The following is a 57,003-nucleotide window of genomic DNA, read 5'->3' as shown; positions in this document are numbered from 1 at the left end:
TCGCGGTCGGCAACGTCCACGGCTTCACCAAGGATCCGGTACGCCTCGACCTGGAGCGCCTGGCCGCGATCCACGAGGCCGTACCGGTGCCGCTGGTCCTGCACGGCGCCAGTGGCCTGCCCGTCGAACAGCTCCACGACGCCCTCGCCCGTGGTGTCGCCAAGGTCAACGTCAACGCCGAACTGCGGCGCGCCTTCCTGGAAGCCGTCCGCACGACCCTCCCGGGCGCCCTGGCCGGCTCCGACGTGGTCTCCGTGTGGGCGGCGGGCCGCGATGCGGTGACCGCCGCAGCGCTGGAGGTCATCGCGCGCCTGACGCCCCCTGACGGCCAGGGCTCCTGACACCGCTCGCCGTCCCCCGCAGGCCCCCACACATCCGTCGCGGCCCTTCCCCAGCCGCGACGCACCTCCCCTCCCCTTTCTCCTCTGGAGGACAAAGATGTCTCCCCACCCCCGTCCCCACACAGCCGTGATAGGCCTCGGCGCCATGGGTATGCCCATGGCCCGGCGGCTGACCGGCGGACTTCCCGTCACCGTCTACGACATCGCGGCCGACCGCAGGGCTTCACTCGCTGCGGAAGGGGCCCGCGACGCGGCGTCCCCGGCCGAGGCCGCCCGCGAGGCCGACGTCGTCGTCCTCGCCGTCCGGGACCAGGCCCAGGTCGAGGGCGCGCTGTTCGGCGAACACGGCGCGGTGGAAACGCTCCGCCCGGACTCGGTGGTGGTGCTGACCAGCACCGTCGGTCCCGAGGCGGCGCGCGCCACCGCCCGACGGCTCGCCGAGCGCGGTGTGCTGACCGTGGACGCGCCGGTCAGTGGCGGCCCGGTGCGGGCCGGCGAGGGCGACCTGCTGATCGTCGTCGGCGCCGAGGACGTCGCGCTGAAGGCGGCGCGGCCGGTGCTCGACCTGCTCGCCTCGACGCTCACCGTCGTCGGACCGCGGCCCGGCGACGGGCAGGCCCTCAAGGCGGTCAACCAGCTGCTGGCGGGCGTGCACATCGCCGCGGCGGCCGAGGCGATCGCGCTCGCCCGCGGGCTCGGGCTCGACCCGGCCACGGTGGTGGAGAGCCTCAAGCACGGCGCCGCGGGCTCCTTCATGTTCGCCGACCGCGGGCCGCGCATGGTCCAGACGTACGAGGACGGCCCCCAGCCCGAGGTCAAGTCGCGGCTCGACATCTTCGTCAAGGACATGGGCATCGTGACCGGTATCGCCAAGGATGCCCACGTGCCGGTGCCGCTGGCTGCCGCCGCCGAGCAGTTGTACCTGCTCGGGGAAGGCGCCGGGCTCGGCGCCCACGACGACTCCTCTGTCGTCACCGTGCTCTCCCCGAAGGCGCCGGACGGTGCGGAGGGAGCGGGACGATGAGCAACAGCAGCCTTCTGATCATTGCGGTCGCCGGAGTCGCGGCCCTGCTCCTGCTCATCCTGAAGGGCAAGGTACAGCCCTTCGTGGCCCTCATGGTCGTCAGCATCGGCGTCGCGCTCGCCGCGGGCGTGCACGCCGCCGACCTGGTAAAGACCATCGAGGACGGCATGGGCTCCACGCTCGGGCACATCGCCACCATCATCGCCCTCGGCGCGATGGTCGGCCGGATCATCGAACTCTCCGGCGGCGCCCACGCGTTCGCGCACACGCTCATCGAGAAGTTCGGCACCCGCCGCACCGCGCTCGCGCTGACCGTCGCCGGGTTCATCCTGGGCATCCCGGTGTTCTTCGAGGTCGGCCTGATCATCCTCATGCCGATCGCGCACGGCGTCGCCCGTGCCGCCCGCAAGCCGCTACTGGTCTACGCGCTGCCGATGGGCTCCGCGATGCTCACCGTGCATGCCTTCCTGCCGCCGCACCCCGGCCCGGTCGCGGCCATCGAGGCGATCGGCGCCAGTCAGGGGCTGGTCCTGCTGATGGGCATCCCGATAGCGGCGGTGGTGACCCTGCTCGGCTATCTGCTCTCCCGCCGCCTCACGCGCCGCGAGTACCCGATGGACCCGGCGGTGTACGCCGAGGTGTACGGCGCCCCGGGCACCGCCGAGGACAGGCCCGCCCCGGCGGAGACGACCGGGAGCGTGGCGCCGGAGGACCACGGCACCGCGGTCCTGACCAAGCCGGCTGTGGCGGGTAGCGACGTGCGCCCGCCGTCCTTCGGCATGGTGCTGACGCTGATCGTCCTGCCGATCCTGCTGATCCTCCTCGGCACCATCGGCCAGAACACCCTCGCCGCGGACTCGGTCCTGCGGTCCGTGCTCACCGTGGTCGGGGCCCCGATGGTGGCACTGCTGATCGACCTCGGCCTGTGCGCCTACTTCCTCGGGGCCCGGCGTGGCTGGGACCGGGCACGCATCGCCGAGGTGATGGGTTCGGCGTTGCCGCCCGTCGCGGCGGTGATCCTGGTGGCGGGCGCGGGCGGTGTCTTCGGGAAGGTGCTGGTCGCCAGCGGCATCGGCAACGCGGTCGCCGACGTCCTGGAGCGCACCGGACTGCCCGTCCTGCTGCTGGCGTTCCTGACGTCCCTCGCACTGCGCGCCGCCCAGGGTTCGGCGACCGTCGCGCTCATCACCACCGCGGGCATTCTCACGCCGCTGCTGGACCGAGCCGACCTGTCGGCGGGTCACCTGTCGCTGGTGGCGCTGGCGATGGGTGCGGGCGCCCTCGCGCTCTCGCACGTCAACGACGCCGGGTTCTGGATGTTCACGAGGCTCGCCGGCCTCGACGTCGCCACCGGCCTGCGGACGTGGACGGTGCAGACGACCGCCATGGGCCTCATGGGCTTCGCCCTCACCGCAGCCCTTTGGCCACTGGTGTGACCGTCCACCGCTCGGATCGGTGAACGTGGGGTGCCCGCCCCGGCCTTCGGCGGCCGGGGCGGGCAACCTGTGCGTTGCGTGGTGATGTGCGGGGCGAGGGCGAGGCGCTGTTCTGGATCGGCGCTTTCCACCAGGTCGTCCGCGACGACACGGAAACCTCTTTACCCGCCTTCGAGCGCGCTTTCGACCCACTTTTGGGAGCGCTCCCAAACAAGGTCTGGTCCTGACGCATCACGCACTTCTCCGGCCTGCGGCTTCGAAAACGCTTCGGCAGGTTCACGCCAGTCTTGTCAGGAACATGAAGCCCTTCTAGTGTCCCTGCCGAAACCGAGGGAATGGGAGCGCTCCCATCTTTGTGTTGCGGGAGCGCTCCCGTACCTACTCCCCACCCCTTCGGAGAGGAACCGCATGCGACCGTCACCGCCCCATGCCCGTACCGCGCGTGGCCTGTTCGGTGCCCTGCTCACCTCGCTCGTCTCGCTGGCCGCGTTGCTGACCACCGCCTCGGTGGCGCAGGCCGACACCACCATCTGCGAACCGTTCGGGTCGACGACGATCCAGGGCCGCTACGTCGTCCAGAACAACCGCTGGGGCACCAGCGAGGCCCAGTGCATCACCGCCACCGACTCGGGTTTCAGGATCACCCAGGCCGACGGCTCGGTACCCACGAACGGCGCCCCGAAGTCCTACCCGTCCGTCTACAACGGCTGCCACTACACCAATTGCTCGCCCGGCACGAGCCTTCCGGCCCAGCTCAGTACCATCTCCAGCGCGCCGACCGGCATCTCCTACAGCTATGTCAGCAACGCGATGTACGACGCCGCGTACGACATCTGGCTCGACCCCACGCCCCGCACCGACGGCGTCAACCGGACCGAGATCATGGTCTGGTTCAACAAGGTCGGATCCGTTCAGCCCGTGGGCTCGCAGGTCGGCACTGCCACCGTGGCCGGGCGTCAGTGGCAGGTGTGGTCCGGCAACAACGGCTCCAACGACGTGCTGTCCTTCGTCGCACCGTCGGCGATCACCAGCTGGAACTTCGACGTCATGGACTTCGCCCGGCAGGCCGTCTCCCGCGGGCTGGCGCAGAACAGCTGGTACCTGACCAGCGTTCAGGCAGGCTTCGAGCCCTGGCAGAACGGCGCCGGCCTCGCGGTGACCTCGTTCTCCTCCACGGTCAACACCGGCGGCGGCAACCCCGGTGACCCCGGCAGCCCCACAGCCTGCAAGGTGGCCTACGCGACGAACGTCTGGCAGGGCGGCTTCACCGCTGACGTAACCGTCACCAACACCGGTTCCTCCCCCGTCAACGGCTGGAAGCTGGCGTTCACCCTGCCCGTCGGACAGCAGATCACCAGCAGCTGGAACGCCGGCGTCTCCCCGTCATCGGGAGTGGTCACGGTAAGCAGCCTCGCGTACAACGCGCAGATCGCGCCCGGCGGCCGGGTGTCCTTCGGCTTTCAGGGCAGCTACTCCGGCACCTTCGCCGCGCCCGCCGGCTTCGGCCTGAACGGCGCCGCCTGCACCACCGCCTGACACATCCGCTCACTCCGGGACCCGCCCGCCTTCTCCACCGCGGACCGGGCGGGCCCGGGCCCTCGCTCGGCGCCGCCCGCTCCCGGCTCCTCCCGGAAAGGCCCACCCGCATGCGCCTCCTGACCGCTCGCCGCGGCCCGGCGACGGCCGCCCTGGCCCTGTGCGCCGCCGCTCTGCCCCTCATCGGGCCGGCCGCCGCCGTCCCGAAGCCCGCCGCCACCTCGTCCGCCGCCGGCCTCCCTTACCACAGGCGGCACCCTGGCCGTCGGCCAGAACACCGGCGACCTGCAACTACGGACGAGCAAGTCCGACTGGTCGAACTTCGACGAGGTCGGCGACTACAGCCGCGGCACCTCCACTACGTACACCGACGCCGCAGCGATCCCCGCGTACCTCGGTACCACGCCCGCCTGGGGAGCCCCGCCCGCCTGACCCACCCGCGCCGGGCACCTGCCGACGCAGCCCGAACGTCCTCGCCCGCCCGGTCGGCACACGCCCCGAGCGGGCGAGGTCCCCCCCTCTTCGTCCACAACGCCGTCCCCGCCGACAGCCGCCCCGGCCCATCACGCGGTGCATCAGCATGCCGAGGCTGTAGGGACTGAGGGCATCCGGCCCGGCGAGGTGAAATCGAGCAGTTGCACTGGATCGACCAGCGCCTCAGCCGACCGCAGCTCGGCCATCGTCCCTCAGCGCGTTTCAGGGCCGTGCGGAGCCAACGGACGCCGACAGCAAACGGCAACAGGGCCCAGGTCCGTGACCTGGGCCCTGCCTGTGATGACGTGCGAGCGAGTCAGGCAGCGGGGCGTTGGAACCGCTGCTTGAGCGCCTTCCCGCGGGTCTCCATCGTGTCTTCTATCTGGGCCTTCTTCTGCTCCCGGCGCGCCTCGGCGGCCTCGCGTTCCGCCGCCACCTCCGCCTCGCGGACCGCCTTGACCTCGGCTCGCACCCGCTCGGCGGGCCTGCGCTCAAGCACCGCGCCGAATCGCATGGCGAACAGGTCGATCGCCGCCATGTCGCGCTCGGCTACCTCGGCGACCAGCACCGTGCTGCCCGCGCTGACCTCGTCGGCCACCAGGGCCACCAGGAGCTCTCCGTCGCCCGCCGCCAGTCGGCACCGCCGCCCACCAGGGCGCCGGTGCCCCAGCCCAGCACCACGCCAACCGGTCCACCCAGCAGGCCCACCACCAAACCGACAAGCCCGCCGACCAGCGTGCCCCCTCCCACCCTGACATCGACGCCCTCGGGAATGCGCACCGTCCCGTCCAGCCGGCGCTCGACGAGCATCGCGCCCGTGACCTCCACGGTCGGGCCACCGAGCTGCTTCAACTCACTGAGCGCCTGGTAGGCGGAGGCCTGTTCGGTGAAGCGGAAGACGACGACGTTCTCGGTCCTGTCCATGGCCACTCCTCAACCACTCATAGGTCCTGTACTCGGCGGGACCCCCCCACCTGTGAGACATTACGTATCGAAGATGTTCTGCGAGTCAAGCCGTCTCATAGATGTCGAGTGACGTCGCCGGCGAACCCCGTCCCGGTCCGCCGCAAGCCACGTCTTGACCGCCCAACAGGTCGGCGCACCCAGGCCGCGACCAGATCCGGCGAGCCGCACCTCAGCGCCGCGGACCCCCGCATTAGACATTTTCGGACATTCTCTGATATCACTGTACTTCCATACAGCGTATGGAAAACAGCGGGGAGCCGCCGGATCGGCGGCCTCCGTTTCGACTGATGGTCGCCGACTGTGCCCTCACAAGGGGTGAACTCGGCGATACGGCTTCGACATAGATGGGGCGCACCGCATCACCTGCACAGCAATCGCTGGGTTTGCGGACGACGCCAATACGAAGGAGATAACCATGAGGAAGCTCACGAAGCGCATTTCTCTCGCTGCCGCCTCCGCCGCGGTCGCGGGTGGCGCCGTTCTCGGCGCCGGGGGCACCGCATCGGCCGCGGTTCCCGAGTCTGCGCACGTGCAGCGCCCGGCCGTCAGCGTCAAGGCCGACGACCACCGCGAGGACCGCGCTGTCACCTACCGGCACAACTCCGAGGACTACCGCCGGGACGGAGACCGCGCCCGCCAGCACAGCGACCACTTCACCGACTCGGACCGGTACGACCACCGCGGTCACTTCTACTACTGGGATGACGAGGACTGCAGCTGGAAGCACGACAGGAACCACCGCTACAACTGGGACCGGAACGACCGCGACTCGAACCGGTACGACCGCGACTGGGACCGGTACAACCACGACTCGAACTGGTACGACCACGACTCCAACCGGTACGACCACGACTCGGACCAGTCCGACAACGACCGAGCCCGCGACAACCGGTGAGACAGGCGCCGTCGGCACGGGTGGGCTCAGACCGTGCACGTCGCCGTGACAACCGCTGGCGGTAGGGAGGCGGACGCTGATCTCGGGATCAGCGACTCCTGACCGCACCCAGGAGGCAGGCAGGAGGGGCTCAACGGCACCCTCCTGCCTGCACCTGTTCCATGCAACGTACGGAACACCGGCAGATGCGGTCACGCCTGCTGGGACGCGCGATGAAGTCGATCACCAAGCCGTGGCAGATGTATCCACTCGGCCTGCTGTTCGACCTTGGCTTCGACACTGCCACCGAGGTCGCTCTGCTGGTGCTGGCCGGCTCCGGAGCCGCCTCCGGCCTGCCCTGGTACGCCATCCTCTGCCTGCCGATCCTTTTCGCGGCCGGCATGAGCCTGCTGGACACCATCGACGGTTCTTTCATGAACTTCGCCTACGACTGGGCCTTTTCCAAGCCGGTACGGAAGGTCACTGCAACCTCACCATCACCGGCCTGTTCGTCGCCGTCGCGCTGATCACCGGCACCGCCGAACTGCTCGGCCTGCTCGCCGACAAGGCCCGCCTGCACGGCGCGTTCTGGGACTGGATCGGCGGCCTGGACCCTGAACACCATCGAGTTCGTCATCGTCGGCCTGTTCTTCGCCACGTGGGCGGCTGCCCTGGCCGTGTGGAAGCTCGGCCGTATCGAGGAGGAGTGGACCGCCGGGCTGCGCCCCGCCGAGCAGCAGGCCGACTGACCGCGGGGGATGCGTGGCTTTGTAGGTGAGTTGCGGTTTCTGACACTGGCCGACGTCGGTCGGTCCGCTACGCGGGCACGGCCGTAGGGTCGAGGCGCTGCCGCTGGGAGTCGGTGAGCCGGAGGTCTGCCGCAGCGAGATTTTCCTCCAGATGGGCGAGCGAGGCGGTTCCGGGGATCGGCAGGACGACCGGGGAACGGGCGAGCAGCCAGGCGAGCAGGACCTGGGGGGCGGTGGCGCCGAGTTCGGTGGCGACGGTGGCGAGCGCGGAGGCGTGGCCGGAGTTGGCTGCTGCGGCGACGGGGGCCCAGGGAAGAAAGGCGATGCCAGTGGCCTCGCATGCCTCCAGAACCGACTCGTAGTCTCGGTCGAAGAGGTTGTAGCGGTTCTGTACGCTCGCGATCTCGGCGGTCTGCCGAGCCTCGGCGAGCTGCGCAGTGGTGACCTCGGACAGCCCGATGTGCCCGATCTTCCCCTCCAGTTGGAGTTCGCGGAGCGCGCCGACCTGTTCGGCGACCGGAACCTTCGGGTCGATCCGGTGCAGCTGCAGGAGGCCGACGCGCTCGGCCCGGAGCCGGCGCAGGCCCTGCTCGACCTGCTCGCGCAGGCTCTCCGGCCGTGCGTCGTACGCCCACCCTTCCGGCCCGGACTGGGTGACCCCGACCTTGGTGGTGATCAGCAAGTCGTCCGGGTATGGACACAGGGCCTCGGCCAGGAGTTCCTCGTTGGCGCCCCATCCGTACATGTGGGCGGTGTCGATCAAGGTGACGCCCAGCTCGACGGCGCGCCGGGCTACCGCGATGGCGGCTTCCCGCTCAGGGCCGGGCTCGGTCGGCAGGCGCATGGCACCGAACCCAAGCCGAGTTACCCCGTGTTCGCCTCCGATGGAGAACGTGCTCGCCGTGCCCGAGGTGTTCGTTGTGCTTGAAGTCATCGGTTTCCCAGCTCGTCGATGCAGAGAAGTTCGACTTTGCTGTAGCGGGCGATCGTCTTGGTCAGCTGCTTCTCGTCGGCGGCCCCGACGAGCTTGGTGGCCAGGACGTGACCCGGTAGCCAGCCATCGCGGCTACGGTACAAGGGGCGATCAGCAGCTGGGACTTACCGGTGCCCGAGTCACCGATGAAAAGGGGCGCCGGCACTCCGAAGAGCACCGGCGCCCACGGCATGGCGCCTCTCACCTACCAGGTGGCGTGCCCTCAGGCATAGGCGACGGCGTCCTCGACGGGCACGCGGGGCAGCCGCGGGAACCACGGGTCGGCACCAGGGTGACCGATGTTGACCACCAGTTGCGAGCGCCAGCTGGTGCCGGCGAAGAACTCCCCGTCCACGCCGGCCTTGTCGAAGCCCGCCATGGGACCGGCCGCGAGCCCCGCCGCGCGGACCGCGAGCAGGAAGACCCCGGTCTGCAGTGCCGAGTTGTAGGCCGCCATGCCCTCGCGCACGTCGGTCTGGTCGGCGAACGCCGCTCGCAGCATGTCGCCGCGAGCCGGGAAGACTGTCGGCATCTGCTCGTGGAAGTCGACGTCGTACGCCAGGATCGCCACGGCCGGCGCACTGAGCGTCTTGGCCCTGTTGCCCTCGTCGAGATGCCGGACGAGTCGCTCCTTGCCCTCGGGGGTGCGCACGAAGAGCACACGCAGAGGCTGGCCGTTGGCAGCGCTCGGCGACCAGCGGGCGAGTTCCCAGATCATGGCGAGTTCGTCGTCGGCAACGGCCACCTCGGCGAAGGTGTTCGCGGTGCGGGCCTCGGTGAACAGCACCTTTCGTCCGGCGTCGTCGAGGACATCGAGGGCCTGCGGTTCGCGGTCGGTCATGCTCATCATTTCTCTCTTACTTCGGTTGTGTGTGGTGCCGGGGCGGGTTGACCGCCCCGGCACCACCCCGCGGGGACGGGGTTTGCGGAGCCGGGCGGGGCACAAGGACTCGGTGCTGTCGCATGGGTCCGGGGTGCCCTGGCCGACTCATGTGTGGTGTGCTGACCGCTTGTTCCGCTCCGCGCCCAGGCGGGCGAAGTAGGCGATCAGGTCGGGGTTGTCGACCGCCGCGGGGTTCAGGACCTGCTCGGCGGGGGCACCCTGGAGCAGACGCTTGACGGGAACCTCGAGCTTCTTGCCGGTCTTCGTGTGCGGGAGAGCCGCTACGGCGATGATCTCGTCGGGGACGTGGCGGGGTGAGGCGCCGGCGCGGATCGCGTCGCGGATCCGGTCGCGCAGGGAATCGTCCAGGCCGACCCCGTCGGCGAGGACCACGAAGAGCGGCATCCAGTAGCCGCCGTCGGGTTCCTCCGCGCCGATGACGAGGGCCTCGCTGATCTCGGGGAGATGTTCGACGACGTCGTGGATGTCGGCACTGCCCAGGCGCACGCCGTTGCGGTTGAGGGTGGCGTCGGAGCGGCCGTGGACGATCACCGAGCCGTGCGAGGTGAGCGTGATCCAGTCGCCGTGCCGCCACACACCGGGGTAGGCGCCGAAGTAGGCGTCGCGGTAGCGGCTGCCGTCGGGGTCGTTCCAGAAGTACAGCGGCATGGACGGCATGGGACGGGTGACGACCAGTTCGCCGACCTGATCGAGGACAGGGGTGCCCGTCGCGTCGTAGGCGGCCAGCGCCACGCCGAGGCTGGGGGCGGACAGCTCCCCCGCCCAGACGGGGGTCGTGGAGGCGCTGCCGGCGAAGCCGGAGACGATGTCCGTGCCTCCGCTGGTGGAGGCCAGCTGGACGCCGGCGCCCACATGGTCTCGGACCCAGGGGTAGGCGGATGCGGGCAGAGCGGAGCCGGTGCAGCCGACGACGCGGATGGCCGACAGGTCGTGCACGGAGGGTTCGATGCCCAGCTTGGCCATGGCCAGCAGGTACTGGGGGCTGGTGCCGAAGACGGTGACGCGGTGGCGGGACGCCAGCTCCCACAGGACGTCGGGGCGAGTGAGCGGGGCGGGGCTGCCGTCGTAGGTGCAGGTGGTGGCACCGGTCAGCAGAGTGGAGACCACCAGGTTCCACATCATCCAGTGGGTGGTGGTGTACCACAGCAGGCGGTCCCCGGTGCCCAGATCGGTGTGCAGGCCGAGCATCTTGAGGTGTTCGAGCAGGACCCCGCCGTGACCGTGGACTATGCCCTTGGGGAGTCCGGTGGTGCCGGAGGAGAAGACGACCCACAGAGGGTGGTCGAACGGCACCGGGGCGATGTTGAGGTACTCGACGCGGGTGGCCGCGTCCTCCCAGGCAACCGTCAGCCCCGAGTCCCCGCCCTCGGGCCAGGCAAGGCCCACGTGGTCCACGAGCACCGTGGCCTTCAGCGTGGGCAGGGCGCGGACCAGTTCGAGCGAGGCGGTCCGGCGGTCGTGTGTGGTGCCGTTGAACAGGTAGCCGTCCGCGGTGATGAGCACCGTGGGTTCGAGCTGGGCAAAGCGGTCGGCGGCGGCCTTGGGTGCGTAGTCCTGGCCACACACCGACCACACCGCGCCCAGGCTTGCGGTGGCAAGGAAGGCGACGATGGCGTGGGGGGTGTTGGGCAGATAGCCCACCACCCGGTCGCCCTGTCCGACGCCCAGGTCGCGCAGGGTGGCGGCGACGGAGGCGACCCGGGAGCGCAGCTCCCGGCCCGTGATCTCGTAGCCGGCTCCTGTCTCGTCCAGGGCGGTGATCGCGGGAGCGTCCGGCTGCAGGTTGCGCAGCGCGTGGTGGGCGTAGTTGAGGGTGGCGCCGGGGAACCAGCGGGCGCCGGGCATGGTCTCCTCGGCCAGCACCCGCTCGTACGGAGTTGTCGCGTCGATGTCGAAGTACTCCCACACCGCGGCCCAGAACCCTTCGAGGTCGGTGACGGACCACTGGTGCAGGGCGCGGTAGTCCGTGGGGTCCTGGATCCCTTCGGCGCCCCGGTGCCGGGCCGCCCATCGGGCGAAGTCCGCGATGCGGCTGTGGGCGGCCGACTTCGGGTCGGGAGTGAAGAAGGGTTCCGTATACGGCGCAAGGTGCGGGGTGGTCATGGTGTGGTGCTCCTCGTCAGGCGGGCCGGGCGTCGGCGGTACGGCGGGCCGTGTGCAGCAGGGGGGCCCAGGCGACGATGTCCGTGAAGTCGCCGGTGCCGGCCGGGACGGTGTCCATCACGACGCGGTCGGGGCGCAGCAGGACGGCGTCGGCACGGCCGCGTGCCAGCCAGCCGGCCAGGGTGCCGTCGTCGCCCAGGTCGTCGACGTGGATCGTCTGGGCGCCCAGTGCCGTGGCCACGGCCGTCATCTGCGTCGTGGGCGGTACGGCGGTCAGGACGGCGAAGGAGTCCCCTAGTACGTCATCGAGGCGCACTCGCCTGCCGTCGTGCCGTGTCCAGGGCTGCGGGCAGAAGGTGCCGGCCAGCACGCGGCCGGTCAGCCTGGGGCGGCGCCGTACGAGTGGACCGGCGGTCAGGGCGGGGCTGAGGTCACGGCTCACCGCCGCGGTCACGCCGGGGATGCGACAGGCCGTGCCCACGACGGCCCGGCGGAACGCCGCACCGCGGTCCTGTCCGCCGGTCATGGCCCAGCCGACGGCGACCGCCACGCGGATCACATGGCGGGCGTGCGGCTTGCGCTCGCGTTCGTAGGTGTCCAGCAGCCCGTCGTGTGCGCCCTGTTGGAGGACGCGGGCGAGCTTCCAGGTGAGGTTGTGGGCGTCGCGCAGGCCCGAGCACAGACCCTGCCCGACGAAGGGCGGGGTGAGGTGGGCGGCGTCGCCCAGCAGGAAGACACGCCCCCTGCGCCACCGGTCGGCGAGACGGGCCTGGAAGGTGTACTGCGCCTGCCGTATCACCTCGAAGTCGTCGCCCTGCGAGGCTGGCAGGTCCACCCAGGGGGCGACCAGCTCGCGCAGGCGCTCCCATCCGTCCGGGCCGTCCAGGTTCTGGTCGTCGGCCAGCCGGAACTCCCAGCGGTAGCGGTCCTCGCTGATGCGCATGAAGGTGGCCGGCCGGGTGGGGCAGCAGATCTGCTCGGCGCCTTCCCAGGTACGCACCGGGCGGCTGGTGCGCACGTCGATGACCCGCCAGCTCTCCTGGAAGTGCAGGTCCTCCCAGTCGGTGCCGATGGCGTCACGGGTGAGACTGCCCGCACCGTCGCAGCCGAGGACGGCATCGGCCCACAGGTGCTCCTCCTCGTCGCTGCCGTCGCGCCGGAAGGTGACCCGGACGGGACCCGTCGGATCGTCGGGTGCGTCGGTGTTCTGCGTGTCGCACTGGGTGACGGACATGACCTCCACCCCACTCCACAGCTCGCACTCCGGGCGGCGCGCCAAGGCGTCACGTAGCAGGCGTTCCAGCTCGGGCTGGTTGAACATGCTCAGCTGCGGGAAGCCGTGGAGTCCGTGCATGGACCGCGGGAATTCGGTGATCACGCGGCGCCGGGCGTCCAGCAGCCGCAGCCCGGGCGCCGGGCGGGCGAGGGCGGCGAATTCCTCGTGGACACCGACGCTCTGCAGGATCCGGCGGATCTCGTCGTCCACGACGACGGCGCGCGGCAGGGGGTAGATGTCCCGGTGGCGTTCGAGGATCAAGCTGCGCACTCCGTGCCGGGCGAGCAGGAGGGCGGCCGTGACCCCGACGGGTCCCCCACCGATGATCACCACCGGTCTCCGGGATGCGGCCTTCATGCTGCGTCCGTAACGGGGGTCCGCTGCTCGCCGAGGTCGATCCGTCCGTCCGGGGTGGCGATCGTGGCGGTGATGAGGTCACCGTTGCGCAGGTACTTGGGGTTCTTGGCCTGGCCCTTGAAAAACGCCTTCCACTTCAGTGCGGGCGGCAGCAGCGCACCGATCTTCTCGGCCGCCTTGGGCGGGGCCTTCAGGGCCGTGCCGCCGGGAGTGCCGGTCAGCAGCAGGTCGCCCGGGTCGAGGGTCTGGAAGCGGGCGAGCAGGGTGAGCGCCTGTGCGGGCCGTACGATCATGTCGGCCAGCGTGCGGTCCTGGCGCGACACGCCGTTGACCGACAGCCGCAGCCGCAGGTTCAGCAGATGGGCGAAGTCCTCGGGCTCCAGCAGGGTCAGGTACGGACCCGTCGGGGTGAAGGTCGGATAGGACTTGCTCTCGTAGAACTGGGTCTTGGTCAGCTGGACGTCGCGGGCGCTGACGTCGTTGGTCAGGACAAGGCCGGCGACGTAGCGCGGCAGGTCCTGCTCCTCGACGACGGTGCCCACGGGCAGGGTCTCGCCCAGGACAAGGCCGAGTTCCACCTCGTAGTCGAGGAACTTCACGTGCGCGGGGCGGATGATCGTGTCATGGGGGCCGCTGACCGAGCCGGACGCCTTACGGAAGAAGGTGGGCGGTATGTCGCCCGTGAAGCCCGAATCCTTGGCGTGGCTGCGGTAGTTGACCATCTGAGCGACCACCCGGCACGGGGTGGTGACCGGAGGCAGCGCCACCAGGTCGGCGACGGGCGTGCCGCTCTCGGCGGAGGCCGCGGCCTCGCGGACCGCGTCCCGGTCGGCGAGCAGCTCGCCGGTGGAGACCGCCTTGGTCTCGACGCGGACGGCGCGCTCGTCCCGGACGACCCACCAGCCGTCGGTGGTACGCAAAACGTTGGTGCTCATGAGCTCATCGCTTTCATCAGGCCCAGCAGGCGTGCCGGGTCGAGTTCGTTGTCGTCGCGCAGGGCCGTCATGACCTCGCGCAGCTTGGCGGGGGACGGGCTGGCGCCCAGGAAGTCGCGGGTGACCGGCGGGCCCCACTGGGCCAGGCCGCTCGCCGACATCGGCGCCCAGCCGGGCTCCAGATCGCAGGAGAACAGGTCGCCGTCGGCGAAGTGCTCCAGCATGAAGTGGTCGGGGTCGCGCCAGTAGTCGAACAGCTGGCTGCCCTGGATGTGCCGGCCGATGCCCCAACTGCGCTGATAACCGCGCTCGGCCAGGTACTCCCCGCCGGCGCCGATCGCGTCGAGGTCGGTGACCTGGTAGGCCGAGTGGACGTAGCCGGTTCCGGGCCCCAGGTGCAGGGCCAGCGTGTGGTGATCGACGGCCACGCTCCCCTGGTCGCACCGGATGAACGCCATCGTCGGCCCGCGCCCGCGCTGCCCGTCCAGGAACAGGAAGTCGGACACGATCATCCCGAGGGTGTCCAGGTACCAGTCCAGGGTGCGGGCGAACACCCGGGTCTCCAGCACCACATGGCCCAGCCGCTGGATACGGGACGGCTCACGGGGCGGACGCTGGGTGGCGTTCGTACGACGGTGATCGGTACCGAAGTTGAGGATCAGCGGCTCCTGCTCGGGCAGCGCGGGCAACTGCTCGGCGCAGTGCACGACCCGGACCGGCAGGCCGGAGGGATCGAGCAGGGCGACCGACTGGCCACCGCCCGGTACGCCGATGTCCCGGACGGTACTGCCGGTGGCGCCGGCCAGCCGGTCGAGGTCGGACCGTTCGGCCGCGCGGAACGCCGGTCCGATGAAGCGGGACGCACGCCCCCGCCGGATGACCATGCAGGGTGAGCCGGCGAAGGTGCCGCGCAGCCACAGCTCTCCCTCGGTGCGGGCGGCGATAGAGAACCCGAAGTCACGGGCGAAGACCTCGGCCTGGTCCAGGTCGGGCTTCTCGAACTCAAGCCAGGCCAGGTCGGCCACCTTGATCACGGGGTTCCTGGACCGTCCCGGATGCTCACCGCGCGAGGCCCCCTGCTCACTGTGGAGGTCTTGGTGGGGCGTTTGGGGAGCGGCCCTGTTAACGGGGGTGTGGGACATGGTGTCCTCCAAGCAACACTGCTGTAATGAGGAAATCATCAACTTTGCAGTTACCCATCGTCAATAGGGTGGACCCAAATAATTGATGATCTCATCAGTAATGGCAGACTGATCGTGACGGTTGTTACACTCGCCGTATGTCGACGCCAGCCCCGCCCAAGAACCGCTTCGAACGGCGCCGCGCCGAGACCCGTCAGGCGCTCGTCCGCGCGGCCCGGCAGATCCTCGCGGAAACCGGGGACACCAGCGCCAGCATCCAGGCCATCGCCGAGCGCGCGGACGTCGGTTTCGGCTCCTTCTACAACCACTTCGAGTCCAAGACGGAGCTGTTCGACTCCGCGGTGACAGATGCCCTGGACGAGTTCGGGCAGGTCATAGACGAGCACGTAGAGGGAATCGACGACCCCGCCGAGCTCGTCGCCGCGGGCTTCCGGCTCACCGCCCGCATGGCCGACTCCCACCCTGAACTCATGCGGATCCTGCGTGACCGCGGTCTGGCCCAGATCCACACCGACCGGGGCCTCGCCCCTCGAGCCCTGCGCGACCTGGAGATCGGCATCGCCTCGGGCCGCTTCACCTGCACCAACCCGACCACCGCCCTGTCCGCCCTCGGCGGGACCCTGCTGTCCCTCGTGGCGCTGCGGCTGGCCCGCCCCGACCTCGACGGCGACGAGGCCGCCTCCGACCTGGCCGAGATGGTCCTGCGCATGCTGGGCGTCCCCCCGGACGACGCCCACCAGGTGACCCGGCGGCCGCTGCCCGACCTCGGTTGACCCGAGCACCGGCTGCGCCAGGCCCCGTGGACACCGGAAAACCGTGGGCGTCACCCCGTCCACCGGTGGCCGCGCGGACCCTTGACCACGACCAGCCCGTGAGACCGGGATCCCCCCCCCCCGGACACCGCGCAGCCAGATGCGGCCAGCTGAGGCTTCGCGGTCCACCAGGGCGGCGTAACGTCGTCAGCGTGGACTTCACCGCGGACAGTCTTCTGTCCCGTGCCGCACAAGAACTCAGCCCGCGAGCGGACGAGCTGATCCACGACGTAGAGCAATGCCTGCGGCGCGAGGTCCCCGAGCTGTGGGACGAACCGGACATCGCGCAGATGACGGGGGAAAACGTCGCCGAGCACGTCGTCGCCATACTTTTCGGCATCGAGCACGACATCGAGCCAAGGCGGATCGATCCGCCGGCCGCCGACGCAGAGCGCGCGCGTCGGCTGGCTCAGCGCGGGAAGCCGGTCACAGCGATGCTGCGCGCCTTCCGGCTCGCGGAGGGCCTCATCCTCGACCGGCTGCTCGAAGAGCTACCCCGGCTCACCAGCGATGCCGAGCCGATCAACGCGGCGACACGCAAGCTGTTCACACTGGCGACCGAGTACCTGGACCGCATATCGGAGACGGGCGTCGTGGCCTTCCAGGACGAGCGGGATCGCCAGGTGCAGTGGCGGCTGTCGGTGGTGAACGAGGCGAGCGTACGCGTCGGAACGACCCTGGACATCGCCCGCACCGCCCAGGAGTTGGCGGACCTGGCCACCGAGCGCTTCGCCGACGCCGTCACCGTCGACCTCCTCGACACGTCTTACGGAGACGAGCCTTCCGCGAAGGGCACACTCGTGGTCCGCCGGGTCGCCCAGCAGTCGGTGACGGACTGCTACCCCGAGACGACCTACCAGGAAGCGAGCTACGGGGAGTCGTCGGTTCCGCCGCAGCAGCTCCACAGGTATCCCGACGGATCACCACCGGCTCGCGCCCTGGTCACCGGCCGGCCCTCACGGCACCACCTCGGCCCGTCCGCATCAATGCTGCTGGTACCGCTGTGCGCCCGTGGCACCACTCTGGGTGTGGCTCAGTTCTTCCGTCACCACAAGCCCGGCGCGTACGGGGACGAGGACCTGCTCCTCGCCCAGGAGATCGCGGCCAGGACGGCGGTGGCCATCGACAACGCCCGCCGATACACGCACGCGCGCGCCACCGCCCTCACCCTCCAGCGCAGTCTGCTCCCGCGCAGTACACCCGCGCAGTCCGCCGTGGAGGTCGCCTGCCGCTACCTGCCTGCTGCCGCCCAGCTCGGCGTGGGCGGCGACTGGTACGACGTCATCCCGCTGTCCGGTGCCCGGGTCGCACTCGTGGTGGGCGACGTGGTCGGCCACGGCATCCACGCCGCCGCCACCATGGGTCGGCTGCGGACCGCTGTGCGGACCCTCGCCGACATCGACCTGCCGCCCGACGAACTCCTCACCCACCTGGACGACGTCGTCGTCCGCCTGGCCGCCGAAGTCTCTGACGAAGTCTCTGCCCAAACGGACACCGAATCCGCGGGGGACATCGGGGCCACCTGCCTGTACGCCGTCTACGATCCCGTCGCCGGCCGCTGCACCCTCGCCCGCGCGGGCCACGTGCTGCCCGTCGTGATGACCCGGGACGGAACCGCCGACATCCTCGAGCTGCCCGCCGGCCCGCCACTCGGCCTGGGCGGCCTGCCGTTCGAGGCGGCGGAGATCGACCTGCCCGAGGGCAGCCTCCTCGCCCTCTACACCGACGGCCTGATCGAGGCCCTCGACCACGACGTCGAGGCGGGCCTCACCCGACTGTGCCACGCCCTCGCGCAGTCCTCCGCCTCCCTGGAGGCGACCTGCGACACCGTCCTCGAAGCGCTGCTGCCCGCAGACCGACCGCACGACGACGTGGCACTCCTCCTGGCCCGCACCCACACCCTCGGGGACCGTCAAGTCGCCACTTGGGACGTGAAAGCCGACCCGGCCGAGGTCGCCCGGGCCAGAGCGAGCGTCTCCGAGCAGCTGACCACCTGGGGACTGGAGGAACTCGACTTCACCACCGAACTGGTCGTCAGCGAACTGGTCACCAACGCCATCCGCTACGGCCGGCCTCCCATCCAGCTGCGTCTCATCCACGATCGCACCCTCATGTGCGAGGTCGCGGATGCCGGCAGCACGACCCCGCACCTGCGCCGGGCCCGTGACTTCGACGAGGGCGGGCGAGGTCTGTTCCTCGTCGCCCAACTCACCGAACACTGGGGAACGCGCCATGCCCGACGTGGCAAGACGGTCTGGGCGGAGTGCGCCCTGGGCGGCCCGCCGCTCTTCTCGGACGCGGCAGCGTTGGAGGTGGAGGGCATTCCTGGGGTCGTATGAGCACCCTAGCGGCATGGACGGCATGGGGCGGGTGACGACCAGTTCGCCGACCTGATCGAGGACCGGCGTTTCTTTTATGTTTCCATACATCGCATGCTCGACTGAAGCCGGCTACTGAATGCCGCTCTTCGTGGTCCTCGCCGACAGGGTCGGCCTGGACGACTCCCCGCGCGACCGGATCCGCGACGCGATCCGAGCCGGCGCCTCCCCCGCCACGTCCCCGACGAGATCCCGCCGTACCGGCCCTCCCCCACACGAAAACCGGCAAGTAACTCAAGGCCCCCGCCAAACGCCTCCTCCAGACGCCCCCGCCGAGCAGGTCCTCAACCCCGCGGCGGTCGACAACCCCGACCTCGTCGCCTACTTCGCCGGCCTGGGAGCCGATCGCCGACGGCAGCGCGGCGGCACTTCGTCCGTGGACGACGCGGCGAGGAGCAACATGTGACGTCGTCGAGATGCCAGCTGCACCGCAGGCCGCGATCAAGGCAGTGACAGCACCCGCACCACTGTGGGCGCCCGCCGCTCCCGCGGACAGCTGCCACATTGCGTGCCGGCTTCGACCGCAGCCGACTGATCGTCAACTGTTCAGGGCGCCGCAGAATTCCAGGAGCGCCGCATTCACCTCGCCGGGGCGTTCCTCGGCGATCCAGTGGCCGCAGCCGGACAGGATGTGCGCCGGTCCGACGGTCGGGTGGAGCGTGGGCAGCGCGGGGAGGAGTTGGTCCATCCCTGGGAACCCGTAGACCAGGTCCCGATCGCCGGTGAGATAGCGGCCGGGCATCTGGTACTGCGCGCCGCACCATGGGGCGGTCAGCTGCCAATTGCGGTCGAAGTTGCGGTACCAGTTGAGGGCGCCGGTGAACCCCGCTTCGGTGAACTCCGTAGCGAGTGTGTCGATGTCGGCCTCGGTGAGCCAGGCGGGAAGTTCCTCGGGGTCCTCGAAGAGGTCCAGGAATCCTTTGCCCGGTGGGACGAGCGGCTCCACCGGCGGGTCACTGTGCGGGGTGTCGCCGGAAAGCCCGTACATCACGCGACGGAAGGTGGCGTGCGGGTCCTTCGCGAGCTCGGCGTCCGCGACGCCGGGGGTCTGGAAGTAGTTCCAGTAGAACCGGCCGCCGAACAGCCCTCGCATCGCCTGCAACGGAGGAACCGGACCGCGCTGCGGCGGCGGGACGCTGAGGCCCACGACCCCCCGGACGACGTCGGGCCGCATCAGCGCGGTGGACCAGGCGACCATGCCGCCCAGGTCGTGGCCGATGACCACGGCCTGCTGTGCGCCGAGTTCGCGGATCAGGCCGATGACATCGCCGACGAGGTGCAGGATGGTGTATTCCTCAACCGCGGCGGGCCGGTCGCTGCGGGCATATCCGCGCTGGTCAACGGCGACGACGTGGTATCCGGCCCCGGCCAGGGGCGTGAACTGGTGGCGCCAGTTGTACCAGCATTCGGGAAAGCCGTGGAGCAGGAGAACCAGGGGGCCTTCACCCTCCTCCGCGATGTGCAGCCGAGGCCCGCCAGCCGCGACGGTGCGGTGCTCGACCATGGTCACACCCTCTTCCAGGTGGGTCGGTCCGTCACCCAGGCTACTCGCGGGTACACCGACAGCCGAGTGACCGCCCGCCGTGGTCGCGGGGCCGTTGCTCAGTTTGACGCGCACCGCCACGCTCGGCAGGCATCGCATTCCCATCAGGCTGTGACCCGGCCGGCAGCGGAAGGGCCGGCGGCGCCGGCGGGTGTCCAGTTGCCGGTGCTCTCGGTGCCCGAACGGTCCTGCGGGGGCTCGCCGGGCACCACCGGTTCATGGCACACCGCCGAAGGGTGCGACTCTCCTTCTCGTCCCCACCACACCCACCGGCCGCAGACTGCGACGGAGAGCCGGGGTGCAGCAGTCTGACGATGCCGAGCGGCGACATCCCCTGAGGCCATGCGTTCGCCATGCGTTCGGCAGGGCGGGACATGACGGCTCCAGGGCCCCGAGTCGCACTTCGCCGCCAAAGGCGTGAGAATGATAAAAACCTCATGTATGAGGTTTTTATCCTGCGAAGGAGTTCTCGTCCATGCCTGCAGTTCTGATCCACGGCGTCCCCGACACCCACCGTGTGTGGGACGGCGTGCGCCGGCACCTGAGCCGAAGTGATGTCGAGGCCTGGGACTTGCCCGGCTTCGGCGCACCGCGGCCGCAAGGCTTCGGCTCCACCAAAGAGGAGTACGTCGATTGGCTCATCGATCGGCTGGAGCAAGCCGGCGAGCCGGTGGATCTGGTCGGCCATGACTGGGGCTGCATTCTCACCGCGCGCGTCGCTTCGATACGGCCGGACCTGGTTCGTACGTGGGCCGGCAGTAGCGCTCCCGTCAGTGCTCAGTACGGCTGGCATCCGCTGGCCAAGATCTGGCAGGATCCGGTCGAGGGGGACCGGTTCATGAACGAGCTGGACCCCGCGTCCTTCGCCAAGGACCTGAGCAAACTCGATGTCCCGGCTGACGTGGCCGAGGAAATGGTCCGTCGCGTGGACGGCTCGATGAGGGACAGCATCCTCAAGCTGTACCGCTCCGCCGTGACGGTGGGCGCGGAGTGGGAACCGGAGCTGGCGAACGTGTCCGCGCCGTGCCTGGTCCTCTGGGGGACGCTCGACCCGGCCTGTCCGATCGCGTTCGCCGATGAACTCGGCGAAGCCGTGCGAGCGTCCCGGATCCTCAAGCTCGACTGCAGCCACTGGACGTTGATCCAGAAGCCGGCTGAGGTCGCCGCAGCCCTTGAGGCGCACTGGAACGCCTGAGGAGCTGTTGTCTTTCCGACGTGCTGAGCGCGTCTTCTCCGATGGGGCATGGGCTCGGTGATTCCGTGGGAGTGGTGGCCTGTCGTGTCATCGATCCCGGGGTAATTCGCGGATGTCGTTGACCGTCGGACCGCCGGAACAGCACGAACTCGCCGCGCGCCGTCGAATCGAGTGGACGCGGCCGTACGGGAATGACAGGCGTGGGCGATCGCCCACAGGCGGGTCGATGCGGTGCCGGCTCGAGGGGGGCCGGCATTGGCCGGACGTACAACAGGGGCCCGGCGTCCGGAAGGGATGCCGGGCCCCTGCGTGCTTGCGCTGGGCGGTTACTTCAGCGCCGCCAGGGCCGCGTCGACGCCCGCGATGGGCGAGCCGAGACCGGTGACGGTGTCGTAGCCCGGTCCGGCCGTGCACTCGGCACCGCACCGGCCGTTGGAGCCGGAGGTGATGTCGCGCAGGGAGGAGCTGTCCAGCGCGTACACACTGGTGTGCGCGGTGTCGCCCTCAGACCCGTCGGAAGCCAGGTGCGGCTTGCCGGCGGCGGCCCGGAGCTGGTCGGCCGAGGCGATGATCGCGCCCCAGATCGGGGCGGACAGGCTGGTGCCGCCCACCTCGAACCACACGGATCTGGTGGTGTCACCGACAGTCATGGTCATGTAGACCGGCACGCCGGTGGCGGGGTCGGCCACGAAGCTGACGTCCGGCGTGGCCCGGAGCGGCGAGGACTGCACGCCGTCCTGATAGGCCGGGCGCGGCTCGAAGTAGCTCAGGCCGCCACCGGTGGCTTTCCACGCCGTCTCGCCCGTGGTGTTGCCGTCGGCGTCCAGCCGGAGGTTGGTGCCTCCGATGGCCAGAGCGTAGGGGTTGGTGGCCGAGTAGCCGCTGGGGTAGCCCGAGTCCCCGGTCGACTGGACGCAGACCGAGTCGGCCAGCTTGCAGTGGCCGTCGTAGAAGGCCTCCTCGGAGAACTCGGCGGTGCCCCAGCTGTTGCTGACCGCGGCCGGGTGCAGTGCCGCGGCGACGTCATCGGCCCGGGAGAGCGCGGCCATGGTCGGGTCTGTGCCTTCGACCAGGACGATCTTGGCGTGCGGGGCCACCGAGTGCGCCCACTGGATGTCCAGCGCCGCTTCCTCGTTCCAGCCGGTGTCGGCGTCGGGCTGGGTGCCGTCCGCGTAGACCTGCTGGAAGTCGAAGCAGTCCTCTCCCGCGCTCGCCGTATCGCAGGTCTGCGGCAGGTCGAAGTGCGCGGAGAAGTGGTTGAGGTCCTGCTTCGCCGTCGGATAGTGGTAGGCGTCGACGATCGCGATCGTCTGGCCGGTGCCGTCGCCCTTGAGGTCCAGGCGTGCCTGGATCTGCTGCGGGGTGTAGCCGCGGGTGACCTCGCTGGTGTTGTCCAGGCCCACGCTCAGCTTCTTGGCTGCCGCGGTTTTGCTCTGGATCTCGATCGGGACCGAAGCGGTGCCGATCGGCATGTCGAGTTCCTTCAGCGGGCTCGCGCTGCGGGGGCGGTTGCCGTCGGGCTGATCGGTCCGGGCAGCGGCCGGCGGAGCCGCGACCGCTGTGCCGCCGCCCGGGGCGGGGATCCGGGTGGGCTCGTCCTCGGAGAGCTTGTAGGTGGTCAGGCCGTGCGGGAAGTAGTCGATGTCGTTGACGGCGTCGCCGATCGCCGCGTCCGAGAATTTCAGGGCGCGCCAGTCGAGCGCGAGACCGATCATGTCGTCACCAGGCCCGTCGCCCAGCTCGGCTGTCTGGACCTGGCTCGCCCCCAGGGCGGAGTCCACGGCGCTCTCGCGGAGGAACCCGTCGTTGTCCGCGAAGGGTGTGTCGTAGGACCACAGAGCCTGGTAGGCGCCGACGAACGCCTCGGTTCCGCCGACGGACTTGGCGAACACTCCGGAGTGGAAGCCGAAGAAGGTGGGCACGTCGTAGGGCTCGCTGCCGTCCGCCGGGTAGACCATGTCGTTGAACTCGCGCATCTCGACCAGGCCGGTCTTCTTGGACGCCACGAAGCCCTGCGACATCCCGGGGCTGTCGTAGGCCTTGATCACCGCGCCCGTGCGGGAATCGAGGATCTGGACCAGGTGGTGGTAGGTCGTGAAATCGCCGGTGTACGCGAAGGCGACACCATGCCCGTCCGCGCCCGGGATGTTCGGATCGGCCAGGGCCGGGTTGGTCGGCACGATCGCGACGGCGCCCGAACCGGTCGGGGTCTCGGTCCAGATCGGGGTGCCGGTGGCGGCGTCCAGGCTGACCGCCGTCGGCGCCGGATCGGTGACCTCCCTGGGCAAGCCCCCCTTGTGCGTGCCGCCGTACTCGAAAAACAGGTGTCCGGCGTCGTCCGTGGTGACGCTGGAGAAGAACAGGCTCTTGCCCTCCGTGCCCTTCGGCCGGTACGTCCAGAGCTTCTTGCCCTGCGCGGTGTACGCGGTCAGGCTGCTGCCCGGGACGACGATCTCGAAGCCGTTGTGTCCGTTGCCCACGACCGTGAGCGAGGCGACATAGCCGCCGGTGGGCACGTGCGCGCGTACGTCACCGGTGTGCGTGCTCAGCACGGCGAAGCCGTCATCGGTCGCGGCCACCACGGAGTCGTCGGCCGTGTCCTTGCCGGGTTTCGGCAGGAGACGCAGGGCGTGCACTGAGCTGTCGACCGTGGCCCTCCACAGGACGGTCGGCGTCGCCTTCTTCAAGGTCCTGCCGTCGAGGGCAAAGACGCCGCGGCTCTGACCACCGGTGATCAGGTCCTTGGTCCCGTCGCCGTTCACGTCCGTGGCGACAGCCGCGTAGATGTCGCCGGCCAGGGGCATGGCCTGCGCCTTGCCGCTGCTGGGGTTGACCGTGTAGGCGGTGTCGTCATAGCCGACGGTGAGGAGTCCGCCTTGGTAGCTGGTGAGCGTGTCGCCGGATACGGCACCCTCCCGCCGCCAGTCGAGGTGACCGGTCGCGGCATTCAGTCCGAGGAGCTGGGTGTGCTCGGGACCCGCGGGGGTGGCAGCGGTGTCTTTCGTCGGGTCCGAGAGCGAGGCGAACACCTCGCTGCCCTTCGCGTCGGACGACAGCCCCATGGTCGGGGCGTTGGGACGGCCGACCATGGAGGCGGTGGTATACGACCAGAGGGTGTGGCCCTGACCGTCCCAGCCGGAGATGGTGCTCTGACCGTCCGACAGGTCGGCTTCCACGCCGAGCTCGGCTACCGCGAACCGGGGCTGACCGCCGTGGGCGTTCGGCAGGACCTGGAATGCCTCCGGCACGGTGCCCTCACGTGAGGCGAGCACCGCGCGGTCGCCGCTGTGCGCGTCGATCGCGGTCAGGTCCCAGCGCACCTTGTCGAACAGGTCGTTCTGCTCGACCACCAGGACGCGGTCCGCGCCCGGGTCCTTGAACAGCATGCGCGGGTAGCCGGGCGTCTTGACGTGCGACGCGACCTTGCCGTCGGAGGTGTCGAGCACGAGCACGTTGCCGGCGGCCGGGCGCGGGCTGCCCAGGCCCATGGGGGTGTCGGACCAGGAGGCGGCGATCCGGCCGGCGCCCAGCGACGTCAGATCGCCCCAGCGGGCCCAGGGTGCGTGTGTCGAGTAGGTCCAGTCGGCGGTCCCGGCCAGCTTGTCGTGAGCGGCGCGGCGGAAACTGTAGGCGGTCAGGTTGCTGCGGCTGTCGCCCTGTTCGGCGACCGGATCGGCGCCCCAGTCCGGGCCGGTGGAGTCGGCGACGATCAGCTTGCCGTCCTGGACCAGCATGGTGCCGACGGAGCCGGGAACCAGCTTGTGCCACGCCGCCTTTCCGGTACGGCCGTCCAGGACGGTGACGAAGGTGCCGTGGTGGAGCTGCGAACCGGGCGACGAGAACGGCCGGCCCGGCCAGTCGCCCACCGCGTAGGCCACGGCGACGTCGTCGACACCGTCGCCGTCGAAGTCGCTCGTCACGTATGGGTGCTTGCCGCTGGCCGACATCTGGTACGGGTTGTAGCCGACATAGAGGTTCGGCAGATAGTCGTACGGCTGGAACCAGTTGTCAGGGGTCACCTGCCAGTCCTTGTACAAGGAGGTGGCTCCGCGGCCCCACACCTGCTTGCCCTGGGCGTCGTACCGGGCGATGGTGCCGCCGCTGAAGACGCCCACCCAGTCCTTGGTGCCGCCGAGCGCCACACCCTCGGCGAAGCCCCGCGCGGTCTCCCACTGCCCGGTCCGCTTGAGGCCCGGAGCGGTGGGCGCGGTGTCCGTCCGGTTCTCCGAGCCTGCCTTCAGGCTCGGCGCCGTGCCCTGCGGGGCCGGGGCGGCGGGGCCCTGCTGGGCGGCGACCTGTCCGGGCGTGCCGTCTATCCGTGTCTGGTACCGCTTGCTGAGCTTCTCGATCGCGGCGGCGGTCAGCCGGATGCCTTTCGCGTGCTGCGGGGCATCCGCCTGAGCGGGCGGTGTGACCAGCAGGCCCGCGGCAAGCCCGAGCACGGTGGCGACTATGCCGGAGCGTATGCCCCTTCTTCGGATTATCAATGGACCGTGCGCCTCTCGGGTGGGAACAGGGCGGTCGCGTCGCAGGATGCACTGGTGAACCGCCCTTAGGGAGATGCCGGTACTGTTCCAGCGCGCCCGTCCAACCGGGTGAGGAACGGCTGGCCGATACCGGTCAGCAGCCGGTAGCGGCCACACGCCGCCTGGGCCGGGCAGTGCGAAGGAGAGGCGTACCTGTGCTGGAGTCCCTGGGTCTCGACGATCCGACCGAGCGCGCCTATCGCCATCTGCTGGCTTCGCCGCCACTGACGGCGATCGAACTGGCCAGGCATCAGTCCTGCGGCACGGCACAGGCTCGCCGCATGCTGGACGAACTGGTCGCGGCGGGCCTCGCGGTGCCCTCGGCGGGACGGCCCACCCGCTACGCCCCGGTGGACCCGCGCATCGGCCTGGCCGCCCTGATCCGCACGCGCCGTCTGGAGCTGGAGCGCGCGGCGGCCGCGCTGGACGCCTATGGCGCCGAGTTCAACGAGCGCAAGCTGAGCTCTGATCCGAGCCGGCTGGTCGAGATCGTCGAGGGGCCGACCGCGATCACCGCCTGGCTGACCGAGCTGATGGCGGGCGCCGAGCACGAGGTCCTGTGCTTCGACACCCCGCCCTATCTCACGGCCGACGCGAGTGCGTTGCAGTTCGAGGAGGATCTGTTGGCCCGTGGCGTGCGGGCACGGGCGATCTACTCGAGCCAGGTGCTGGCCATCCCCGAGCGCGCGGAACTGCTCCAGCACCTCGTACTCCTCGGGGAACAAGCCCGGGTGCTGCCCCATGTGCCGCTGAAGCTGCTGGTCTTCGACCGCCGCGATGCCCTCGTTCCGCTGACCGCCGGCGCGGACGGCCTGCGCAGTACCGCCGCGCTGGTCCACCGGTCACCGCTGTGCGACGCCCTCGTCGAGCTGTTCGAGGCCAGCTGGCAGCAGGCCACCCCCGTGTTCGGCAGCGAGGCCCAGGAGACGGAAGAGCAGCCCGACCTCAGCGAGGCCGACCGCGCTCTGCTCCACCTGCTCCACGCCGGGCTGAAGGACGAGACCATAGCCCGCCAACTCGGCCTCAGCGAACGCACCCTGCGCCGCCGGATCACCGACCTGACCACCCGCCTCGGGGCGACGAGCCGATTCCAGGCGGGTGCGCAGGCGGCCCGCCGCGGTTGGCTCTGAACCCCCTCTGGTTCAGGGGGCCGGGAGCGAAAGACCGTGGGCGCCGGTGCTCCCTCAAGCACCGGCGCCCACTCACCCCTGACCTGGTCGGCGAAGTCGTCGGCAGCCGGGTCCAGGGCGACATCCGCACCGAAGTCAGGGCACGCTCCCGGGCGCCGGGCAGCGGGTCGACGGCGGCGATCGGCGCGGCGCCGGCCAGGCGCGCGACGACGAAGGCACCTTCTCCATCTGCTCCTTCTGGTACGTCGAGGCCCTCACCCGCGCCGGACGCCTGGACGAAGCCCGTCTTGCCTTCGCGAAGATGGTCACCTACGCCAACCATTGCGGCCTGTACGCCGAGGAGATCAGCCGAACCGGAGAGCAACTGGGCAATTTTCCCCTGGCGTTCGGTCATCTCGCCCTCATCAGCGCCGCCTTCAACCTCGACCGGGCGCTGGGCTGACGGGCGGGTCCGGCGGCGTCCCTGGAGCAGTCGCCGTGCGAGCCTCCGATCCCCGGCTCATGCCGGAAGCCTACGCCGCGCTCGGCGCGCTGATCCCAAACCTCGGCACGGCACACCTGGTTGAGGATCCGCCCCCCTCCCGGCAGAACGCCGTGCTCCGCGGGCCGCGCCACCTGCCCGTCCACCGGTGAGGCCTCTCGTGGGTCATGGCGTCGTCAGGATCGCACCAGCGATCGCGGCACCTTGACGCTCCGTGAGCGCAACCATTCGCCGAGTGCTTTGGCCTGCGCGTCCAGCCGCAGTGTCGAGGTGGCGCCGGTCCCGAGCAGTCCTCGGACGAGGAAGTTGACCGCGCCCAGGTTGGGGAGTTCGTGGCGCGAGATCTCCAGTGCGCGTGCTTCGGGAAGAAGGCGTCGCAGTTCGTCGACGGTGAGGGTGGACCTGAGCCAGTCCCATGCCGCACGGTCGCGTACCCAGACGCCGAGATTCGCGTCGCCGCCCTTGTCGCCGGAGCGGGCGTGCACGATCTCACCGAGTGGGGCGACGACGAGTTCGTCTGCCCGCGGCGCGGGCGCCGATGGCGTGAGCGCCGGCTCGGCCTGCGGCATTACCTCGCCACCGGCGCCGTCCGGGTTGCCGGGGGCGATGATCTCGGTCGTGCCGTCGTGGTGGTGGACCGTGTGCTGGAGCATCCGCTGGTCGAGCAGTGCGGGCCAGTAGACACCGAATGCGGACCCCGGTTGCGGAGGGCCGAGGGAGTACAGCCCGGGGTAGCTGGACAGGGCCAGCTCGATCACGCGCGACGAGAAGGCGCGCCCGGCGGCCTGCTGCGTCCCCTGCACGGTGATCCTGAGCAGCTCGGTTCCCGCGTTCTGGGTGTCGGGATCGGGCTGGGCCCGCCCGATGCGCTCGACGGCGACCGCGTCGAGCCCACGGGCGGCCTCGGCGTAGCGGTGGACGAATCGCTCCACGAGGGCGGCCTTCGCGTCGAGGTCCGTGCCGGTGAGCGCGAGGATCGCGTTGTTCGTCCAGCCTCCCACCCCTGTGATCGCGACCTTGGTCGTCCTGGACGGCGTCGTGCCTCGCACGCCGCTGATCCGGACGCGGTCCTCGCCGAGGTCTGTCAGCGTCGCGGTGTCCAGGTGGGCGGTCACGTCGGGGTTGAGATAGGCGGGTTCACCGATCTCGTAGAGCAGTTGGGCGGTGACCGTGTCCTGGGTGACCACGCCGCCGGTGCCCGGGTTCTTGGTGATCACCGAGGAGCCGTCGGCGGCGATCTCGGCGATCGGGAACCCCGGCTCCACGAGGTCGGGGACGGAACGGAACCCGGAGAAGTTGCCGCCGGTCGCCTGAGGCCCGCACTCGATGACGTGTCCGGCGGCGACCGCGCCGGCGAGGGCGTCGTGGTCGTCAGGCGTCCAACCCCACCACCAGGCGGCGGGACCGACGACCAGGGAGGCGTCGGTGACGCGGCCCGTCACGACGATGTCGGCGCCGTCGTAGAGGGCGCGCGCGATGCCGAAGCCGCCGAGGTAGGCGTTGGCCGTCAGCGGCTGGTGCGACCAGTCCGACAGTGGCTGACCACTCGTCAGGTGCGGCAGGTAATGGCCCGCTTGCCGCAGACCGTCGAGGCTGCCGAAGACGTCGTCGCCTTCGATGTGGGAGACCCGCAGGTCGTGACCGTGGCGTGCGATCAGTTCGCGCGTCGCGGCGGCCAGCCCGGCGGGGTTGAGCCCCCCGGCGTTGACGACGAGCCTGATCCTGTTGGCGACGAGGTGCTCGAGCGCCGCGTCCAGGTGCTGCAGGAAGGTGGTCGCAAAGCCCTTCGTGCTGTCCTTGGCGCGCGCCTTCCCGAGGATCAGCATCGTGACCTCGGCGAGGTAGTCGCCGGTGAGGACATCGATGCCGCCCGCTCGGGCCATGTCGGCCATGGCCGAGGCGCGGTCGCCGTAGAAGCCGGAGCAGTTCCCGACGCGGAGGGGGCGGCGCCGTTCTGATGGTGACGTCATGCCAAATCTTCCGGTGTAGAGGAGCGAACGCCGGCGTTCTGTCCCTCGGCCCTGCTGACCCGTACCGTCCCTTCGAATCCCACCTCGCCGGAGGGGTGTTCCTCGGCGAGCTCGAGGGTCATGCTGTCGCCCTCAATGTGGGTCACCCGCGCGGTGTAGGCCAGGTTGGCGGGCACACAGACGGGCTTGCGCAAGCGGTAGGCGACCTTCGTCACGCGCCAGTTGGGGCCGAGAGCCTCGGTGACACAGCGCAGGGCAAGCGCCGCTCGCAGGTGGGAGTGCACCACGAGACCGGCGTGGCCCTCCTCGCGTGCGTAGGGCTCGTCGAAGTGGATGCGGTGGGGGTTCCAGGTGACCGCGCTGTAGCGGAACAGCTGAAAGGCCGTGGCCGTGTGCTTGAGCCGTGGGAGTGCATCCCCGACCTGGTAGTTGATGGACACTACGACTCCTGCAAGGGGTTGCGCAGTACGACGGTGCGCCGGTTGCGGTTGAGGACGGCTCCCTGGGCGGACGTGAACGTGTGGAGGGTGGTGACGAACACGCAGGTGCCGGCGCGGGTCTGTTTGGGAGTGACCGCCTCGAGGGTGGTTTCGAGCATGACCTCCGTGCCCGCGGTCACGGGGCTGACCAACTCCATCTCCTCGCCGGCGCCCATGGCGCGCAGCCCGAGGTCGCCGTCACCGAGGGGTGTGTCACCGCCGAGGGGTGTCCCGTCGGGCTGGAGGTGGGCCTCGGGGGTGCCGATGCCCCACTCCACGATCGCGGCGAGCATGTTCGGTGGCGCCACGACATCCGCGTACCCGGCCGAACGTGCGGCCGCGGCGTCGTAGTGGACCGGGTCCGCGGCGCCGATGGTCAGTGCGTAGCGGCCGATGCTCACCGCGTCCAGCGTGCCGAGGCTCCGGCGCGAGAGGACAGCTCCGGTCCGCGACTGGGTCTGGGTGTAGTACTCCGCCAGCGGAGTACCGGGTTCAGGTGTGAACATGCCTGGGATCCTCATCATTGATCTGGGTGCCGGCTTCGCCGGCGGCATCCGCGTGGCCGGCAAGCTCCGCGAGAACCTCCCGCGTCGACTCGCCCAGCGGCGGGGCGGCCCGCAGAGGGCCCACCGGCGAGTCGCTGAGCCTCAGAGGGCATCCCGCAACCGGCACCCGGCCCCTGGCCGGATGCTCGACGTACTGGATCATGCCGCGCTGGATCAGGTGCTCGTCGGAGTCGACCTCACGGATCGACTTGACCGGCGCGCAGGGCACACCGGCGGCCTGCAGATCCCGCACCAGCTCGGCACGCGTCCGCGTCCTGGTGCAGGAAGAGACCTCCTCGTCGACCGCGTCGATGTGGGCGACCCGGTCCTTCTGCGTGCGGAACCGGGGGTCCTCGATCAGCTCGGGCCGGCCCAGTGCGGTTGCCACGCCGCGCCAGTGCCGCTCGGCGATGCAGATGATCGCCAGCCATCCGTCGCTCGCCTCGTAGATGTTGTACGGCGCGATCGCCATGCCCGTATGCCGGTTCCCGGTGCGCTCGGGGAGCTCTCGGCCGGGGTTGTTGTGCAGGCCGCCCAGGCTGGATGCGAGCATCGGGTAGACGGTGTCGTGCATCGAGACCTCGACGATCTGCCCCCGTCCCGTGCGCTCGCGCTGGAACAGGGCCGCGCTGATCGCCCCGAACAGGTGGATGCCGCCGGAGAAGTCCACGAACGCGGCGCCGGCCTTGGTCGGCGGCCCGTCGGCCTCCCCGGTGGCCGAGGCGCTTCCGGACATCGCCTGCACGGTGATGTCCATGGCCGACATGTGTGCGTACGGGCCGGTGGACCCGTAGCCCTTGCCGGAGGCCACGACCAGACGCGGGTTGTGTTCGAGGAGCCGCGCCGGGCTGAGCTGGAGGCGCTCCATAGTGCCTGGCGCGTAGTTCTCGATGAGTACGTCGGCGGTCTCGACCAGGTCGAGCAGCGCCTGGCGACCGGCGTCGGTCTTCAGGTCGAGCACCACACTCCGCTTGTGGGAGTTGAGCATCACGAACTCGTGGGACTCGATCGGCTCGTGCGAGCGGAAGCGCAGTGGCTCACCGCCGGGTGGCTCGACCTTGATGACGTCGGCGCCCAGTTGTGCGAGCAGGAGCCCGCAGTAGGGGCCGTTGTAGATCTGGCCCAGTTCCAGGACCCGGATGCCGTCGAACGCCGGTCGCATGGCTGCTCCCCTGCCGATCAGGACTTGATCACGCCGGCGTCGCCGCCGTGGATGTAGCCGACCGGTCCAGTGCCCTGCGCCGCCGCCGCGGTCTCGGTCAGGTGCTGGAGGGTCACCGCGTCCATGACCGAGTGGAAGGTGCCGTCGTCGTTGAAGCTGACCTGCGCACCCTCGATCCAGGCCAGGGCGATGGTGTCCTCGGTGTTGTCCTCGGGGACGTAGAAGGTGTGCACCGAGCCGCCGGGCTCGTACAGGTAGGAGCCCGCCGTCTGCGGCTGGTCGGGGTACTCGTGGTACAGCCAGCGGCCCTGGATCGTCCACACCTGAGCCGAACCGGTGTGGTAGTGGATCGGCAGCTCGCAACCGGGTGCCAGGGTGGACAGGAAAACCCAGTCTCCGCGCTCGGGGTCCAGGCGCAGCGTCTGGATGTGAATGCCGGGGGCGACAAGATCCTTGAACAGCGGGATCTGGTCGATGTTGACGGTCAGCAGCTCACCCTGCGGCAGAGCGACCAGCGGCAGCGGGGCACCGCTGCGGGTGGTGGCCACGCCTGGAGAGACAGATGCGGTCATGTTTTCGGGCCTTTCGTTGCGAGTGTGGACCTTCCGGGACATGCGACATGCGAAGTGGCGCGTGGGGGGAGATGACGTACGTATTTCCGTACGGTGAACCGGATTTCCGGATGGCTGGGACGCTACGGTGACCCACACCTCCCTGACAAGACTCGTGCACGGACTTTTGGCGGACAGGGCGGTGCTAGCATCAGCCGCATGCCCGTCCGCCCTCATCGCACGGTCGACCGAGTGACCGGGATCCTCGAAGCCGTGGCCCTGAGCCCGCGGGGAGTGACGCTGGCTGAGTTGGCAGCAGCCCTGGACGCGGCGAAGAGCTCGGTTCAGGAGCTGACCAACGGACTTCTCGCCCGCGGCTACCTCATCGAGGACGACCGCCGGTTCCACCTCGGACCAGGGCCCTTCATCCTCGCCGCTCGCGCGAACAAGCTGGCCGCGTTGTCTCTCGACCACCAGTTCCTGGCCGAGCTCAGCGAAGTCCTCAGCTGCACCGTTCTCGTCGGGGTGCGCGTCGGCGACGCCCTCGTCTACGCCGACCATGCCGGTCAGGAGTCACCCAGCCTGACTTTCGTCGCGCGCACCCACGCCCGTCGCCCCCTCTTCACGACCGCTGCCGGCAAGACTCTGCTCGCCAGCGTTCCCGACGAGGAGATGTACCGGCTCCTGGAGCTGGCCGGCGCGGAACAGGCAGGAGAGGTCCGGCAGTTCCTCGCCGAGCTCCCCGAGATCCGCTCCCGCCGACTCGCCTTCAACCGCGGAGTCACGTTCAAGGACGCCTTTGCCGTGGCCACGCCCCTGTTGGCATCCGACGGCAGTCCGATAGCGGCGATCACTGCGGCCGTCGACCCCGCGGAAGCGGATCGACTCGACGACGTCGGCGAGGAGCTCAAGAAGGCAGTCGCCGTTCTCGGCCCCCGGTACGGGCTCAACCACGCCTGATCGCCCGCGTCGGCGGGCGACCCGGCTGTCGCCGTCCGGTGATGTCCAGCTGTCGCGGCAACCGCCGCCGCCCGCCGCACCCTCATCCGCGCGGCCAACAGCCCTGTCGGCTCCGCGCTCACCAAGACCCTTGTGAACTGACCGTCCACACAAGACCGTGGGCGCCGGTGCTCCCTCAAGCACCGGCGCCCACTCACCCCTGCCCGAGGTGGTCTTGATGAACTTTTGGTTCAGTTATCAGGGAACGAGAATGAGGCGGATCGGGTCGCCGATCTTGTTCTCCAGCCGGTTGACCGCGTCGGCGGCCTCGGCGAGCGGGATGTGGTCGGTGATGGAGGGGGACAGGTCGAGACGGCCGACCTCGGCCAGCCGGACCAGCTCGGTGACGGACTCGGGGCTGCCGCCGTAGTGGCCACGCACCTGCTTGCCCAGGTAGTTGAAGGTCAGACCCTCGGTGATGGTGAGGGGCCTGGGGCTGATACCGACCAGGATGAGGACTCCGCCCAGGCCGAGTGCGGCGGCGGCCTGCTCACGGACCGCCGGCACGCCCGCGCAGTCGAAGGCGAAGTCGAGGCCTCGTCCGGCGGTGGCCGCGCGGACCTGGTCGGCGAAGTCGGGGGCGGCCGGGTCCAGGGCCAGGTCCGCGCCGAAGGCCAGGGCGCGCTCGCGGGCGCTGGGCAGCGGGTCGACGGCGATGATCGGTGCGGCGCCGGCCAGGCGGGCGAGGCGTACGTTGTGGGCGCCGACTCCACCCACGCCCCAGACGCCGACGGACTGGGCGGGGCGTACGCCGGCGGTGGTGACGACGGCGGCGTAGGGGGTGGAGACCGCGTCGGGGATGATCGCGGCCTGGTCGAAGGGGAGGTTGTCGGGGATGGGGATGAGGGTGTCCTCGCGGGCGAGGGTGTACTGGGCCCAGCCGCCGTCGTAGTCGATGCCGGCGGTGCGCATCTGGGTGCAGGGGCGTCGGCGCACGCAGCCGGGGCACTGGCCGCAGGTCTTGCCGGCCTCCAGGGTGACGCGGGTGCCGACGGTCAGGCCGCGCTTGAGGCCGGGGCCGAGGGTGTGGATCACACCGGAGACCTCGTGGCCGACGGTGACCGTGTCGGAGGTGGCGAACAGCGGGACGAGGGAGCCGTCGAGCAGGTGGACGTCCGACAGACAGACGCCTGCGGCCTTGACCTCGACCAGTACCTCGCCGGGGCCGGGCACGGGGACGGGGACCTCCTCCACGGCGAACTTCTTGCTGTCCAGGTGGAAGCGTCCGGCGAGCATGGTGTCCATGGTGCTCTGCTTTCTGTGAGCGGCACTCCCGGCAGTTCGGGCCGATGGGTGCCGTGTGGTGCCTCGCGGGTGGGTGGTGGCCGGGAGGGTGCGGGGTGTCAGGACCGCCGCATCCTCCCGGCGTCTGAGGGTCAGGCGAAGACGTCCTGCTGGTAGCGCTCGTCCGCTTCCAGTTGGGCGAGCCACTGCTGGGCGGCCTCGTCGTCGCTGCCGGTGTGCTTGCGGTAGATGGCGGCGAGGGCCTCACGGACGGCGGGTGCCATGCGGCGGCCGTCACCGCAGACGTAGATGTACGCGCCGTCCTGGATGGCCTGCCACACGGTGTCGGCGGCACCTACGATGGCGTCCTGGACGAACCGAGCCGGGTGTCCGGTCACCGCGGAGAAGGCGGTGTGCACCTGGGCGATCCCGGCCTGCTCCCAGTCCTGCATCTCCTGCCGGTAGAAGTAGTCGTGCTCCGGGTGACGGCAGCCGACGAAGACCTGGGACAGGCCCACCTGCGTGCCGTTCTCGTGCTGGTGGGCACGCTCCTCCAGGAAGCCGCGCAGCGGCGCGATGCCTGTGCCGGGGCCGATGAGGAGCAGCGGCGTCGCCGGGTCGGCCGGCGGGGCGAACGTCGGAGAGGGCACGCGCACGTAGCCGTAGAAGACGTCACCGGGCTCGAGTCCTGCGATGTAGGAGGAGCAGGTGCCGCGGTACCGGCCGTCGCCGGACAGGGCCGGGCCTTCCAGCAGACCGACGGTCAGCCGCACGTGCCGGGGATTGGCCAGCGGGGAGGAGGAGATGGAGTAGAACCGCGGGCGGATCGGGCCCATCATCTCCAGGAAGACCCCCAGCGGCAGTTCGACCGCCGGGAAGCGCTCCAGCAGGTTGAGCACGGAGACGCGCTTGCCCAGGACCTCGGTCTGGTAGCGCTCCTCGGCCTCGGCGGTGTCGGCCGTGTAGGCCTCCAGCTGCGGCCGGGTCCACGGGCACTCGGTGTGCCCGGCCAGCGTCTGTATCTGAGATCGCGTGGCCACGTCCTGCAGCTCAACGAACTCGGTGAACAGCAGGCCCGCGGTGACGGGAGTGCCCACCGGGAGGTGCGTGCGGCCGCCGGCGGGCTGGTCCAGGCGCAGGACCTGGTCGCGGTCGACGCCGAGTCGCGCGAGGGCGCGGTTGACCAGCGCGGGCTCGTTCTTGGCGAAGACGGCCAGGTGGTTGCCGGTGTCATAGGTGACACCGTCGGGGAGTTCGATGGTGATGGACTTCGCGGCCGGGCGCGGCGGCTCGATGCTGAAGTCCCACAGCCCGGTCGCGTCGCTGACCAGCTCCTCGTTGGCGACCACGGTGAGGGGGTAGGCCTGCTCGGAGACGATCGCGGGACGCACCTCCGCCTCGGTCAGCAGCTGCACCTCGAAGCGCGGCCCGGTGGTTTCGGAGGTGTCGGCGGCGTACTCCTCGGCCAGGGTGGTCCACAGGGTGTCCATCCAGCGGGTGGCCATGCCGTCGAAGTCACCGGCGGCGTCCGCGATGCCGCGCTCGATGACGCGGGTGGCGCCGGCGGCCAGCAGGCCTGCCTCGATCCGCTTGGGGAAGCCCTGGTAGGTGGCCACCCACTGGGTGTTGCCGGCACCCAGCAGCGCGAACCGCACGTTGGACAGCGAGCCCTCCGGGAGTCCGGTGGCGAGCAGGTCGTCGAAGCGCTGCGCGTTGTCCGGGGCCTTGCCGTTGTAGCTGGAGGCCACGACGACGAGCAGGCCCTCGGTGGGCAGGTTGTCACCCAGCTCGTCCAGGCCGACCAGGGTGGTGCCGAATCCGGAGCGCTCACCGCGGTCGGCGATGGTGCGCGCCAGGTCCTCGCAGGAGCCAAGGCTGGAGCCGTAGGCGACGGTCAGGTTCACCCCGACACCGCTGACCGCGGCCTGCGCCCCCGTGTCGTCGCTCTGCAGGTCCACTGCGCCGAACACGGTCCGCTCGTGCTCCTGACGGGCCCGCACGTTCAGTTCGAAGCCGCCGGGCTTGCGGGTCAGCGCCTCCTTGACGTCCATCTTGTAGTCGTCGGTGTCGGCGAACTTGAACTTCTGCAGCACCAGCGCGAGGGCCAGACGGGCCTCGGTGAGCGCGAACTGCCGGCCGATGCAGGCACGCACGCCGTTGCCGAACGGCTTGTAGGCGTGCGGGTGGTGGTTGACCCGGTTCTCCGGCAGCCACCGGTTGATGTCGAACTCCTCCGGCCGGTCCCACGCCTTGGGGTGGGTGTGCAGCGGACCCTCAAGGATGTTGACCCGCGTGCCCTTCTTCAGCCCGTAGCAGCCGCCGATGACGGTGTCCTCCAGCGGGGACTTGCCGATCATCGGGATGGGAGCCCACAGGCGCAGGGTCTCCTCCAGGATCCGCGGGATCACGTCCATCTGCATGACCGTGTCGTAGTCCGGGATCGTGTCACCCGGCAGCAGCCGGTCCACCTCGGCGTAGGCCTGGGCCAGGATGTGCGGGTTGCGCATCAGCGAGTACGTGGCGAACGACAGCAGACCACTGGTGGTCTCGTGACCGGCGATCAGGAACGTCACCACCTGGTCACGGACGTTGTCGTCGTCCAGCCCCTTGCCGGTCTCCGGGTCCGTGGCCTCCAGCATCAGGCCCAGCAGGTCGTCCTCACCCGTGACGTTCCCCTCACGGCGCTCCTTGATCACACTCTCGACCAGGTCCCGCATCAGCCGGATGTTCGCGCGGTACTTCTTGTCATCGGCCTTGCGCATCTTGGTCATCATCGGCAGCTCCTGCGAGCGCCGCAGCGACTCAACCAGCGCCTCCAGCAGCGCCTTGAGGAAGGGGTGCAGATCCTCCTTGGCGAAGGAGTCGAACCGGTAACCGAACCCCGACAGGGCGATGGTGTCCAGCGTCAGCCGGGTGTAGTCGTCGGTGATGTTGACCGGCCGGCCCTCCTTACGCTCCCACTTGCCCACCAGGTTCTGGGCGATCTCCAGCATCTGCCCGAAGTAGCCCTTCATCGCCCGCTGGCTGAAGGCCGGGAGGAGCACTCGGTGCGCCATGCCCCATTCCTCTTCGTGCTGGTGGGCCGTGAACAGGCCGGCTCCCGTGTAGTCCCGGACATGGGCCAGCGGCGTCTTGTCGATCTGCTTGAAGAACCGCGTCTCGTCGCAGACCTCGGCCACCAGGTCCGGGTCCCAGACGAAGACCTGCTCGATGCCGGCGATCTCCATGCCGTAGAGCCCCTCGGGGAACTGCTTGGACAGCTTGCCGAAGTACTCCACCGGGTTGGTGCTGGGGATCTGCGGCGTGTGGCCGAAGAGCGGGACCCCCCGCGGAGACCGGATGGGCCGCAGGTCGGTCTCGGGCTGTGTGGTCATGACTGGCTCCTTCAAGGGGAAAGGCGGGCAGGGCGCCGATTGGTGTGGCGGGGCGCCGGTACGGCAGCACCCGGTTTCCATACGCCGTATGCCTTCAGTGGTACCATACGACGTATGGAAACTCAATCGACAGGCCTGGGGTCGAGAAACGGGAATGTTCGGCTCATCAGGGACGGCGTCGCTCACGCAGCGGGGTCGCATCAAGATCAGGCGCTTCCGAACGCGCTCCCGGCTGGAGGAGGCGAGGGGCGAGGCCGGTCGTCGTCAGCCGGCGGCTTGACCGGGCTTCTCCTGGTGGGAGCGACCCGTGGAGGACACCCGCAATCCGCGACGGCGACCGCGGCCGCCGTCGCGGTCAGCAGCCAATCCCCCTGCCTGCCAGTAGGTATCGCGGAGGTCGGTCTGCACCCATGGGCGTTGGCGGCTGACGGCAGCGCCGGAGAAGCAGGCGCGTGTGCCGCCGCACGGCGGCGCCTCTGATCTCTACGCCGCGCTCGATCGGTCCGGCATCAGTCCGCGAGAGCGGGCAAGCCGGGTTCGCCAGGGTCCCCTCGGCAGGGCAAACCTGCGATCTACTGCCGCAGGCGAGCACACCAGGGAAGGGGGCGGCCGACATGCCTTGCCTGGTTCTATGCCTGCACGGGTTAGGCGGCAGTGCGCTGAAGCCGCTGCTCGAGCACCTTGCCGCACTCCTCGAGCACGGCTTCCAGTTGTGCCTTTTCCTGTTCAAGGCGCGCCTTGGCGACCTCGTCGCCCACCAAGGCCACCAGTCCGGGACTGTCTACGCCGCCGCCAGTCGGCGCCAGCGCGCACAGCAAAACCAGCCCCACTTCCGCGAAGCCGGATGAACGGAGGGCTGAAAACGATGCCGCCTCCGCATTGCTGCCGACCCTGCTACCATACACCGTATGGCTACTGAACGGAAGCCCCCTCGGGGCACGAGAAAGAGGGACGTACCGCTCACCAAGGACGGCATCTACGCCATGGCATTGCAGCTCATCGACGCCGACGGGGTCGAGGCGCTCACCATGCGCAAACTCGCGACCGCGCTCGATGCGAACCCGATGTCGCTGTACCACCACGTGCCGAACAAGGACGCCGTGCTGCGCGGCGTGGCCCACCGGGTCGGTTCGCAGTTCAGCGCGAAGGAGTGGGAGGACGTCCCCTGGCAGGACCGGCTGCGTGAACTGGCCTTCGACTTCCGCGAACTGTCGCACCGTCACCCGAAACTGATGGGGTATTCCTTCACACGCCCCGACTACGTGCAGCAGGAGGACCCCCTCTGGCAGGCACTGATCGACATCCTGGCCGCCGCGAAACTGCCCGAGGAGGAGATTCCGCGCGTCGCCGCGACCCTGGTCAGTGTGTTCACGGGTCTGCTGCTCAGCGAACTGAACGGGGCACTGCAGCGGTGGGCCACCCTGCCACCGGCACCGTCGGGCCCCGACGGGGAAGACGCGCCCCCGCCCTCCAAGGACGTGATCGACGCAATGTTCAACTCCGCGCTGGACGCCGCGGTCGCCGGAGTGGAGAACCATGTCGCAGGAGCCCGCGAGAGGGTGTGACGGAAGCGGAACGGCTCCGGTGGGGCGGTGCGCGGTCCGGCGGCGTGCCCGCCGGGCCGACCCTGGTGCCGCCGCGACAGCGAAGGGCCATAGTGGAGACAGGAGCATAGAGAGGCCGCTGCGATGTCCGGAGCGCCGACACAGCACACGTCTCCCCGGTACCTGCCGATCGCCGAGCACGGCCTGATCGGGGAACTGCGCCCAACCGCACACCCTGCGGATACTGGAGGGCGCCCCTCTGTTCGCTTCCGAGACGCTGTCGCTGTCGCTGACCGCGACGGTGCCGCTCAAGTCCGACGGGAAGGACGTACGGACCGAGTTCACGCTGTCCCAGGGCGACACGGCGGTCTTCGCGCTCGAGCGCGTCACCGACGAGACTCCGCCGCGCGGCTGCCCGCACGCCGAGGCCGAGCGGGAGTTCACCGCCACGGTCGCTTTCTGGCGGCGCCGGCTGCAGCAGTCCCGCTACTGCGGCCGCTGGCGGGAGATGGTGCACCGCTCCGCCCTCGCCCTGAAGCTGCTCACCTACGCCCCCAACGGTGCGATCGTGGCGGCCCCGACCACGAGCCGCCCCACCCAGAGGGCTACCGGGGCTCGGCGCCCGTGCGGGTCGGCAACGGCGCGACCCCCAGCTGCAACTCGATATCTACGGCGCCCTGATCGACTCGGTGTACCTGTACGACAAGTGGTGCCGGCCCCTGTCCAGTGGCCGCTGGCGCGCGGTGTGCGCCCTGGTGGACTGGGTCTGCGAGCACTGGGACCAGCCGGACCAAGTTCGTCTCCCCCACCGATCCCGTCTGGCTGTCCACTCTCGATGCCCTCGGCAACGAACTCGTCTCCGACTCCCTGGTCTGCCGCTATGACCCGGAGGCCAGCCCCGACGGCCTCGAAGGCACGTTCTCCATCGGCTCCTTCTGGTACGTCGAGGCCCTCACCCACGTCGGACGACTGGACGAAGCCCGCCTGGCCTTCGAGAAGATGCTCACCTACGCCAACCATTTCGGCCTGTACGCCGAGGAGATCAGCCACACAGGTGAGCAACTGGGCAACTTCCCCCAGGCATTCACCCACCTCGCCCTCATCAGCGCGGCCTTCAACCTCGACCTCGTCGGCTGACGACCGACCGGCGGTGTTCCTCGATGAGTCTCCGTGCGAGCCTCCCGTTCCGCCCTCATGCGGGAAGAGGGGGGTGAGACGACGGAGGAAGTGGTGAAGATGGGGACCGTTGTCGCCCCCACGCGCTGCCAGGGGTACGCACAGTGCATGTCTCTCGCGCCCGCGGTGTTCGAGCTGCGCGCCGAGGAGGGGCTGCTGTACGTCACGGCCGTGCCGGAATAAGCGGTTCCCCGAGCCCGACCGGTTCGACCGGACCCGCCCGGACAACGAGCGCCTCGGCTTCGGCAGCGGCATCCACCTGCGCTACGGCGCACCCCTCGCCCGCATCGAGGCCCATGCCGCACTCGGCGCGCTTATCCCCTACCTCGGCACGGCACGCCTGGTCCAGGACTCGCCCCCCAACCGGCAGAACGCCATGCTGCGCGGGCCGCGCCACCTGCCCGTCCAACTGTGAAGCCGCGGGGACACAGGGCCCCCTCACGTCGCAGCGGGAAGGGGACGCCAGGCGACGTGGCGAGCCTCGTGCGGGGAAAGGCTGAGCACGTGCAGGAGCATCTCGGCCATGGTCTGCGCAGCCTGGCCCATGTCGGCCTCCGGCCGGTTGAACCACAGTTCCAGGAGCGCCGGCAAGCTGCCGTTGACCACCGTCAGGGCGATGACCGGGTCGGCCACGGTGAAGTGGCCCGTGGCCATGCCCCCGCCCTGTCCCGTGTCACCGATGACACCCGCTCAGAGAACCGGAAGGGGAACGAGTCTTCATGTCCCAGTACCAGCTTCGTGTCGACACGCCGCGCATCCCCGAGGCGCTCGCCGCCTACGAGACCATCTGGGCCAAGCGCATCCCCGGGCTGAACGAAAACAGTATGTCTGGGCTTTTGACCCTCACTGCTCTTTCGGGTCGAAACCGGCCGCCATGTCCGAGACGGGATTCCCCAGGGACTCTCCTTCGCAGCGTGCGGCCGGTGGGCGGAGTTGACGGGGGATACGTCCGGAGGCGCGCAGGGAGTCCTGCGGGGGCCGGCCGCCGCGCCCACCGGCGTGATCGGCCGTGAGCCGACTTTCCATGCCGCTGATGATCGTGTCCAGCACCAGGCGGAACATCCGGTCCTCGCCAAAGCCCTCGTTCGTCGGCCCGTCCTCGCCGGAGGCGGGTGTGGCGGGCTGGAGGTTCGACCACCGATGGAGCGCGCCGTTGAGCTCGGCGATCATCACGCCGATGACGACGGCGCACACGAGCGCGGCGAGCTGCGGGATCTCCGCCTGCGGCACCCCTGCGGCGTCCAGTACGGCGGTGAGCGCGACCCAGAAGGGATCTTCGGGCTGGATGAAGTCCGGCTGGCTGAACGAGTAGGCCATGAGGTTGGGATGGCGGTGTGCCAACGTCCGGAAATCCGTGGCAAGTAGGCGCATGCGCTCCTGCCAGGGAGCGTCCTCCAGTGTCACGGTGCGGAACCGGGCGCCGACCATTGTCGCCACGCCACGCAGCAATGCTTCCTTGTTCGGCACGTGGTGGTACAGCGACATTGGGTTCGCGTCCAGCGCGGCGGCGAGTTTGCGCATCGTGAGCGCCTCGACCCCGTCCGCGTCGATGAGTCGCAGGGCGGAGGTGCAGATCCCTGCCTCGGTCAGAGGCACATCCCTCTTCCGAGTACCTCTAGGGGTACGCTTCACTCTTTCCATACGATGTACGTTATCAAGCCGTAGGCCAGCGAGGGGGACTCGCCGCCCGTGGTGGCGGTCACTCCTGCGGACCTACGTACGGCACCCGAACGGGCGGGACGGGCCGTAGTTCCTGTCCCTGGAGGTCGCCTGCGGCCCGTGGTCGGGCGGGCTCAGGCTGCGGCCGCATGAGGAGGCACCCATCACATCCGGGAAGGTCCTCTCCATGCGGCCGCTGCAGATATGCGGTGTGCTGCGGCTGGGCCGGGCGACCGGTCCGGGGCCGACCTGATGGTGTACACCGTCGGCGGATCCACGTGTGCGCTCTCCGGGCGACAACCCGCCCTAAGCCACGGCCTCGCGCTCACCCTTGCCGCTGGTTCACTCGCTTGGATGGTGCGCATCGCCCCTGGTCGCGTACGGTCCCGGGAACCGCAGCGTATGGCGGTGACCAGGACCCTGGACGCTGCCATGCGGCTCGCTCGCACTCCGGACGACGCCCCTGCGCACGACTCGCCGAGCTTCGGACACGGCAGCAGCCTGGCGCACGATACCGTCGGTACGTGTTCACCCCCCGGTCGGCTGGGCCTCCATGTCACTGGGCGTCGGCCGCCCGTCCTGACGGGCACTCAACCGGGGCTTCGGCAACTGCAACCGTCCCCCCGACCTCGCCGATCTCATCCATGCCCGTTGCCGTCCGGCGAGCGCCTTGGCGGAGTTGCGCGGCGTTCCGACACGACCAAGAAGGTCGCCGCGGACTTCGAGCGGCTCGGTACCCGTCACCGCAAGGGTGAGTCGGCGGTGGGCGTCAGCACGGACTCGGCGACGCCGACGATCTGGCTGATGTCGAAGCCCTCCATGTCCGCACGGAATTCGGGGCTGGACAGGTACACCTCCAGCCGCTCCTGAACGTCGTCGGCGTCCCGATAGGAAACAAGGGCGTACAACTGGGGCGCCTCACTCCCAGGAGTTGCGGGCACCGTCCAGACACCATGTGTGGCGATCCTGTGCTTGGCCATACCGGGAATGTGCTTGGCCCAGATGTTCTCGTAGGCAACGAGCGCCTCAGGGCTGCGCAGTGTGTAGACACGAAGCTGGTACTGGGACATGAACACTCTTTCCTTCTCTTCTGCCGCCGGGTCAAAGGTCCCCAGCGGAACGGCGGTTGGGAGGCTTCTCTCAGCCTTTTGCAAACAGGTTGGCCAGTTCGAGGTCCCAGTCGATGTGTCCGGACTCGGTACCCCGTGGCACCAGCGCCTCCGTGTCCTCCAGGAAGGTCCTGACGTCCTGCACGGGAACCTCGAGCAAGGCGGTGCCCGCCGGAGACCCGAGGACGATGTACATCGCATGGTCACCACGGTCGACGGCCGACCAGACCCGGATGTCCCCACAGCCCGCGGAACCCCTCAGGCCATCGGCCAGAAGATCACGCCCCAGGACCCATTCGGCCGGCTCGTCGGTGTCGGTGAAAAAGGTGGCACGGACGACATAGGGATCAGTGGGCTCGTAGCGCAGGCTCATGCACATGGACAGCGAGTAGGTGCGCGAGATGACAAGCTGTACGGCCACCCCCTGCATGACGGTCTTCAAAGACTCCATCGACTTTCACTCCTGCCTGGGCGGCGTTCAGCGGCCGCTGATCTCATCCCGGCCGTCGTGGTGCCAGCCATGGATCTCGTCCCAGGAGTAGCCCAGTTCGAGCAGGTAGCCGACACCGTGGTCCCAGCGGTAGTCGCCGGCGCTGACACTGAAGGCAGGGCGTTGGACGTGCGCGGATGCAGAAGCCGCGGCCGAAGCGGTGCCCCCGGCGCCGAGAACGGCGACACCCGCGACCGCCACGGAGGAAGCGGTGACGGCAACGCGCCTCGTGAGCTTCTTCATGGTCTTTCCTTCCCGATTGGTGCGATCTGCACCATCGGCTGCATGCAGGCGCTGTGCGGCGCCTGGCGTGGTCCGAGCAAACTCTTCCATACGGCGCATGGAAGCACTCCCCCAGGATTACCATACGACGTATGGAACTGTCGAGGCGGCGGAAATGACCCGCACGGCCGGCAGCGGCATGAACAGTTCGACGTCCTCGCCGAGACCGCGTCGGCCGCCTGGACGAAGACCGACTGGCCTTCGAGAGGATGCTCACCTGCATCGACCATCTCGGGCTCTACACCGAGGAGATCAGCCACACCGGCGAGCAACTGTGCAGCAATTCATCAACGTTCACCCCACTCTTCCTCGTCGGCTCGGACTTCGGACTCGGACGCCCTGGGCTGAGCCGTCGCCCCGGGCGGACGAGCTGCCCGGGATTTCCGTCTCCGGAGCCGTGGCGTGCGGGCGCCCGGGCCCGGCCCCATGCTGGAAACGAGGGGGTGAGACAACGGAGGGAGTGGTGGGGATGCAGACCGTTGTGGATCTCACGCGCTGCCAGGGCTATGCGCAATGCGTGTTCCTCGCGCCGGAGGTGTTCCAGCTGCACGGGGAGGAGGGGTTGCTGTACGCCACGGCCGTCCCCGACGACCAGGTCCAGCGCGTGCGCCAGGCCGCGGCGGCGTGCCCGGTCCAGGCCATCCTCCTCGGCGAGGAGGTGAGCGCCGGTGCCCGGTGACCTCAAGGACGGCCGTATCGTCATCGTCGGCGCGTCGCTGGCCGGGCTCAGGGCCGCGGAGGCGCTGCGCGAGGAAGGCTTCACCGGCTCACTGACCGTGGTCGGGGACGAGCCCCACCCGCCCTACGACCGGCCGCCGCTGTCCAAGCAGGTGCTGCTCGGCCAGGCGACAGCGGACACCACCGGGCTGCCGATGCGCCAGGACCCGAACGCCGATTGGCGGCTGGGCGTACGCGCCACCGGCGTGGACCTGCTCGCGAAACAGGTGCTGCTGGAGGACGGCGAGTCGCTGCCGTACGACCGACTGCTGATCGCCACCGGGACCCGCGCCCGACCCTGGCCCAACCCGGAGGAAGCCGCCCTGGACGCGGTGTTCACCCTGCGCACCCGCGAGGACGCCGGGGGACTGGCCCAGCGGCTGGACGCCGGGCCGGAGCGCGTGCTGGTGATCGGCGCCGGCTTCACCGGCTCGGAGATCGCCTCGGCCTGCCGGGAACGGGGACTGGAGGTCACGGTCGCCGAACGCGGCCCCGCACCCCTGGTGGGCGCGCTCGGTGGCACCCTCTCGAAGCTCGCGGCTGTCATGCAGCGCAACCACGGCGTGGACCTGCGCACCGGGGTGACGGTCACCGCCCTGCGCGGGAACGGCAGCTTCACCGGTGCGGAGCTGTCCGACGGCAGCCGCGTCGATGCCGACGTCTGCGTCGTGGCGCTGGGCGCGGTACGCAACGTCGAATGGCTGGCGGAGTCCGGGCTGGCGGCGGGCCCGCGCGGGATCGCCTGCGACGCCGGATGCCGGGCCTTCAATATGTACGGAATCGTCACCGACGACGTCTTCGTGGCCGGTGACGTCTCCCGCTTCCCCCACCCACTGTTCGATTATCAGATGCTCTCCCTGGAGCACTGGGGCAACGCGGTCGAGCAGGCCGAGGTCGCGGCCCACAACATGGTCAATCCGGGGCCCCTGCAGCGCCCGCACCTGACCGTCCCGTCATTCTGGTCGACCCAGTTCGGGCTCAACATCAAATCGGTGGGCGTGCCCACCTACTCCGACCACGTGGTCATCGCCCAAGGCTCCCTGGAGGCGCGCCGCCTGGCAATGGTCTACGGCTACAAGGGACGGGTCACCGCCGCGGTCACCGTCGACATGGCCAAGTCGCTCGACTACTACAAGCACCTGATCGAGACGGCTGCTCCGTTCCCGCCCCCGCCCGGCGCCCAGGACCGTGCGATCGCGGCCGACGTGACGATTCCGTCCGACGTGCCGGACCCGAGCGGGCTGTCCCACGGCCCCACCGTGGCGCTCACCGGTCACCTGCCTGACCGCCGACTGACGGTGGTGCAGCCCACCCGCTGACCCAGGTACCGCCCAACCACGAGGAGCCACGATGGCCTCCGAGACCTTGCTGGCACGGATCACCGACTACGCCAGTCGCCCCAACCCCTACCCGCTGTACGCGGAACTCCGCGAGGCCGGTCCCGTGGTGCGGCAGGCAGACGGCAGCTACCTGGTCGGCACCTACCACGAGATCGCCGCTCTGCTCCACGACCCGCGGATGAGTGTCGACCCCCGCAGCCGTGGCGAAGTGACACACAAGCCGCCGTTCCTGCGGCTCGACGACCCGGAGCACCACAGGCTGCGTACCCTCGCCATGCGGCCGTTCGGCCCGCCGCACAGCCCGGGCCGGGTCGATGCCATGCGCGGTGAGATCGAGGGGATCACCAAGGAACTGATGGAGTCCTTCGAGGCGGGCCGGCAGATCGACGTCGTCGACGATTTCGCCTACCCACTGCCCGTCACGGTGATCTGCCGTCTGCTCGGCGTACCGCGCGAGGACGAGCCGCTGTTCCGGGCCTGGTCCGACGCTCTGGTCGCCGCCGCCGACGTCAGGCCCGAGGCGGACACCACCGAGACAGACAGGGCGGGCGACCAGGCGCGCATCGAGATGGGCGGGTACCTTGTGAACCTCGCCGAACAGCGCCGTGGCAAGCCGAGCGACGACATGCTGTCCGCCTTCGTCAACGAACCGGACCCGGCCCTGCGGCTCACCCAGGAGGAACTCGCGGAAACCGCCGTGCTGCTCCTCATCGCGGGACACGAGACCACGGTCAACCTGATCACCAACGGGGTACTCACCCTGCTGCGCCAACCCGAGCATCTGGACCATCTGCGCCGTGACCCCGATCTGCTGCCGCGAGCGGTGGAGGAACTGCTGCGCTACGAACCTCCGGTCCACATCCGTGAGCGCCTCCCGCTCGCCGACATCGACGTCGCCGGTACGCCGATCGCCCAAGGTACCTCCGTCGTTCTGGTGCTGGCCTCGGGCAACCGCGACCCCAGGCGGTTCCACGATCCCGACCGGTTCGACCCCACCCGCCCGGACAACGAGCACCTCGGCTTCGGCAGCGGCATACACGTCTGCTACGGCGCACCCCTCGCCCGTATCGAAGCCCAGGCCGCACTGGGCGCGCTGCTCCCCCACCTCGGCACGGCACGCCTGGTCCAGGACCCGCCGCCCTACCGCCAGAACGCCATGCTCCGCGGGCCACGCCACCTGCCGATCCAGCTCTGAGGCTGCGGGGCGGCGACAGCAGGCGAGAGAGACCAGTCTTACGCAGGCTGCGGGAACCGGTGCGCAGTCGGCGCCCGTCGGCCGGTGCGCGACAGGATCCTCTTCACACTGCAGCGGGAAGGGGCCGCCGGGCGAGGTCACGGGCCTCATCCGGGGAGAGGCCGAGCATCTGCAGGATCATCTCGGCCATTGTGCCTGCGGCCTGGTCGCTGTCGGTCCCGGGCTGGTTGCACCACAGCTCCAGGAGCGCCAGCAGGCTGCCGTTCAGCACAGTCAGGGCGATCACCGGGTCGACCACGGTGAACCGGCCTGCGGCCATGCCCTGCTCCACGTCGCGCTTCGCGCGCGGAGCCAGTCCGTCACCGGCGCATATCCGACCGAGCTGGCTGTGGCACAGGATCTGCATGATCTCCGGGTATGACTCGGCCATGCGCGCGGCGAGCCGCACACCCCCAGCGAGGCGCTCGGCGGGATCATCGACGCCGTGCAGGCGCTGGTCGACGGCTTGGGCGTACTCCTCGAGTGCATCGGCCACGGCCGCGTCGAACAGGTCCGGCTTGCCCCTGAAGTGGTTGTAGAAGGAGCCGAGGCCCACGTCCGCGTGCTCCGCGATGGCATGGATGCTGGCGCTCGTGCCGCCGGACTCGGCCAGGATCTGCCGCGCGGCGCGGACGAGTGCCTGGCGGGTCTCGGCGCGGCGGCGCTCGAATCGGTTCCTGCGTGGGACTGGCATCGGCATGCTCCACAAATAAGAGCAGCATTTCTGATGAATTCATCATTACACTACCCGCTCCCACTGTCCACCCTGGCCCACCGGTCCCGACTCCGCGATGGCGTGACGTGACAGCACACGGTCACGTCTGGGCATTTGATCAGTTTCGGGGGACTTGACGACGAAGCGGTCGTATCTGACTATTTCATCAGAAGTGGACAAAGTCGTCCAAGGTTGGCAGACGTCGTGCCGGCTTCCACCACGGCCACAGATCGGGCCGACGCCGCACATGCCGACGCTGTCTCACACCCGTACCGATGGGAAGAACCGGATGACGAAGACCGACCACATGCCACTCGCCGAGCCGGTGAGCCCCCGAGAGACACCCGATGCGGCAATAGCGATGCTCGATGCGGAGGGGACCGTGGTGGGGTGGACGCACGCCGCCGAGCAGCTTGTCGGGTACTCGGCCGGGGAAGTGGTGGGCCGGTCCGCCGCACACGTGCTGCCGTCCGCCGAGGACGCCCCGAGTGCTTCGGCGTTCGCCGAGCAGTGCCGTGCCCAGGATGGCTGGTCCGGCACCGTGGCGGTCCGCCACCGCGACGGCCACGCCATCAAAATGACGCTGCGGATCTCGCTGCTGTGGGGGCAGGACGCCGACACCCGGTGGCTGGTGTCCGTGACCGACATAGGCACCCTGTCCTCGGGGGCGTCCGACGGAGCTGTGCGGGAGTCGCTCCTGGCCCACACACCGATCGGCATCGCCGTCTATGACCCGCAGCTGCGCTGTACCTGGGTCAACGACGTCATGGAGCGCCACCACGGCACTCCTCGTGAGCGATGGTTCGGACGTCGCCTGCGGGACTCACTGCCCGCCGTCGAGGCCGAAGCGCTCGAGGTGGTGATGCGGCAGGTACTGGAAAGTGGCACCACCACGGTCCACGAGTACCGGGCGTGGTCGTCGACGGACCGGCGCCGGGAGCACGCGTTCTCGGCCTCGTTCTTCTGCCTCTTGGACGCGGACGGCACGGCAATGGCAGTGTGCTCCATGAGCGTGGACGTCACCGGCAACCGGCGGGCGCGCGAGCGCCTTGCCATCCTCAGCGAAGCCAGTACGCGCATCGGCAGCACCCTCGAGGTCATGCGGACCGGGCAGGAACTGGCCGACCTTGCCGTGCCCCTACTGGCCGACCACGCAGTCGTCGACCTGATGGAGTCGGTTCCGTTCGGCGTGGATCCCTCGGCGGCGACCGGCAAGGCGAACGACCGCCCACCTGTGCTGCGCCGTGCCGGTGTGGCCTCCGTCGACCCGGGTGTCCTCAAGTTGCCGTGGGTGCGCCAAGATGTGATCCGCCCCTTCCCGACCTCGCTGTTCGCCACCGCCCTACGCACGGGCAGGTCTTACCTGGAATCGGTGCTGGACACCTATTCAGGCCCCTGGGTCAGTCACGACCCAGTGCGGACGCAGAAACTCCGTGACAGCGGCGTCCACTCTTTGATGGTCGTACCCATCCGTGCGCGACGCTGTGTGCTGGGACTGGCCGTGTTCGGCCGCTCCGAGGAGCCGACGCCGTTCCATGAGGACGACCTCCTCCTCGCCGAGGAGCTCGTCACCCGGGCCGCGCTCAGCCTGGACAACGCTCTCCAGTACGCCCGCCAACGCACCGCGGCCCTGACGCTCCAACGCGACCTGCTCCCCCACCATGTGGGAGGCGGCGCCGCCCTCGATGTGGCCTCGCGCTATGTGCCGGCTGACATGGACCACGGCGTGGGGGGCGACTGGTTCGACGTGATCAAGCTGTCCAGCGCCCGAGTGGCCCTCGTCGTCGGAGATGTGGTGGGACACGGCATCAACGCCGCGGCGACGATGGGCCGAATGCGCACCGCCGTCCGCACGCTCGCGAACATGGAACTGCCTCCCCACGAACTGCTGGCGCGCCTCGATGACACGGTCAGGCGGCTGAGCGAGGAAGATGCCGACGCTCCGGACCAGCTCCCCGCGGCGGTGGGCGCCACCTGTCTGTACGCCGTCTACGACCCGGTCACCCGGCGGTGCACGATGGCGCGGGCCGGGCATCCCCCGCCCGCGATCATCGACCCGCAGGGCCGTGCCACTTTCCCCGACATGCCCGCCGGGGCCCCGCTCGGCCTCGGCCTCGGTCTGGTCCCCTTCGAGTCCCTGGAACTGGAACTGCCCGAGGGAACTCTGCTCGCGCTCTACACCGACGGTCTGGTCGAGTCCCGCGACGACGACATCGACGTGGGCCTCAATCGCCTGGGCGCCGCCCTGACAGAGACCAGTTCGTCCCTGGAAGACCTGTGCTCTCAGGTGATCGAGACCTTGCCGACTCAGGCCCCGGCCGACGATGTCACCTTGCTCCTTGCGCGGACTCGCGGACTCGAACCGACCCAGGTCGCCTCCTGGGAACTGCCGAACGACCCGGCCGCCGTCCGCATCGCCCGGCAGGCAGCCGCCCGCCAGCTCAGCGAATGGGGGCTTGATCATCTGGTGGCCACCGAGCAGCTGATCGTCAGTGAACTGGTCACCAACGCCATCCGCTACAGCGGTGGGCCGATCCACCTACGGCTCATCCAGCACCAGGTCTTGACGTGCGAAGTCTCCGACAGCAACCCCAGCCACCCACGCCCCCGTCATCCCCGCACCATCGACGAGAACGGCCGCGGTCTTTCCCTCATCGCTCAGTTGTCCCACAGGTGGGGCTCCCGCTCCGCAACGGACGGCAAGGTCGTCTGGGCCGAACAAGACCTGCCCTCCAAAGCCCTTGCGGCGTGACGCGCTGCCGACCGGGCGGCCGACGGCCGCCACAGCACGCCGATCTCTCGAGCCGCAGGCTCTCGCAAAGGAAGCCACAGAAAGAAGCCACATATGGACATAGAGAATGTCAAGAACGCCTACTCGGCAGGCGCCGCCCAAGGACCGACGGGCGTCTCCGGTTCCGGTCCCAGCGGCAGGTCGCACGCCTTCGACGGTCCGGCAGCCGCCGTGCTCGACAATCGAGGCGCGGTGGTGCGGTGGACCGCGGCAGCAGAGGAGCTGACGGGGTTCCGCGCCGAGGAGGTCTGTGGCCGCCCCGCGCGGGAACTGGTGGCCGACCCCCCGGACGACCTGCGCGACGCGGAGATACCGGCGTCCGGCCGGGTACGGCTGTGGCACCAGTGCGGCGACACCATCGATGTCACCTTCCGGACCACCAAGGTGGGGGGCTCCGGCTCGGCGGAGGTCCTCGTCCTGGCAACCCCTACCCACCACGTCGCCGGCCACGAGCAGGGCGCGGCGTTGCTGCGTGCACTGTCCGCACAGAACCGGATCACCATCGCTGTGTACGACACGGATCTCACCACTGTGCAGACGAACGCCGCGCCGGACACTCTCGACGGCCGTCCAGTACAGCCCGGCGCTCGGCTGAGCGACGTGCTGGACGCCAAGGACGCCGAGAACCTCGAGGCACTACTGCGCCAGGTAGTCGAGACGGGTGCCCCAGTGGTCCGCAGAGACCAGCACGTGAGCTGTCGGAACGGTTCGGGGCGGCAGCGCGCGCTGTCGCTGTCCGCCTTCCGTCTGGAGGACGCGCGAGGACGCCCCACGGGAGTCGCAGCCCTGTACTTCGACAACGCCGACCAGATGCGTGCCCGCCGCCATCTGGATCTCGCCCGCGAGGTGGCCGAGCGAGTAGGGGGATCTCTGGACGTCCTGCGCACTGCGCAGGACCTTGCGGACGTTCTCGCACCTGCGTTCGGGGATCTCGCCGCAGTCGACCTTGCGCACCCCGTTCTCGACGGGGACGAACCCTCCAAGCAGCTGGGCAGTGGAGACATGGGCAACGCGGCCCTTGCGCCGGCCATCGCGGTGTGGCCGGCCGGCATCCAGCGCGGCGGGTCCATCCCGCCCCTTCCCGACCACCCCCTGTTGCGCAGCTTCCAACACGGCGAGCCAGTCGTCTTCGGCCTCGACGACTTCATCGCCATGGTCAGGGACCCGCTGTTGGTCGAGTATCTCGCCCCGAAGGACGCCCATTCGGTGATAGTGGCACCGTTGTATGCCCGCGGGCTCACGCTCGGCGCCATATCGGCCTGGCGCTGCGGCCGATCCGCCCCCTTCACCGAGGACGAGGCGGATCTCATGAAGCAGATCGCCTCACGGGGTGCGCTCGCCATCGACAACGCCCGCCGTTACACGCGCGAGCACAGGGCGGCCGTAGCGCTGCAGCAGCGCCTCCTTCCCCCGGCCACGACCGACACTCCGGGAGCCGAGACCGCCGGCGTCTACCTGCCCGCAGGCGGCGGAGCGGGCAGCAGCGGCGACTGGTACGACGCCATTGCTCTGCCCTCTCTCCGGGTGGCCCTTGTCGCCGGAGACGTGGTCGGCCACGGCATGCCCGCGAGCGCCACCATGGGCCGCCTGCGCGCCGCCATCCAGACGCTCGCGGACCTGGAACTCGAACCGGACGAGCTGCTCACCCGGATCTCGGACCTGGTCCAGCGCCTCGCGGCCGAAGCCCCACTCGGCGACGGCGACATCGTCGGCGGCACATGCCTGTACGCGGTCTACGACCCGGTCACCAGGCGCTGCGCCATCGCCAGTGCCGGACACCCGCCACCCGTCCTGGTCCGGCCCGACGGGACCGCCGAAGCAGTCGGGATCTCCCCGGGACCACCACTCGCCCTCAGCGGCATGCCGTACGAGACCACCGTGATCGACGTCGAGCCGGGCAGCGTCCTCGCCCTCTACACCGACGGCGTGGTCGAACGGGGCGACCGCGACACCGGCCAAGGCCTGCGGCGCCTGACGGAAGCCCTCGCCGCGTCCTGCCGTCCGGATCGTGCCCTGGACGAAACCGGCCGGGCTCTCCTCGCCGACCTGGCAGACCAGGCGCCGCGCGACGACGCGGCCCTGTTGCTGGCCCGCACCCGCGCCGTCCCAGCGGCGGACACCGCTTCCTGGGAGATCCCGGCCGATCCGGCCGCCGTCTCCAAGGCTCGAGAGTGGATAGCCCGCCAACTCACCGTGTGGGGCCTGAACGACCTCCTCTTCAGCACCGAACTCATCGTCAGCGAACTGGTGACCAACGCCATCCGCTACGGCCGTCCGCCGATGGACCTCCGTCTGATTCGCCACAACGTCCTGGTGTGCGAGGTCACCGACTCCAGCAGCACACAACCCCGCCTGCGGCGTGCCCGCACAACCGACGAGGGAGGACGCGGCCTGTTCCTCGTCGCTCAACTCGGCGGACGGTGGGGTTGCCGCCATGGCCAGAACGGCAAGACGATCTGGTCCGAGCAGGCCATCCAGGATTCCGCCTGAAGCTACGGCTCGCCGAGGTGGATCGCGGCAGAGTCACGCCCACAGCTCTCGACCCGGTGTGCCATGACAGCAGCTACCCGAGGCCGGAGTCTGCGAGCGCAGACTCCCACCTCGTGGCCACGGCGCGGCTCGGCTCGATGGAGGCGCAACGACCGGGATCAGGTGCCATCACCGAAGCCGGGCTTGGCATTGATCACGGAAGAGACGTCCACTACCACGTCACTCGCACGTTTCTCCGGCACCCCGGCAGCGATCAGGGTGGCGATGACGAGAGGGACGACATCATCATCCAGTACCCCGTCATTACAGTAGGCCGTTTGTTCGCGGACGTGGTGGCCTTCTCATGGCACATAGCGCTGCGCATCTCGGAGCGCCAGTATGAATAGGTGCCTCGTGTCAGGGCGGAGGCGCACATGGCGGTGCGTGCGGGAGAAGCCATTCGAACCACACTCGCGCCACCCCCGGCTATCAAGTGGCACGCGGCTGGCCGTCCAGACCTTGGCGCCGATGACGGGAGTACGCTCGCCGATCTTCTTCGGATCGGCGGCGTAGGCGTTGTAGTAGAAGGGGTGGTCCTGCAGGCGCAGCCCCATGGGAAGGTCGGCGACGACCGGGATCGGCCGGTTCGTCTTCTGCATCGGGCCGGGCGACCTCGTGCCGCCGGGCCGGACATGGTCATTGAGTTCACGCCGCCGCTGCATGCTGCTTCCCACTCGCGCTGGTGAGTCGACCGCTGCGGGAGGGGAAGGGCGTCGGCGCTTCTACTGTCCGGTGCTGGTGGCCTTGGGGAGCTTTTCCGGGGCTGTCTCTGGCAGGCGCCAGAGAATCGGCAGAGCCAGGAGCGCAACTCCAGCGACCATGACACCGGGTACGAGACTCCACCCGGTGCTGTCGATCAACGACTGGGAGAGATAGGGGGTGAGGCCACCGAAGACGGTTGTGGCCACCGTGGCCACGGCCAGCCCGCTGAGGCGGCCCGCGACGGGGAACTGCTCCGGCGTGGAGGAGGCCCCCACAGCACTGACCCCGCCCGCCACCAGCGCGAGGACCACCGCTCCCGACAGTGCGAGCGCCGCGTGTCCGCGCGTCATCAGCGCGAACATCGCCACCGGCAGGACGAGGGAGAGGACGGCGAACAGAACCAGCGTGGGTCGCCGGCCTATTCGGTCAGCGGCCCACCCGGCGAACGGCGTGATGACGATGACGGCAGCGGAGGCAATGGTCGCCAGCCACAGCGCGTCACTCTCGGCGAAGCCGCCCACGGACGTGAGGTAGGTGGGGACGTAGGTGATGCCGACGTAGTAGGTAATGGATCCCAGCGCGGAGATGGTGAACGTCCGGTACAGCGCGGGCCGCTGAGTACGCAGCGTGTGGCGTAGGGGACCACTGTCCGTGGCACGCGTCCTCTGAATCACCTCGAACGCGGGGGACTCGCGCATTGTCGAGCGGGCAATCAGGGTTCCGGCCGCGAGCAGGGCGCCGAAGAGGAACGGCAGCCGCCAGCCCCAGGAATCCAACTGTGGACGGCTGAGCGTCGCGGTGGTCAGCGCGGCCACGCCGACGGCGAGCAACGCACCGACCTCGCTCGCGGCCGAGGCCAGGGACGCCACCAGACCGCGCCGCCGGGGCGGAGCGCCTTCGACCAGGTAGGTCATGACGCCGGTGTACTCACCGCCTACCGAGAAACCCATCACACAGCGCAGCAGCAGGAGCAGCACACCCGCCGCGGAACCGATTTGGCCACGGGAGGGCAGCAGGGCCGTGACCAGCATGGCCACGGTCATCACCGACATGGAGGCCAACAGGGCCTTGCGCCGCCCCAGCCGGTCCCCGACATGACCGAAGACCAGTGCGCCGAACGGGCGCATCACGTAGGCGATAGCGAAGACCGCGAGCGTCACAAGGAGGGACGAGGCACCCGAGCCGAAGAACACCCGGGACATCACGGTGGTCATGAACAGATACAGCGTGAAGTCGTACCACTCGACCACCGTGGAAAAAGCTGCCACCGCCATGGAGGCCCTGGGCAGGGCAGGCGCTGCCTGGCCCGCGTCGGACGATACGGCGGCCATCGCCTCGGCTGAGATGGACTCGGACTGAGCGGAAGTGGGGCGAAGATCCATGTTCTGGCTCTCGGGGAGTGCGGCCGCGCCCGGGGAAAGGCGGGCCTGTGGGCACGAGCGCAGCTGCCGAACATACAGACCATCCAGGGCAGCGCGAACTGGAGCGTAACATCGATTCGATGCGAATATCGATTCGATGCAGTACATGAGATGATGGCCTCATGCTGGAACTAGCGATACTGGGCTTCCTCGCCGAAGGTCCTCTGCCGGGTCATGAGCTGCGCCGCAGGGTCTCCCAACTGATCGGTTACGCGCGACCCGTCAGTGACGGCAGCCTCTACCCGGCCATCAACCGGCTCGCCAAAGCGGGACTCCTGGATCGTCAGGCAGATCCTCGGGCCGGGGCCGCCCGCTATGTGCTCAGCCTGACCGAGGCCGGACGCGTAGAGATGCTGGAGCGCCTACGCAAACCGGCCGACCATGAGATCACCGACTTCACCCGGTTCTTCACCCTCCTGGCCTTCCTTTCCAAACTCCCGGACGTGTCGGAACAGCACGCCGTACTCCGGCGCCGCCTGGACTTCCTGGAGGAGCCGGCGAGCTTCTTCTACGACGGCGAGAAGCCCCTGCGCGCCGAGGAGGTCGCCGACCCGTACCGGCGCGGCCTGCTCCTCACCGCTCGCGCCATCAGCCGGTCGGAGCGTGCCTGGCTTCGAGAGGTCCTCGGCGAGCAGCCGATCCAGAACGACCCCGCCCCCAGTGAATCCAGCAACCGCAGCGCCTGAACCAAAAAGGGAGATCCCGCATGTTCGCATCCTGGTACGACAGACAGGGTCCGGCCGCCGACGTCCTCAATGTCGGCGAGTTGCCCGACCCCGAGCCCGGTCCCGGTGAGGTCCGCGTGCGCGTAACCGTCTCCGGTGTCAATCCCGGCGACACCAAGAAGCGACGTGGCTGGCTCGGCTCGTCGATGCCCCACCCCCGCGTGATCCCGCACAGTGACGCCGCCGGTGTGGTCGACGCCGTCGGAAGCGGAGTCGACGTCGGCCGTGTGGGACAGCGGGTATGGGTGTACGGCGCCCAGTCCTACCGAGCCTTCGGTACCGCCGCCCAGTACACCGTCGTACCCGATCACATGGCCGTGCCCCTGCCCGACCACATCAGCGACGAACTGGGCGCGTGCCTGGGGATCCCTGGTGTCACCGCGCACCGCGCCGTCTTCGCCGACGGGCCGGTCGACGAAAAGATCGTGCTCGTACACGGGGTACTCGGCGGCGTCGGCTCGCTGGCCGCCCAGCTCGCCCGCTGGGGCGGTGCCACCGTCATCGGCACCGTACGGCGCGGCGGTGACCTGGATCGGGTCGACCCGGCCGTCGTCGCGCACGCCGTCGCCCTGGACTCCGACGACCCCGCGGCAACGATCCGCGCCCACGCCCCCGACGGCGTGCACCGCATCGTCGAGGTGTCGCTGTCGGCCAACGCCGATCTGGACAACGCGGTCACCGCACTCGACGCCGTCATCGCCGCCTACGGAACCCATACGGACCGCACCGAACTGCCGTTCTGGCCTCTGCTGTTCAACAACGTCACCCTGCGCCTGCTCGGCAGCGACGACTTCCCGGTCGCGGCGAAGCGGCAGGCCGCCCGCGACCTCACCGCGGCGGCCGCCGTCGGCGCCCTCACTGTCGACGTCGGTGACCGCTATCCGCTGGAGGACATCGCCAAAGCCCATGACCGGGTCGACGCGGGCGGGCGCGGCCGGGTGCTCGTCACCGTCCCGGACTGACGGGCCCGCAGCCCCTCCAGGGATGAGAGGCATTAGTTAGTACTGCGGTACTAAGACGTCGTCTCATTTGGCGAGTCGGCGGTAGCAAATGAGGGTGCAGGCGATAGCGGTGAAGGCCAGGAAGTGTTCAGCCTTGCGCTCGTAGCGG

46 protein-coding genes and 6 pseudogenes (1 of these 52 only partly in view) are annotated in these 57,003 nt (G+C 69.6%); 25 read left to right on the top strand and 27 right to left on the bottom strand.

The genetic code is table 11. The annotated features are described in order from the left end of the window. From ABT114_RS46580 to ABT114_RS46560, 5 genes and pseudogenes are all read left to right on the top strand, one after another. Positions 1 to 341 carry the 3' end of a class II fructose-bisphosphate aldolase gene (locus ABT114_RS46580; protein ID WP_351152390.1) on the top strand. Its footprint begins 523 nt before the window's first position, so only the last 341 of its 864 coding nucleotides appear in the window; its start codon lies off the left edge, out of view; it ends in the stop codon at positions 339 to 341. A 97-nt stretch (positions 342 to 438) separates the two neighbouring features. After that, positions 439 to 1,365: an NAD(P)-dependent oxidoreductase gene (locus ABT114_RS46575; protein ID WP_351152387.1), complete on the top strand. Its 927-nt coding sequence runs from the start codon at positions 439 to 441 to the stop codon at positions 1,363 to 1,365. After that, the gene (locus ABT114_RS46570; protein WP_351152384.1) at positions 1,362 to 2,801 is read left to right on the top strand and encodes a GntT/GntP/DsdX family permease; all 1,440 of its coding nucleotides are present in this window, start codon (positions 1,362 to 1,364) and stop codon (positions 2,799 to 2,801) included. The genes ABT114_RS46575 and ABT114_RS46570 overlap by 4 nt, the downstream gene beginning before the upstream one ends. 408 nt (positions 2,802 to 3,209) lie before the next feature. Beyond that, positions 3,210 to 4,337, top strand: coding sequence for a glycoside hydrolase family 12 protein (locus tag ABT114_RS46565; RefSeq protein WP_351152381.1), 1,128 nt, complete (start codon positions 3,210 to 3,212; stop codon positions 4,335 to 4,337). A gap of 252 nt (positions 4,338 to 4,589) precedes the next feature. After that, positions 4,590 to 4,769: pseudogene (locus tag ABT114_RS46560) on the top strand (cellulose binding domain-containing protein); the annotation flags it as partial. 358 nt (positions 4,770 to 5,127) lie between these two features. Here the strand turns inward: ABT114_RS46560 and ABT114_RS46555 are convergent. Both ABT114_RS46555 and ABT114_RS46550 read right to left on the bottom strand, forming a co-directional pair. Then, positions 5,128 to 5,409 (bottom strand): hypothetical protein, encoded by a 282-nt coding sequence (locus tag ABT114_RS46555; protein ID WP_351152379.1) that lies wholly within the window; start codon positions 5,407 to 5,409, stop codon positions 5,128 to 5,130. After that, a complete protein-coding gene (locus tag ABT114_RS46550; protein WP_351152377.1) occupies positions 5,361 to 5,735 on the bottom strand; it encodes a hypothetical protein in 375 nt (124 codons plus the stop codon). Before ABT114_RS46550 ends, ABT114_RS46555 begins: the two co-directional genes overlap by 49 nt. Positions 5,736 to 6,192: 457 nt before the next feature. On the opposite strand from ABT114_RS46550, the gene ABT114_RS46545 reads away from it, so the two are divergent. After that, positions 6,193 to 6,672 (top strand): hypothetical protein, encoded by a 480-nt coding sequence (locus ABT114_RS46545; protein WP_351152374.1) that lies wholly within the window; start codon positions 6,193 to 6,195, stop codon positions 6,670 to 6,672. Positions 6,673 to 6,836: 164 nt separating this feature from the next. Beyond that, positions 6,837 to 7,400 (top strand): annotated as a pseudogene (locus ABT114_RS46540) (HoxN/HupN/NixA family nickel/cobalt transporter); the annotation flags it as partial. Positions 7,401 to 7,467: 67 nt separating this feature from the next. Here ABT114_RS46540 and ABT114_RS46535 read toward each other — a convergent pair. The 7 genes and pseudogenes from ABT114_RS46535 to ABT114_RS46505 all read right to left on the bottom strand — a co-directional run bounded on the left by ABT114_RS46535 (position 7,468) and on the right by ABT114_RS46505 (position 15,090). Beyond that, entirely contained in the window at positions 7,468 to 8,334 is an 867-nt protein-coding gene (locus tag ABT114_RS46535; protein WP_351152371.1) for an aldo/keto reductase, read from the bottom strand. Between the two features lie 5 nt (positions 8,335 to 8,339). Then, positions 8,340 to 8,521: pseudogene (locus ABT114_RS46530) on the bottom strand (IS21-like element helper ATPase IstB); the annotation flags it as partial. A gap of 75 nt (positions 8,522 to 8,596) precedes the next feature. Continuing rightward, complete coding sequence (locus tag ABT114_RS46525; RefSeq protein ID WP_351152368.1) at positions 8,597 to 9,214, bottom strand: malonic semialdehyde reductase; 618 nt, start codon at positions 9,212 to 9,214, stop codon at positions 8,597 to 8,599. A 147-nt stretch (positions 9,215 to 9,361) separates the two neighbouring features. Beyond that, positions 9,362 to 11,380 carry an acetoacetate--CoA ligase gene (locus ABT114_RS46520; RefSeq protein ID WP_351152366.1) on the bottom strand — a complete coding sequence of 673 codons (2,019 nt, stop codon included), beginning with the start codon at positions 11,378 to 11,380 and terminating at the stop codon, positions 9,362 to 9,364. Positions 11,381 to 11,396: 16 nt separating this feature from the next. Continuing rightward, the gene (gene mhpA, locus ABT114_RS46515) at positions 11,397 to 13,013 is read right to left on the bottom strand and encodes a bifunctional 3-(3-hydroxy-phenyl)propionate/3-hydroxycinnamic acid hydroxylase MhpA (protein WP_351152363.1); all 1,617 of its coding nucleotides are present in this window, start codon (positions 13,011 to 13,013) and stop codon (positions 11,397 to 11,399) included. Next, a complete protein-coding gene (locus ABT114_RS46510; protein ID WP_351152360.1) occupies positions 13,010 to 13,948 on the bottom strand; it encodes a fumarylacetoacetate hydrolase family protein in 939 nt (312 codons plus the stop codon). The genes mhpA and ABT114_RS46510 overlap by 4 nt, the downstream gene beginning before the upstream one ends. Next, entirely contained in the window at positions 13,945 to 15,090 is a 1,146-nt protein-coding gene (locus ABT114_RS46505) for a VOC family protein (protein ID WP_351152357.1), read from the bottom strand. Before ABT114_RS46505 ends, ABT114_RS46510 begins: the two co-directional genes overlap by 4 nt. A 137-nt stretch (positions 15,091 to 15,227) precedes the next feature. On the opposite strand from ABT114_RS46505, the gene ABT114_RS46500 reads away from it, so the two are divergent. The 3 genes from ABT114_RS46500 (at position 15,228) to ABT114_RS46490 (ending at position 18,686) form a co-directional block, all read left to right on the top strand. Next, positions 15,228 to 15,863: a TetR/AcrR family transcriptional regulator gene (locus tag ABT114_RS46500; protein ID WP_351152354.1), complete on the top strand. Its 636-nt coding sequence runs from the start codon at positions 15,228 to 15,230 to the stop codon at positions 15,861 to 15,863. Between the two features lie 191 nt (positions 15,864 to 16,054). Further along, complete coding sequence (locus tag ABT114_RS46495; protein WP_351152351.1) at positions 16,055 to 18,241, top strand: ATP-binding SpoIIE family protein phosphatase; 2,187 nt, start codon at positions 16,055 to 16,057, stop codon at positions 18,239 to 18,241. Positions 18,242 to 18,359: 118 nt separating this feature from the next. Then, entirely contained in the window at positions 18,360 to 18,686 is a 327-nt protein-coding gene (locus tag ABT114_RS46490; RefSeq protein ID WP_351152349.1) for a hypothetical protein, read from the top strand. Between the two features lie 132 nt (positions 18,687 to 18,818). On the opposite strand, the gene ABT114_RS46485 is transcribed toward ABT114_RS46490, so the two are convergent. Then, a complete protein-coding gene (locus ABT114_RS46485; protein ID WP_351152346.1) occupies positions 18,819 to 19,784 on the bottom strand; it encodes an alpha/beta fold hydrolase in 966 nt (321 codons plus the stop codon). Positions 19,785 to 20,340: 556 nt separating this feature from the next. Between ABT114_RS46485 and ABT114_RS46480 the strand changes: the two genes are divergently transcribed. Continuing rightward, positions 20,341 to 21,018, top strand: coding sequence for an alpha/beta fold hydrolase (locus ABT114_RS46480; protein WP_351152344.1), 678 nt, complete (start codon positions 20,341 to 20,343; stop codon positions 21,016 to 21,018). Positions 21,019 to 21,344: 326 nt separating this feature from the next. Here ABT114_RS46480 and ABT114_RS46475 read toward each other — a convergent pair whose 3' ends face one another. Beyond that, positions 21,345 to 25,460 carry a hypothetical protein gene (locus ABT114_RS46475; protein ID WP_351152341.1) on the bottom strand — a complete coding sequence of 1,372 codons (4,116 nt, stop codon included), beginning with the start codon at positions 25,458 to 25,460 and terminating at the stop codon, positions 21,345 to 21,347. A 239-nt stretch (positions 25,461 to 25,699) separates the two neighbouring features. Between ABT114_RS46475 and ABT114_RS46470 the strand changes: the two genes are divergently transcribed. Both ABT114_RS46470 and ABT114_RS46465 read left to right on the top strand, forming a co-directional pair. After that, entirely contained in the window at positions 25,700 to 26,674 is a 975-nt protein-coding gene (locus ABT114_RS46470; RefSeq protein ID WP_351152338.1) for a helix-turn-helix domain-containing protein, read from the top strand. A gap of 202 nt (positions 26,675 to 26,876) precedes the next feature. After that, positions 26,877 to 27,116 (top strand): annotated as a pseudogene (locus ABT114_RS46465) (glycoside hydrolase family 15 protein); the annotation flags it as partial. Between the two features lie 215 nt (positions 27,117 to 27,331). On the opposite strand, the gene ABT114_RS46460 reads toward ABT114_RS46465, so the two are convergent. Genes ABT114_RS46460 through ABT114_RS46440 form a run of 5 tightly spaced genes read right to left on the bottom strand, consistent with a single transcriptional unit; the run spans position 27,332 to position 31,883 of the window. Beyond that, entirely contained in the window at positions 27,332 to 29,125 is a 1,794-nt protein-coding gene (locus ABT114_RS46460) for an acyclic terpene utilization AtuA family protein (protein ID WP_351152335.1), read from the bottom strand. Next, positions 29,122 to 29,565 carry a MaoC/PaaZ C-terminal domain-containing protein gene (locus ABT114_RS46455; protein WP_351152332.1) on the bottom strand — a complete coding sequence of 148 codons (444 nt, stop codon included), beginning with the start codon at positions 29,563 to 29,565 and terminating at the stop codon, positions 29,122 to 29,124. Before ABT114_RS46455 ends, ABT114_RS46460 begins: the two co-directional genes overlap by 4 nt. Beyond that, the gene (locus ABT114_RS46450) at positions 29,565 to 30,110 is read right to left on the bottom strand and encodes an FAS1-like dehydratase domain-containing protein (RefSeq protein ID WP_351152330.1); all 546 of its coding nucleotides are present in this window, start codon (positions 30,108 to 30,110) and stop codon (positions 29,565 to 29,567) included. Before ABT114_RS46450 ends, ABT114_RS46455 begins: the two co-directional genes overlap by 1 nt. Beyond that, positions 30,097 to 31,311, bottom strand: coding sequence for a CaiB/BaiF CoA transferase family protein (locus tag ABT114_RS46445; protein ID WP_351152327.1), 1,215 nt, complete (start codon positions 31,309 to 31,311; stop codon positions 30,097 to 30,099). The genes ABT114_RS46450 and ABT114_RS46445 overlap by 14 nt, the downstream gene beginning before the upstream one ends. 17 nt (positions 31,312 to 31,328) lie before the next feature. After that, a complete protein-coding gene (locus tag ABT114_RS46440) occupies positions 31,329 to 31,883 on the bottom strand; it encodes a 2,4'-dihydroxyacetophenone dioxygenase family protein (RefSeq protein ID WP_351152324.1) in 555 nt (184 codons plus the stop codon). 198 nt (positions 31,884 to 32,081) lie between these two features. Between ABT114_RS46440 and ABT114_RS46435 the strand changes: the two genes are divergently transcribed. Continuing rightward, positions 32,082 to 32,822 carry an IclR family transcriptional regulator gene (locus tag ABT114_RS46435; protein WP_351152321.1) on the top strand — a complete coding sequence of 247 codons (741 nt, stop codon included), beginning with the start codon at positions 32,082 to 32,084 and terminating at the stop codon, positions 32,820 to 32,822. Positions 32,823 to 33,059: 237 nt separating this feature from the next. Here ABT114_RS46435 and ABT114_RS46430 read toward each other — a convergent pair whose 3' ends face one another. The 3 genes from ABT114_RS46430 to ABT114_RS46420 form a co-directional block, all read right to left on the bottom strand. Then, positions 33,060 to 34,106 (bottom strand): zinc-binding dehydrogenase, encoded by a 1,047-nt coding sequence (locus tag ABT114_RS46430; protein WP_351152318.1) that lies wholly within the window; start codon positions 34,104 to 34,106, stop codon positions 33,060 to 33,062. 131 nt (positions 34,107 to 34,237) lie between these two features. Further along, positions 34,238 to 37,459, bottom strand: coding sequence for a bifunctional cytochrome P450/NADPH--P450 reductase (locus ABT114_RS46425; RefSeq protein ID WP_351152315.1), 3,222 nt, complete (start codon positions 37,457 to 37,459; stop codon positions 34,238 to 34,240). Positions 37,460 to 38,103: 644 nt separating this feature from the next. Next, positions 38,104 to 38,364 carry a hypothetical protein gene (locus ABT114_RS46420; protein ID WP_351152312.1) on the bottom strand — a complete coding sequence of 87 codons (261 nt, stop codon included), beginning with the start codon at positions 38,362 to 38,364 and terminating at the stop codon, positions 38,104 to 38,106. A 3-nt stretch (positions 38,365 to 38,367) separates the two neighbouring features. On the opposite strand from ABT114_RS46420, the gene ABT114_RS46415 reads away from it, so the two are divergent. From ABT114_RS46415 to ABT114_RS50810, 4 genes and pseudogenes are all read left to right on the top strand, one after another. Next, a complete protein-coding gene (locus ABT114_RS46415; RefSeq protein WP_351152310.1) occupies positions 38,368 to 39,024 on the top strand; it encodes a TetR/AcrR family transcriptional regulator in 657 nt (218 codons plus the stop codon). 298 nt (positions 39,025 to 39,322) lie between these two features. After that, positions 39,323 to 40,140: pseudogene (locus ABT114_RS46410) on the top strand (glycoside hydrolase family 15 protein); the annotation flags it as partial. A 99-nt stretch (positions 40,141 to 40,239) separates the two neighbouring features. Next, the gene (locus tag ABT114_RS46405) at positions 40,240 to 40,362 is read left to right on the top strand and encodes a ferredoxin (protein WP_502988514.1); all 123 of its coding nucleotides are present in this window, start codon (positions 40,240 to 40,242) and stop codon (positions 40,360 to 40,362) included. Then, positions 40,361 to 40,594, top strand: a pseudogene (locus tag ABT114_RS50810) (cytochrome P450); the annotation flags it as partial. The gene ABT114_RS46405 and the pseudogene ABT114_RS50810, both read left to right, overlap by 2 nt. Positions 40,595 to 40,617: 23 nt before the next feature. Here the strand turns inward: ABT114_RS50810 and ABT114_RS46400 are convergent. The 5 genes from ABT114_RS46400 to ABT114_RS46380 all read right to left on the bottom strand — a co-directional run bounded on the left by ABT114_RS46400 (position 40,618) and on the right by ABT114_RS46380 (position 43,680). Then, complete coding sequence (locus ABT114_RS46400; protein ID WP_351152307.1) at positions 40,618 to 40,833, bottom strand: hypothetical protein; 216 nt, start codon at positions 40,831 to 40,833, stop codon at positions 40,618 to 40,620. A 189-nt stretch (positions 40,834 to 41,022) separates the two neighbouring features. Beyond that, positions 41,023 to 41,820 (bottom strand): TetR/AcrR family transcriptional regulator, encoded by a 798-nt coding sequence (locus ABT114_RS46395; protein WP_351152304.1) that lies wholly within the window; start codon positions 41,818 to 41,820, stop codon positions 41,023 to 41,025. Between the two features lie 758 nt (positions 41,821 to 42,578). Beyond that, a complete protein-coding gene (locus ABT114_RS46390) occupies positions 42,579 to 42,908 on the bottom strand; it encodes an NIPSNAP family protein (RefSeq protein ID WP_351152301.1) in 330 nt (109 codons plus the stop codon). Between the two features lie 70 nt (positions 42,909 to 42,978). Then, a complete protein-coding gene (locus tag ABT114_RS46385) occupies positions 42,979 to 43,398 on the bottom strand; it encodes an SsgA family sporulation/cell division regulator (RefSeq protein WP_351152298.1) in 420 nt (139 codons plus the stop codon). Positions 43,399 to 43,425: 27 nt separating this feature from the next. Next, positions 43,426 to 43,680, bottom strand: coding sequence for a hypothetical protein (locus tag ABT114_RS46380; protein ID WP_351152296.1), 255 nt, complete (start codon positions 43,678 to 43,680; stop codon positions 43,426 to 43,428). Positions 43,681 to 44,188: 508 nt separating this feature from the next. On the opposite strand from ABT114_RS46380, the gene ABT114_RS46375 reads away from it, so the two are divergent. Genes ABT114_RS46375 through ABT114_RS46365 form a run of 3 tightly spaced genes read left to right on the top strand, consistent with a single transcriptional unit; the run spans position 44,189 to position 46,971 of the window. Further along, positions 44,189 to 44,398 (top strand): ferredoxin, encoded by a 210-nt coding sequence (locus ABT114_RS46375; RefSeq protein WP_351152293.1) that lies wholly within the window; start codon positions 44,189 to 44,191, stop codon positions 44,396 to 44,398. After that, complete coding sequence (locus ABT114_RS46370; protein WP_351152291.1) at positions 44,388 to 45,755, top strand: NAD(P)/FAD-dependent oxidoreductase; 1,368 nt, start codon at positions 44,388 to 44,390, stop codon at positions 45,753 to 45,755. Before ABT114_RS46375 ends, ABT114_RS46370 begins: the two co-directional genes overlap by 11 nt. Positions 45,756 to 45,786: 31 nt before the next feature. Further along, positions 45,787 to 46,971 (top strand): cytochrome P450, encoded by a 1,185-nt coding sequence (locus ABT114_RS46365; RefSeq protein ID WP_351152289.1) that lies wholly within the window; start codon positions 45,787 to 45,789, stop codon positions 46,969 to 46,971. A 103-nt stretch (positions 46,972 to 47,074) separates the two neighbouring features. Here ABT114_RS46365 and ABT114_RS46360 read toward each other — a convergent pair whose 3' ends face one another. After that, the gene (locus tag ABT114_RS46360; protein WP_351152286.1) at positions 47,075 to 47,710 is read right to left on the bottom strand and encodes a TetR/AcrR family transcriptional regulator; all 636 of its coding nucleotides are present in this window, start codon (positions 47,708 to 47,710) and stop codon (positions 47,075 to 47,077) included. A 304-nt stretch (positions 47,711 to 48,014) separates the two neighbouring features. On the opposite strand from ABT114_RS46360, the gene ABT114_RS46355 reads away from it, so the two are divergent. Then, positions 48,015 to 50,477 carry a SpoIIE family protein phosphatase gene (locus tag ABT114_RS46355; RefSeq protein ID WP_351152283.1) on the top strand — a complete coding sequence of 821 codons (2,463 nt, stop codon included), beginning with the start codon at positions 48,015 to 48,017 and terminating at the stop codon, positions 50,475 to 50,477. 93 nt (positions 50,478 to 50,570) lie between these two features. Beyond that, on the top strand, positions 50,571 to 53,006 hold the full coding sequence (locus ABT114_RS46350) for an ATP-binding SpoIIE family protein phosphatase (RefSeq protein WP_351152280.1): 2,436 nt from the start codon (positions 50,571 to 50,573) through the stop codon (positions 53,004 to 53,006). Positions 53,007 to 53,347: 341 nt separating this feature from the next. Here ABT114_RS46350 and ABT114_RS46345 read toward each other — a convergent pair whose 3' ends face one another. Then, positions 53,348 to 53,644 (bottom strand): hypothetical protein, encoded by a 297-nt coding sequence (locus tag ABT114_RS46345; protein ID WP_351152277.1) that lies wholly within the window; start codon positions 53,642 to 53,644, stop codon positions 53,348 to 53,350. Positions 53,645 to 53,767: 123 nt separating this feature from the next. Next, positions 53,768 to 55,276 carry an MFS transporter gene (locus ABT114_RS46340; protein WP_351152274.1) on the bottom strand — a complete coding sequence of 503 codons (1,509 nt, stop codon included), beginning with the start codon at positions 55,274 to 55,276 and terminating at the stop codon, positions 53,768 to 53,770. Between the two features lie 14 nt (positions 55,277 to 55,290). On the opposite strand from ABT114_RS46340, the gene ABT114_RS46335 reads away from it, so the two are divergent. Beyond that, positions 55,291 to 55,854, top strand: a complete 564-nt coding sequence (locus ABT114_RS46335; RefSeq protein WP_351152271.1) for a PadR family transcriptional regulator — start codon at positions 55,291 to 55,293, stop codon at positions 55,852 to 55,854. 20 nt (positions 55,855 to 55,874) lie between these two features. Continuing rightward, the gene (locus tag ABT114_RS46330; protein WP_351152268.1) at positions 55,875 to 56,855 is read left to right on the top strand and encodes an NADPH:quinone reductase; all 981 of its coding nucleotides are present in this window, start codon (positions 55,875 to 55,877) and stop codon (positions 56,853 to 56,855) included. Positions 56,856 to 57,003 lie beyond the last annotated feature (148 nt).

The organism is Streptomyces sp. NPDC002088 (genome assembly GCF_040296605.1).
In the GTDB taxonomy this organism is placed as follows: Bacteria; Actinomycetota; Actinomycetes; order Streptomycetales; family Streptomycetaceae; genus Streptomyces.
This window is presented reverse-complemented; position numbering and strand designations above follow the sequence as displayed.

Coding starts and splice junctions, on each gene's coding strand:
- ABT114_RS46570 (WP_351152384.1), top strand. CDS start 1,362: ATGAGCAACAGCAGCCTTCTGATCATTGCGGTCGCCGGAGTCGCGGCC.
- ABT114_RS46575 (WP_351152387.1), top strand. CDS start 439: ATGTCTCCCCACCCCCGTCCCCACACAGCCGTGATAGGCCTCGGCGCC.
- ABT114_RS46335 (WP_351152271.1), top strand. CDS start 55,291: ATGCTGGAACTAGCGATACTGGGCTTCCTCGCCGAAGGTCCTCTGCCG.
- ABT114_RS46545 (WP_351152374.1), top strand. CDS start 6,193: ATGAGGAAGCTCACGAAGCGCATTTCTCTCGCTGCCGCCTCCGCCGCG.
- ABT114_RS46365 (WP_351152289.1), top strand. CDS start 45,787: ATGGCCTCCGAGACCTTGCTGGCACGGATCACCGACTACGCCAGTCGC.
- ABT114_RS46505 (WP_351152357.1), bottom strand. CDS start 15,090: ATGTCCCACACCCCCGTTAACAGGGCCGCTCCCCAAACGCCCCACCAA.
- ABT114_RS46425 (WP_351152315.1), bottom strand. CDS start 37,459: ATGACCACACAGCCCGAGACCGACCTGCGGCCCATCCGGTCTCCGCGG.
- ABT114_RS46500 (WP_351152354.1), top strand. CDS start 15,228: ATGTCGACGCCAGCCCCGCCCAAGAACCGCTTCGAACGGCGCCGCGCC.
- ABT114_RS46340 (WP_351152274.1), bottom strand. CDS start 55,276: ATGTACTGCATCGAATCGATATTCGCATCGAATCGATGTTACGCTCCA.
- ABT114_RS46395 (WP_351152304.1), bottom strand. CDS start 41,820: ATGGAAAGAGTGAAGCGTACCCCTAGAGGTACTCGGAAGAGGGATGTG.
- ABT114_RS46550 (WP_351152377.1), bottom strand. CDS start 5,735: ATGGACAGGACCGAGAACGTCGTCGTCTTCCGCTTCACCGAACAGGCC.
- ABT114_RS46525 (WP_351152368.1), bottom strand. CDS start 9,214: ATGACCGACCGCGAACCGCAGGCCCTCGATGTCCTCGACGACGCCGGA.
- ABT114_RS46355 (WP_351152283.1), top strand. CDS start 48,015: ATGACGAAGACCGACCACATGCCACTCGCCGAGCCGGTGAGCCCCCGA.
- ABT114_RS46400 (WP_351152307.1), bottom strand. CDS start 40,833: ATGGCCACGGGCCACTTCACCGTGGCCGACCCGGTCATCGCCCTGACG.
- ABT114_RS46440 (WP_351152324.1), bottom strand. CDS start 31,883: ATGACCGCATCTGTCTCTCCAGGCGTGGCCACCACCCGCAGCGGTGCC.
- ABT114_RS46430 (WP_351152318.1), bottom strand. CDS start 34,106: ATGGACACCATGCTCGCCGGACGCTTCCACCTGGACAGCAAGAAGTTC.
- ABT114_RS46450 (WP_351152330.1), bottom strand. CDS start 30,110: ATGTTCACACCTGAACCCGGTACTCCGCTGGCGGAGTACTACACCCAG.
- ABT114_RS46435 (WP_351152321.1), top strand. CDS start 32,082: ATGCCCGTCCGCCCTCATCGCACGGTCGACCGAGTGACCGGGATCCTC.
- ABT114_RS46390 (WP_351152301.1), bottom strand. CDS start 42,908: ATGTCCCAGTACCAGCTTCGTGTCTACACACTGCGCAGCCCTGAGGCG.
- ABT114_RS46345 (WP_351152277.1), bottom strand. CDS start 53,644: ATGCAGAAGACGAACCGGCCGATCCCGGTCGTCGCCGACCTTCCCATG.
- mhpA (WP_351152363.1), bottom strand. CDS start 13,013: ATGAAGGCCGCATCCCGGAGACCGGTGGTGATCATCGGTGGGGGACCC.
- ABT114_RS46350 (WP_351152280.1), top strand. CDS start 50,571: ATGGACATAGAGAATGTCAAGAACGCCTACTCGGCAGGCGCCGCCCAA.
- ABT114_RS46385 (WP_351152298.1), bottom strand. CDS start 43,398: ATGGAGTCTTTGAAGACCGTCATGCAGGGGGTGGCCGTACAGCTTGTC.
- ABT114_RS46490 (WP_351152349.1), top strand. CDS start 18,360: ATGCCGCTCTTCGTGGTCCTCGCCGACAGGGTCGGCCTGGACGACTCC.
- ABT114_RS46405 (WP_502988514.1), top strand. CDS start 40,240: ATGGGGACCGTTGTCGCCCCCACGCGCTGCCAGGGGTACGCACAGTGC.
- ABT114_RS46510 (WP_351152360.1), bottom strand. CDS start 13,948: ATGAGCACCAACGTTTTGCGTACCACCGACGGCTGGTGGGTCGTCCGG.
- ABT114_RS46445 (WP_351152327.1), bottom strand. CDS start 31,311: ATGCGACCGGCGTTCGACGGCATCCGGGTCCTGGAACTGGGCCAGATC.
- ABT114_RS46485 (WP_351152346.1), bottom strand. CDS start 19,784: ATGGTCGAGCACCGCACCGTCGCGGCTGGCGGGCCTCGGCTGCACATC.
- ABT114_RS46460 (WP_351152335.1), bottom strand. CDS start 29,125: ATGACGTCACCATCAGAACGGCGCCGCCCCCTCCGCGTCGGGAACTGC.
- ABT114_RS46415 (WP_351152310.1), top strand. CDS start 38,368: ATGGCTACTGAACGGAAGCCCCCTCGGGGCACGAGAAAGAGGGACGTA.
- ABT114_RS46520 (WP_351152366.1), bottom strand. CDS start 11,380: ATGACCACCCCGCACCTTGCGCCGTATACGGAACCCTTCTTCACTCCC.
- ABT114_RS46535 (WP_351152371.1), bottom strand. CDS start 8,334: ATGACTTCAAGCACAACGAACACCTCGGGCACGGCGAGCACGTTCTCC.
- ABT114_RS46565 (WP_351152381.1), top strand. CDS start 3,210: ATGCGACCGTCACCGCCCCATGCCCGTACCGCGCGTGGCCTGTTCGGT.
- ABT114_RS46360 (WP_351152286.1), bottom strand. CDS start 47,710: ATGCCGATGCCAGTCCCACGCAGGAACCGATTCGAGCGCCGCCGCGCC.
- ABT114_RS46380 (WP_351152296.1), bottom strand. CDS start 43,680: ATGAAGAAGCTCACGAGGCGCGTTGCCGTCACCGCTTCCTCCGTGGCG.
- ABT114_RS46330 (WP_351152268.1), top strand. CDS start 55,875: ATGTTCGCATCCTGGTACGACAGACAGGGTCCGGCCGCCGACGTCCTC.
- ABT114_RS46375 (WP_351152293.1), top strand. CDS start 44,189: ATGCAGACCGTTGTGGATCTCACGCGCTGCCAGGGCTATGCGCAATGC.